The 57671-nt window shown below is 30.6% G+C and carries 54 protein-coding genes and 1 tRNA gene (2 of these 55 cut by a window edge); 35 read left to right on the forward strand and 20 right to left on the reverse strand.

What is annotated here, in order from left to right; translation table 11 throughout:
* Together N2251_RS04520 and N2251_RS04525 are read left to right on the forward strand one after the other, a co-directional pair.
* A protein-coding gene (locus N2251_RS04520; RefSeq protein WP_260585521.1) for a cation transporter crosses the window boundary here: on the forward strand, positions 1-455 show its 3' portion. Its footprint begins 76 nt before the window's first position; only the last 455 of its 531 coding nucleotides appear in the window; the start codon falls outside the window, past its left edge; its stop codon occupies positions 453-455.
* Between the two features lie 84 nt (positions 456-539).
* Positions 540-1586 carry a COX15/CtaA family protein gene (locus N2251_RS04525; RefSeq protein ID WP_260585522.1) on the forward strand — a complete coding sequence of 349 codons (1047 nt, stop codon included), beginning with the start codon at positions 540-542 and terminating at the stop codon, positions 1584-1586.
* 107 nt (positions 1587-1693) lie between these two features.
* On the opposite strand, the gene gldD is transcribed toward N2251_RS04525, so the two are convergent.
* From gldD to mutY, 4 genes are read right to left on the reverse strand one after another with little or no spacing between them, the layout of a single operon-like run.
* Positions 1694-2245, reverse strand: coding sequence for a gliding motility lipoprotein GldD (gene gldD, locus N2251_RS04530; RefSeq protein ID WP_260585523.1), 552 nt, complete (start codon positions 2243-2245; stop codon positions 1694-1696).
* Positions 2238-3539: a gliding motility-associated protein GldE gene (gldE, locus tag N2251_RS04535; protein ID WP_260585524.1), complete on the reverse strand. Its 1302-nt coding sequence runs from the start codon at positions 3537-3539 to the stop codon at positions 2238-2240. Before gldE ends, gldD begins: the two co-directional genes overlap by 8 nt.
* 19 nt (positions 3540-3558) lie before the next feature.
* Positions 3559-3990 (reverse strand): single-stranded DNA-binding protein, encoded by a 432-nt coding sequence (locus tag N2251_RS04540; protein WP_260585525.1) that lies wholly within the window; start codon positions 3988-3990, stop codon positions 3559-3561.
* 38 nt (positions 3991-4028) lie between these two features.
* Entirely contained in the window at positions 4029-5072 is a 1044-nt protein-coding gene (gene mutY, locus N2251_RS04545; RefSeq protein WP_260585526.1) for an A/G-specific adenine glycosylase, read from the reverse strand.
* A 129-nt stretch (positions 5073-5201) separates the two neighbouring features.
* Here mutY and N2251_RS04550 point away from each other — a divergent pair, with 129 nt between their 5' ends.
* Both N2251_RS04550 and N2251_RS04555 read left to right on the forward strand, forming a co-directional pair.
* A complete protein-coding gene (locus tag N2251_RS04550; RefSeq protein WP_068702156.1) occupies positions 5202-5492 on the forward strand; it encodes an HU family DNA-binding protein in 291 nt (96 codons plus the stop codon).
* A gap of 294 nt (positions 5493-5786) precedes the next feature.
* Positions 5787-7328 carry an Rne/Rng family ribonuclease gene (locus N2251_RS04555; protein WP_260585527.1) on the forward strand — a complete coding sequence of 514 codons (1542 nt, stop codon included), beginning with the start codon at positions 5787-5789 and terminating at the stop codon, positions 7326-7328.
* A gap of 56 nt (positions 7329-7384) precedes the next feature.
* On the opposite strand, the gene N2251_RS04560 is transcribed toward N2251_RS04555, so the two are convergent.
* Both N2251_RS04560 and uvrC read right to left on the reverse strand, forming a co-directional pair.
* Positions 7385-9574, reverse strand: a complete 2190-nt coding sequence (locus N2251_RS04560) for a patatin-like phospholipase family protein (protein WP_260585529.1) — start codon at positions 9572-9574, stop codon at positions 7385-7387.
* The gene (gene uvrC / locus N2251_RS04565) at positions 9571-11367 is read right to left on the reverse strand and encodes an excinuclease ABC subunit UvrC (RefSeq protein WP_260585530.1); all 1797 of its coding nucleotides are present in this window, start codon (positions 11365-11367) and stop codon (positions 9571-9573) included. Before uvrC ends, N2251_RS04560 begins: the two co-directional genes overlap by 4 nt.
* A 75-nt stretch (positions 11368-11442) precedes the next feature.
* Between uvrC and N2251_RS04570 the strand changes: the two genes are divergently transcribed.
* From N2251_RS04570 to N2251_RS04610, 9 genes are all read left to right on the forward strand, one after another.
* Positions 11443-13212: a MutS-related protein gene (locus N2251_RS04570; RefSeq protein WP_260585532.1), complete on the forward strand. Its 1770-nt coding sequence runs from the start codon at positions 11443-11445 to the stop codon at positions 13210-13212.
* An 87-nt stretch (positions 13213-13299) separates the two neighbouring features.
* Positions 13300-14292: a GTP 3',8-cyclase MoaA gene (moaA, locus tag N2251_RS04575; RefSeq protein ID WP_260585533.1), complete on the forward strand. Its 993-nt coding sequence runs from the start codon at positions 13300-13302 to the stop codon at positions 14290-14292.
* A gap of 53 nt (positions 14293-14345) precedes the next feature.
* Positions 14346-15536, forward strand: coding sequence for a molybdopterin molybdotransferase MoeA (locus N2251_RS04580; protein ID WP_260585534.1), 1191 nt, complete (start codon positions 14346-14348; stop codon positions 15534-15536).
* A gap of 223 nt (positions 15537-15759) precedes the next feature.
* Positions 15760-16236, forward strand: a complete 477-nt coding sequence (gene moaC / locus N2251_RS04585) for a cyclic pyranopterin monophosphate synthase MoaC (protein WP_260585535.1) — start codon at positions 15760-15762, stop codon at positions 16234-16236.
* Entirely contained in the window at positions 16229-17344 is a 1116-nt protein-coding gene (locus tag N2251_RS04590; RefSeq protein WP_260585536.1) for an NTP transferase domain-containing protein, read from the forward strand. The genes moaC and N2251_RS04590 overlap by 8 nt, the downstream gene beginning before the upstream one ends.
* On the forward strand, positions 17337-17807 hold the full coding sequence (locus N2251_RS04595) for a hypothetical protein (RefSeq protein ID WP_260585537.1): 471 nt from the start codon (positions 17337-17339) through the stop codon (positions 17805-17807). Before N2251_RS04590 ends, N2251_RS04595 begins: the two co-directional genes overlap by 8 nt.
* A gap of 185 nt (positions 17808-17992) precedes the next feature.
* A complete protein-coding gene (locus N2251_RS04600) occupies positions 17993-18430 on the forward strand; it encodes an ATP-dependent zinc protease family protein (protein ID WP_260585538.1) in 438 nt (145 codons plus the stop codon).
* A complete protein-coding gene (gene rimK, locus N2251_RS04605) occupies positions 18430-19305 on the forward strand; it encodes a 30S ribosomal protein S6--L-glutamate ligase (protein ID WP_260585539.1) in 876 nt (291 codons plus the stop codon). The genes N2251_RS04600 and rimK overlap by 1 nt, the downstream gene beginning before the upstream one ends.
* Complete coding sequence (locus tag N2251_RS04610) at positions 19295-20269, forward strand: succinylglutamate desuccinylase/aspartoacylase family protein (RefSeq protein WP_260585540.1); 975 nt, start codon at positions 19295-19297, stop codon at positions 20267-20269. Before rimK ends, N2251_RS04610 begins: the two co-directional genes overlap by 11 nt.
* 66 nt (positions 20270-20335) lie before the next feature.
* On the opposite strand, the gene corA is transcribed toward N2251_RS04610, so the two are convergent.
* The 3 genes from corA to N2251_RS04625 all read right to left on the reverse strand — a co-directional run bounded on the left by corA (position 20336) and on the right by N2251_RS04625 (position 22430).
* Positions 20336-21391 (reverse strand): magnesium/cobalt transporter CorA, encoded by a 1056-nt coding sequence (gene corA / locus N2251_RS04615; RefSeq protein WP_260585541.1) that lies wholly within the window; start codon positions 21389-21391, stop codon positions 20336-20338.
* Between the two features lie 29 nt (positions 21392-21420).
* Positions 21421-21834, reverse strand: coding sequence for a VOC family protein (locus N2251_RS04620; RefSeq protein ID WP_260585542.1), 414 nt, complete (start codon positions 21832-21834; stop codon positions 21421-21423).
* A gap of 89 nt (positions 21835-21923) precedes the next feature.
* Entirely contained in the window at positions 21924-22430 is a 507-nt protein-coding gene (locus N2251_RS04625) for a mechanosensitive ion channel domain-containing protein (protein WP_260585543.1), read from the reverse strand.
* 96 nt (positions 22431-22526) lie between these two features.
* On the opposite strand from N2251_RS04625, the gene N2251_RS04630 reads away from it, so the two are divergent.
* The 4 genes from N2251_RS04630 (at position 22527) to N2251_RS04645 (ending at position 24667) form a co-directional block, all read left to right on the forward strand.
* Positions 22527-23357, forward strand: a complete 831-nt coding sequence (locus N2251_RS04630; RefSeq protein WP_260585544.1) for a universal stress protein — start codon at positions 22527-22529, stop codon at positions 23355-23357.
* A 349-nt stretch (positions 23358-23706) separates the two neighbouring features.
* Positions 23707-24036: a hypothetical protein gene (locus tag N2251_RS04635; RefSeq protein ID WP_260585545.1), complete on the forward strand. Its 330-nt coding sequence runs from the start codon at positions 23707-23709 to the stop codon at positions 24034-24036.
* Positions 24037-24054: 18 nt separating this feature from the next.
* Positions 24055-24429, forward strand: a complete 375-nt coding sequence (locus N2251_RS04640) for a hypothetical protein (protein WP_260585546.1) — start codon at positions 24055-24057, stop codon at positions 24427-24429.
* The gene (locus N2251_RS04645; RefSeq protein ID WP_260585548.1) at positions 24419-24667 is read left to right on the forward strand and encodes a hypothetical protein; all 249 of its coding nucleotides are present in this window, start codon (positions 24419-24421) and stop codon (positions 24665-24667) included. The genes N2251_RS04640 and N2251_RS04645 overlap by 11 nt, the downstream gene beginning before the upstream one ends.
* Before the next feature lie 89 nt (positions 24668-24756).
* Here N2251_RS04645 and N2251_RS04650 read toward each other — a convergent pair.
* Positions 24757-24838, reverse strand: a tRNA-Leu gene (locus tag N2251_RS04650).
* 123 nt (positions 24839-24961) lie between these two features.
* On the opposite strand from N2251_RS04650, the gene N2251_RS04655 reads away from it, so the two are divergent.
* The 3 genes from N2251_RS04655 to pth all read left to right on the forward strand — a co-directional run bounded on the left by N2251_RS04655 (position 24962) and on the right by pth (position 27219).
* Positions 24962-25903, forward strand: a complete 942-nt coding sequence (locus N2251_RS04655) for a ribose-phosphate pyrophosphokinase (protein ID WP_260585549.1) — start codon at positions 24962-24964, stop codon at positions 25901-25903.
* Between the two features lie 24 nt (positions 25904-25927).
* Positions 25928-26524, forward strand: a complete 597-nt coding sequence (locus tag N2251_RS04660; RefSeq protein WP_260585550.1) for a 50S ribosomal protein L25/general stress protein Ctc — start codon at positions 25928-25930, stop codon at positions 26522-26524.
* 128 nt (positions 26525-26652) lie between these two features.
* Positions 26653-27219 (forward strand): aminoacyl-tRNA hydrolase, encoded by a 567-nt coding sequence (pth, locus tag N2251_RS04665; RefSeq protein ID WP_260585551.1) that lies wholly within the window; start codon positions 26653-26655, stop codon positions 27217-27219.
* 70 nt (positions 27220-27289) lie between these two features.
* Here the strand turns inward: pth and N2251_RS04670 are convergent, their stop codons facing one another.
* From N2251_RS04670 to N2251_RS04685, 4 genes are all read right to left on the reverse strand, one after another.
* Positions 27290-27739: a 6-pyruvoyl trahydropterin synthase family protein gene (locus N2251_RS04670; protein WP_260585552.1), complete on the reverse strand. Its 450-nt coding sequence runs from the start codon at positions 27737-27739 to the stop codon at positions 27290-27292.
* 107 nt (positions 27740-27846) lie between these two features.
* Positions 27847-28002 carry a hypothetical protein gene (locus tag N2251_RS04675; RefSeq protein WP_260585553.1) on the reverse strand — a complete coding sequence of 52 codons (156 nt, stop codon included), beginning with the start codon at positions 28000-28002 and terminating at the stop codon, positions 27847-27849.
* Between the two features lie 21 nt (positions 28003-28023).
* Positions 28024-28791, reverse strand: a complete 768-nt coding sequence (locus N2251_RS04680; protein ID WP_260585554.1) for an enoyl-CoA hydratase/isomerase family protein — start codon at positions 28789-28791, stop codon at positions 28024-28026.
* 24 nt (positions 28792-28815) lie between these two features.
* Positions 28816-30150, reverse strand: coding sequence for an MATE family efflux transporter (locus tag N2251_RS04685; RefSeq protein WP_260585555.1), 1335 nt, complete (start codon positions 30148-30150; stop codon positions 28816-28818).
* 136 nt (positions 30151-30286) lie between these two features.
* Here N2251_RS04685 and N2251_RS04690 point away from each other — a divergent pair, with 136 nt between their 5' ends.
* On the forward strand, positions 30287-31081 hold the full coding sequence (locus N2251_RS04690; protein ID WP_260585556.1) for a universal stress protein: 795 nt from the start codon (positions 30287-30289) through the stop codon (positions 31079-31081).
* A 134-nt stretch (positions 31082-31215) separates the two neighbouring features.
* Here N2251_RS04690 and mutS read toward each other — a convergent pair whose 3' ends face one another.
* Positions 31216-33825: a DNA mismatch repair protein MutS gene (gene mutS, locus N2251_RS04695; RefSeq protein WP_260585557.1), complete on the reverse strand. Its 2610-nt coding sequence runs from the start codon at positions 33823-33825 to the stop codon at positions 31216-31218.
* A gap of 64 nt (positions 33826-33889) precedes the next feature.
* Between mutS and N2251_RS04700 the strand changes: the two genes are divergently transcribed.
* From N2251_RS04700 to N2251_RS04735, 8 genes are all read left to right on the forward strand, one after another.
* On the forward strand, positions 33890-34420 hold the full coding sequence (locus N2251_RS04700; RefSeq protein WP_260585558.1) for an RNA methyltransferase: 531 nt from the start codon (positions 33890-33892) through the stop codon (positions 34418-34420).
* 344 nt (positions 34421-34764) lie between these two features.
* Positions 34765-36246, forward strand: coding sequence for a glycerol kinase GlpK (gene glpK, locus N2251_RS04705; protein ID WP_260585559.1), 1482 nt, complete (start codon positions 34765-34767; stop codon positions 36244-36246).
* 100 nt (positions 36247-36346) lie between these two features.
* Positions 36347-37063, forward strand: coding sequence for a hypothetical protein (locus N2251_RS04710; protein WP_260585560.1), 717 nt, complete (start codon positions 36347-36349; stop codon positions 37061-37063).
* On the forward strand, positions 37050-38099 hold the full coding sequence (locus tag N2251_RS04715; protein WP_260585561.1) for a sensor histidine kinase: 1050 nt from the start codon (positions 37050-37052) through the stop codon (positions 38097-38099). Before N2251_RS04710 ends, N2251_RS04715 begins: the two co-directional genes overlap by 14 nt.
* Positions 38100-38101: 2 nt before the next feature.
* Positions 38102-38794: a LytR/AlgR family response regulator transcription factor gene (locus N2251_RS04720; protein WP_260585562.1), complete on the forward strand. Its 693-nt coding sequence runs from the start codon at positions 38102-38104 to the stop codon at positions 38792-38794.
* Positions 38775-39317 carry a pyridoxamine 5'-phosphate oxidase family protein gene (locus tag N2251_RS04725; RefSeq protein WP_260585563.1) on the forward strand — a complete coding sequence of 181 codons (543 nt, stop codon included), beginning with the start codon at positions 38775-38777 and terminating at the stop codon, positions 39315-39317. The genes N2251_RS04720 and N2251_RS04725 overlap by 20 nt, the downstream gene beginning before the upstream one ends.
* Before the next feature lie 349 nt (positions 39318-39666).
* On the forward strand, positions 39667-40338 hold the full coding sequence (locus N2251_RS04730; RefSeq protein WP_260585564.1) for a phosphoglycolate phosphatase: 672 nt from the start codon (positions 39667-39669) through the stop codon (positions 40336-40338).
* Between the two features lies 1 nt (position 40339).
* Positions 40340-41773: an NAD(P)-binding protein gene (locus N2251_RS04735; RefSeq protein ID WP_260585565.1), complete on the forward strand. Its 1434-nt coding sequence runs from the start codon at positions 40340-40342 to the stop codon at positions 41771-41773.
* A gap of 380 nt (positions 41774-42153) precedes the next feature.
* Here the strand turns inward: N2251_RS04735 and N2251_RS04740 are convergent, their stop codons facing one another.
* On the reverse strand, positions 42154-43332 hold the full coding sequence (locus N2251_RS04740; protein WP_260585566.1) for an acyl-CoA dehydrogenase family protein: 1179 nt from the start codon (positions 43330-43332) through the stop codon (positions 42154-42156).
* A 140-nt stretch (positions 43333-43472) separates the two neighbouring features.
* Between N2251_RS04740 and rnpA the strand changes: the two genes are divergently transcribed.
* The 4 genes from rnpA to purD all read left to right on the forward strand — a co-directional run bounded on the left by rnpA (position 43473) and on the right by purD (position 48623).
* Positions 43473-43856, forward strand: coding sequence for a ribonuclease P protein component (gene rnpA / locus N2251_RS04745; RefSeq protein ID WP_260585567.1), 384 nt, complete (start codon positions 43473-43475; stop codon positions 43854-43856).
* Positions 43846-45471, forward strand: a complete 1626-nt coding sequence (locus N2251_RS04750; protein ID WP_260585568.1) for a S41 family peptidase — start codon at positions 43846-43848, stop codon at positions 45469-45471. Before rnpA ends, N2251_RS04750 begins: the two co-directional genes overlap by 11 nt.
* 42 nt (positions 45472-45513) lie before the next feature.
* Positions 45514-47193 (forward strand): DUF6909 family protein, encoded by a 1680-nt coding sequence (locus N2251_RS04755; protein ID WP_260585569.1) that lies wholly within the window; start codon positions 45514-45516, stop codon positions 47191-47193.
* A 155-nt stretch (positions 47194-47348) separates the two neighbouring features.
* Positions 47349-48623 (forward strand): phosphoribosylamine--glycine ligase, encoded by a 1275-nt coding sequence (gene purD / locus N2251_RS04760; RefSeq protein WP_260585570.1) that lies wholly within the window; start codon positions 47349-47351, stop codon positions 48621-48623.
* A gap of 282 nt (positions 48624-48905) precedes the next feature.
* Here the strand turns inward: purD and N2251_RS04765 are convergent, their stop codons facing one another.
* Entirely contained in the window at positions 48906-49949 is a 1044-nt protein-coding gene (locus tag N2251_RS04765; RefSeq protein ID WP_260585571.1) for a sensor histidine kinase, read from the reverse strand.
* A 149-nt stretch (positions 49950-50098) separates the two neighbouring features.
* Positions 50099-50794, reverse strand: coding sequence for a response regulator transcription factor (locus tag N2251_RS04770; protein ID WP_260585572.1), 696 nt, complete (start codon positions 50792-50794; stop codon positions 50099-50101).
* Positions 50795-50975: 181 nt separating this feature from the next.
* Between N2251_RS04770 and N2251_RS04775 the strand changes: the two genes are divergently transcribed.
* A complete protein-coding gene (locus N2251_RS04775; protein ID WP_260585573.1) occupies positions 50976-51692 on the forward strand; it encodes a 3'-5' exonuclease in 717 nt (238 codons plus the stop codon).
* Between the two features lie 271 nt (positions 51693-51963).
* Here N2251_RS04775 and N2251_RS04780 read toward each other — a convergent pair whose 3' ends face one another.
* Both N2251_RS04780 and N2251_RS04785 read right to left on the reverse strand, forming a co-directional pair.
* Positions 51964-53826 (reverse strand): ABC-F family ATP-binding cassette domain-containing protein, encoded by a 1863-nt coding sequence (locus tag N2251_RS04780; RefSeq protein ID WP_260585574.1) that lies wholly within the window; start codon positions 53824-53826, stop codon positions 51964-51966.
* 120 nt (positions 53827-53946) lie between these two features.
* Positions 53947-57333 carry a GEVED domain-containing protein gene (locus N2251_RS04785; RefSeq protein ID WP_260585575.1) on the reverse strand — a complete coding sequence of 1129 codons (3387 nt, stop codon included), beginning with the start codon at positions 57331-57333 and terminating at the stop codon, positions 53947-53949.
* Positions 57334-57615: 282 nt separating this feature from the next.
* Between N2251_RS04785 and N2251_RS04790 the strand changes: the two genes are divergently transcribed.
* Positions 57616-57671: the start of an ABC transporter ATP-binding protein gene (locus N2251_RS04790; RefSeq protein WP_260585576.1), read on the forward strand. It continues 1606 nt past the right edge of the window; only the first 56 of its 1662 coding nucleotides appear in the window; the start codon lies at positions 57616-57618; its stop codon lies off the right edge, out of view.

The following is a 57671-nucleotide window of genomic DNA, read 5'->3' on the forward strand; positions in this document are numbered from 1 at the left end:
AAAATGATGCTACTAAAGAAGAAAAAACTGAGGTTGCAGCAAATACAAAAGAACTTTCTTTAAGTATTTCTGGAATGACCTGCGAAATAGGATGTGCTAAAAAAATAGCTTCTGATTTATCTAAAAAAGAAGGAGTATTAGAAGCTAACGTGGTTTTTAACGACAGTATTGCCAATGTAAAATATGATGCAAACGTTACAAACAAAGCCGATTTAATTGCTTTTGTTGAAGGAATTGGTAGTGGAGATATGTATAAAGCTTCTGAAACAAGTAAAAAAACTTGTGAAGAGGGATGCAAAAAAGCATGTTGCGTTAAAAAAGAATGTACTGCAAAAACAGCTGCTGAAAAAGAAGCATGCGCAAAAAAAGGAACGTGTAAAAAAAGCGAGGCTGAGAAAAAAGCATGTGCTACAGATTGCAAGAAAGAATGTTGTGCTGAAACAAAAAAAGCATAATTTTAGCTTAAAAATAAAAATCAAGCTTCTCTTTTGAGAGGCTTTTTTTATGCGTTTATCTTATCTTTGTAAAAACTTTTTTTGATGAAAAAACACTTTCCACTCCTAGTAAAAATTTCGTTGATTGCTGTATATCTTATTTTTTTAGCAGGATCGGTAGTTCGCATGACAGGATCTGGAATGGGCTGCCCAGACTGGCCAAAATGTTTCGGATATTACATTCCGCCCACTTCTGAAGAGCAAATTACTTGGCAACCCAATACCGAGTATAACAAAGGAATGATAATCGTTAAAAACAATGTTTTATTCGTTGCCGAAAATGATTTAAAAACAGCACAAGAATTCATTAGTACCAACTGGGTGAAATACACTAAGCATAGCTACGCAAAATTTAATAAATTTCATACTTGGACAGAATACATTAACCGATTAACTTCTGCTTTGGCAGGTATTCCGTTTTTGTTTTTAATTTTTGTTTCCACTAAATTCTGGAGAGAAAAGAAGCTTATTACCTTATTATCATTCGGTGCTTTCTTTTTAATGCTTTTTGAAGCTTGGTTAGGAAAAACCGTTGTTGATACTAATTTAAAACCCACCATTATTACCATTCATATGGTTGGTGGTTTGGTAATTGTTGCCTTGTTATTATGGCTCTATTTTATTGCATCAAAAGATAAAAACCTCTCAACTGCACTCGAGGAAACAAATAAAAAGAAATACAATTCGCTTTTTAATAAATTATTAATCGTTTCGGTAGTATTTTCTTTAATTCAAATTGCGCTCGGAACTCAAGTTCGTCAATTTATTGATGAGCAAGTAAAATTATTTGGTTTTGATAATAAACATTATAGCTTGCTAAACCCTAGTTTTAAGTTTTACTTTCATCGTTCGTTTACCATTGCAATTGTGTTGGTAAACTTGGGAATATTTTACTTAAATCAAATTAAAGATTTAGGTTACAAATTGGTGAATTGGATTGTTTTTTTACTGTTTTTAGAAACTATGACTGGTATTTTAATGTATTATGCTGATTTTCCTATCGGAACGCAAGCAACACATTTACTTTCGGGTGCTGTATTATTTGGATTACAGTTTTACTTATTGCTACAAAATAGCAATGTAAAAAAGTAGTTTTACAGCAGCTAAACTTCATAAATAAGCTTAGCCCCGATTGTAGCATTTGTTTGAGCTCCTCGCAGAGAGCGAGTGCGGAAAGCGGGAAATAGCTTCAGAAAAAACTACTGCTTCCACTCTAAAGTTTCTAACATATGAATCATATCTTTTTTGATATATTCAACTGCTGGTAAAATAGAATCGTAATTAGGTTTGGTGTAAAAAAACAGTGAGCCTTTTAAAAAATGATTGGTGCTATCGGTAACATGAAACTGTATTTGTGAAGCCGCATTACCGGAAATTTCACACATTTTACCGTATACTTTTTTATCTGCATCGGCATAGTCTCTCCAAGAAATATGATCGGCTTTTACGGTGTGTTCTAATACCAGTTTTTCGGCTTCTAACAAGAGCTCTCGCAAGTTGTTATTCACTGGTCGGTATGTAATATGAACCGATGCTTTTAGCTTAGGATACTGGATTTTTAACCAATTATTTGGCAGATTTTCAATTGCGGCGTTTTTTGCCACATCAAAACGATATGGTCTCGTTTTATTTAAGGTATTATACCCCAATTCTGGATATTCTAAGTTTAAATATCCTTTTGGTTTTGGCATAACATCTTCGCCACAACTTATTAATAACATTACTGATATCAACAATAAAAATTTACGCATTTCGTGTTACTTTTATCTGTTTTATACGCTTTTTATCAAGCGCTTCAATAGTAAACGTATATTTACTATAATTTATTTTCTCTCCTTTTTTAGGGAACTTACCTGATACTTCTAAAATAAAACCTGCTAAGGTTTCACTTTCTCCTTTTGCATCTTCAAATTTTTCTTCATCGTCATCTTCTAAAACACGACAAAAATCTTTGATGGTAGTTTTTCCTTCAAAAATATAATTATTTTCATCGATTTTAGAATACGTTAAATCATCATCATCAAACTCGTCATTTATATCTCCTACAATCTCTTCAATAACATCTTCTAGCGTTACAATTCCACTTGTTCCGCCGTATTCATCAACAACAATTGCTAAGTGTTTTTTCATTTCTTGAAATTCACTTAACAAATCGTCTAATTTTTTGTTTTCAGGCACAAAAAAGGCTTCTCTTAGTAATTTTTGCCACTCAAAACGTTTTTCATTCAAATACATCAGTAGGTCTTTTGCATATAAAACACCTCTAATATTGTCTATATTTTCTTGATAAACAGGAATTCTTGAGTATCCGTTTTTTAAGATTATTTTTAAAACCTCCTCATATGTTGTGTCATCTGCAATAGCACAAACGTCGGTTCTTGGCTTCATAATTTGTACCGTTTCGGTATTACCAAAGCTTACGATTCCTTCTAAAATTTTTTGTTCTTCTTTTGTTGTTGCTCCACTAGAAGTTAACTCTAATGCTTGTGATAAACGCTCTACAGAAAAATTATTATTCTTGTTTCCTAATTTGTTCTCTACAATACTTGTTAATTTTATAAGAGGCGTACTTAACGGTGTTAAAAAAACATTTAAAAACTGAATTGGTTTTGCCATAAAACTTGCAAACTGCATCGATTTTCTGGTTGCGTATACTTTTGGTAATACTTCGCCAAATAACAAAATAAGAAAAGTTACCAAAACAACTTCTATCAAAAATTTTACTCCGTCGGAAAATTCACTAAAAAAAAATTCTCCTAAAGATGCAAATATTAGTACGATGAGAATATTAATGAAATTATTTGTTATTAAAATAGTTCCTAATAATTTCTTCGGATTTTCAAGTAATTTAACAACCGTACTTTTTCCTTTTGATGAAGATGAAAGCTCCTCTAATTCGGTTTGTGAAATAGAAAAAAAAGCGACTTCTGTTCCTGAAACCAAAGCAGAACAGATTAACAAAAAGAGCACTAATAAACAATTTAATGTTGTTAGCAAATCGATATTAATTATTGCCAAAAACAAGGAGTTGGGTTCTATATCCAATTTTTAAAATTTAAGTAAACTAAAATGGTAAATCATCATTTTTTTGAGGTGTTACATTTGGCACAACACTATTTCCTGGAGTTGCATTTGGAGTAGAAACCCCGTTACTAAGTTCTTTTTTAGTTGATAAAAAAGTCATTTCCTGTACTTGAATTTCTGTTGCATAGCGTTTTTGCCCATCTGCTTCATATTGACGCGTTTTAATACGTCCTTCACAATACACTTTATCTCCTTTTGTTAAATATTTCTCACAAATTTCAGCCAACTTATTACGCACAACAATATTATGCCACTCCACATTGGTTACTTTTTCTCCGGTTTGGCGGTTAGTATATGTTTCGTTTGTTGCTAACGGAAAACGACCAATAGCATTCCCACCTTCAAAATAATGCATTTTTAACGCATCACCTAAATGACCTATTAAAATAACTTTATTAACTGTTCCTGCCATAATTTACCCATTTGTGTAAAACCAAATATACAAATTTACTAGTTGTTATTTAAAAATTCATTTAAAAAATTATCAATCAAAACTGGTACTGGAAACTGCTTAATATCTTTCCATAAAATAGTTTTTTTGTTGATAATTGATGTTTTTACAATCCAAAATTTTGTAAATAAGTGTTGATGTGATAATTTATGTACAATATCTTTTTTATTAAATAAAGACAATGTTGTTTCTTTAGGAAAAAGGGTTGCAAACTGTTCGTTATTAACTAATGTTATTTCAGAAATTGGTTCTTCTGTTTCCAGTAACGGAAACTGACACAATCCTTGCCAGATTCCTTTACCTACTCTTTCTTCCAAGACTGTTTTTCCATCATCGGAAACAACTACTAAAAAATTAAAATAACGTTTTTTAACTTTTATTTTTTTCTCTTTTACAGGAAGTTCTTTAATTTGTTTTTTAGCTAAAGCTACACAACTATCTGAAAAAGGACACGAATTACATAACGGATTTTGTGGCTTGCATTGCATTGCACCAAAATCCATAATTGCTTGATTATAGATTCCTGGTTGCGAAACATCAATTAGTGTTTGTGCTAATTCTTTAAATTCTTTGATTCCTTTAGTAGAATTAATTGGCGTATTAATTCCGAAGTAACGTGCTAGAACTCGATATACATTTCCATCAACAACCGCAACAGGCTCATCGTAACAAACAGAAGCTATTGCAGAAGCCGTATAATCTCCAATTCCTTTTAACTTTAATAACTCTTTATAATTATCAGGAAAAACACCATTTAACTCATTAGCTATATATTTTGCTGTAAAATGCAAGTTACGTGCTCGTGAATAATAACCCAGTCCTTGCCATAATTTAAGTACTTTACTTTCATCGGCTTTTGCTAAGTCGAATACCGTTTTAAACTCGCTTGTAAATGTTAGAAAATAAGGCAATCCTTGAGCTACTCGTGTTTGCTGTAACATGATTTCACTTAACCAAACTAGGTAAGGGTCCTTCGTTTTACGCCAAGGCAAATCTCTTTTATTTTTTAAATACCAGTGAATAAGTTGATTAGCTGATTTCATTTATGTAAATTGAGCCAGCGAAAATACTGCATTTTATTTAGATATTTTTATTCTTATTATTTTCCGAATAGATTAATTATCATATATTTGCACCCTCATTTTTAAAAATAAATTCAAAATATATATAGAATGACAAAAGCAGATATCGTATCTAAAATTTCAGATAAGAGCGGGATTGAAAAAGCGGATGTTTTAGCAACTGTTGAAGCGTTTATGGACGAGGTAAAGGATGCATTAGAGAGCGGAGATAATGTATATTTAAGAGGTTTTGGTAGTTTTATCATCAAAACTAGAGCAGAAAAAACTGGTAGAAATATTTCAAAAAATACGACTATTAAGATTCCTGCACACAACATTCCAGCTTTTAAACCATCAAAAGTGTTTACAGAGGGTGTTAAAACTAAAGTATCTGTAAAATAATAAAATTATTAACCAAAGGTCTTTACCGATAAAGACTTTATAAAACATTTTAATTATGCCAAGCGGTAAAAAAAGAAAGAGAGCTAAGATCTCTACACACAAAAGAAAGAAAAGAGCAAGAGCAAATCGTCACAAGAAAAAGTAAGCTAACGCTTACTTTTTCGTTGCTTTTAATAGCTTATTAAGTTCATTGACACTAAGGTTTAGACACCTTAAAATGGTATAAAAATTATACCTGTTTACAAATTAATCCGTCTTCGTAAAATTTTACGTTGGCACAAAACTATATTCAGAATGAAAACAGAATTAATAATTCGTTCAAATTCTTCTGATATTGATTTCGCCTTACTAAGAGATGGTAGACTTACTGAATTAAACAAAGAAACAAGCGATAATAAATTTTCAGTCGGAGATGTTTTTCTAGCAAAAATAGGAAAAGTGATGACTGGTTTAAACGCCGCTTTTGTAAATGTTGGTTATCCTAAAGATGGTTTTTTACACTATCATGATTTAGGACCGCAAGTACAATCTTTAAATAAATTCATTAAGAAGGTAAGCACAGGTAATTATAAAGAATTCACTTTAAAAAACTTTCGTTCTGAGAATGATATCAATAAGGACGGGAAAATTAATGATGTACTAAAATCAGGTCAAAATTTATTAGTACAAATTGTAAAAGAACCAATATCTACCAAAGGTCCGCGTATTAGCTCGGAACTATCAATAGCTGGTAGGTTTTTAGTTTTAGTTCCTTTTTCTAACCGAGTATCTGTATCTCAAAAAATAGCAGATCCTAAAGAAAAAGAACGTTTAAAAAAATTAGCAAAAAGCATCAAACCAAAAGGGTTTGGGCTTATTTTACGTACTGTTGCCCAGAATAAAAAGGTAGCAGAACTAGATAAAGATTTACAAAATTCACTTGAACGTTGGGAGAAAATGTGTAATAGCATTGCTAACAAAAACACACCAACAAAAATATTAAGTGAGTTAAACAGAGCATCTTCTATTTTAAGAGATGTAATGAACGATTCTTTTACAAGTATTGTAACCAACGATGAAGATTTAATGATTGAAATTAAAGAGTACTTACAAGAAATATCTCCTGAGAAGGAAAATATTGTAAAACTTCATAAATCTGACACACCAATTTTTGAGAAATTTGGTATTGAACGTCAGATAAAAACATCGTTTGGTAAAACAGTTTCTATGAGCAAAGGTGCGTATTTAGTTATTGAACACACCGAAGCCTTACATGTTATTGATGTAAATAGTGGTAATCGCTCAAATAAAGCTTTAAGCCAAGAAGAAACTGCTTTAGAAGTTAACTTAATTTCTGCCACCGAAATAGCACGCCAGTTACAATTGCGTGATATGGGTGGGATTATAGTTGTTGACTTTATTGATATGAAAAGTACTGAAAACAGACAGAAATTATATCAGCATTTAAAAGATGCAATGTCTTTAGATCGTACAAAACACAAAATTTTACCTCCGAGTAAGTTTGGTTTAGTACAAATTACAAGACAACGTGTACGACCTGAATTAGAAATAAAAACACGTGAACCAAACCCTAATAAAAACGGAGAAGTTGAAGCTCCTATTGTTTTATTAGATAAAATTGAAGCTGAATTAGAACGCATATTAAATAGCGGTAAAGACTACAAGGAAATTACATTAAATGTACATCCTTTTATAGCTGCTTATTTAACAAAAGGCGTTAATTCTATTCGTTTTAAATGGTTTGTACAACACAAAAAGTGGATTAAAATATTACCTAGAGATGCATACCAATACTTACAATATAAATTCTTTTTAAAGAAGAAAAAAAGTAAGTAAGGCAATCTTATTATGAAATAAAAACCCGTTTCTTTCGAAACGGGTTTTTTTATGCGCTAAAACCAAAATCCTAAATTAAATAACCAATAGTTTTCGTTATGGTCTGGTGACCAAGAATACTTTAATTCTACTGGTCCTATGAAGGTTTCTACACTATACCCTAAGGCATATCCTGACTTAGTATTATCAAATAATTTCTCTACTTGAAAGACATTCTCTTCTATACGTGCATAATTAGCAACAAACGTTGCGTAATGTTTTTCTAAAAATTGATATCTTAAATTAAATTCAGACTTTAAAAAAGATTGGTTATTTAACGATCCTGTTTCATAACCATAAAAAGAGGAGAAATTATTAATATAATTTTTATTGTAACCACCTAAACGGTAGTCAAACATTTGTGATGATTTTTTCCCTAAAGTATATCCGGCTCCTGATATGTACTGAAAAGTTAACTTATTATAAAAAGTTGTTGCAAAACCCAACGTTCCTGAAATTTGAGAAAATTGATGAAAAGGTTCACTTCCCTGAACCAATTTGGGCAATTTAACCTTCCTATCTGACCACATAAACCATTTAAATCCTAAACCCGCGTAAAACCCTCCAGTTGGAAACATTTTTTTATTATAAGTATCTAACTTCAAGAAAGAATAAGTGTTAACATAATTACTTTTATCAAAAAAAACCTCTTCTCCGTTTGCCAAAATATTTTCGGAACTTAATCGAATGTATTTATTTTCAAGACCAATACCAAAGGCAAACTTCTTATCAACTGTAGTTTGAAAATATACTGCATTGGTAAAATCTACATACTTACCATTTACAAGGTTATTTTGATGTAAAAAACTACTATTAAAAGAATTGTATCTTGATTTAAACCCATAACTAGGAATCAATCCATTATCAATAAAATAATTAAAATCATAGCGAATATTGTCTCCTATACCAACATCTAAAGAGAGCTCGTCGTTTTGTGTAATTAATTTTTTATGGTTGTAGTTTAATAAAACTGCTGATTTATATAATAAATCATAATGCAAACCAATTTTAAAATAAGACTGTATTTTTTCTTCTTTAACAAGTAACTCTAATTTTTTTCCTTGAAAAGATTTATAAAAACGGTAATTAATTCGGTTAAAATTTCTAGAAGCAGTTAGTGCATTAATTTTTTTTGAAATGTCTTTATACGAAGTACTATCTCCTTCATTTAGCTGTAGTTTTCCTAAAATATAATTATTCGTATAGTTTTTATTTCCTTTAATAATAATTCGATCAACTAAGAATTTATCTTCTTCGATTTTATTTATTACCGGTACTCTTTTTCGTGTTTGTAACTTTGCTATACTATCAAAAACAGCGGTATATTTTTTAGCTTTTTTTATCCCTTCTCGTAATATTTCATCCTTTTTATCAAAAGAAATTACACTATATTCTAAAATTTCTGGACGCAAATAAACATTTAAAAGACGTACCTGCTCATCGGAGTTTTGGTACATCTGAAAATTTACTATTTGCATTAATACCGCAGCAACAGAAGAGAGTTCGTGTTTTTTTAGTAATTCTCCCTGAACATTTACTCCAATAATAAAATCTACACCTTTTTTCTTCATGATGTCTACGGGAAAGTTGTTCACTACACCACCATCAACTAATAACTTTCCATCAATTTCAACAGGATTTAACAACGAAGGAAAGGCTGCACTTGCTCTTAAAGCTAAAGGCAATGATCCTTTATTTAAAATTACTTCCTCACCAGTTTCAATATTGGTACCAATGCAATAAAACGGAATTGGAAGTTTTGAGAAATCGGTAATATTATCAACCGGAGCTAATAATTCTGTTAAATAATTCAATACATTTTGTCCTTTAGACAATCCTAAAGGAAGCCCTACTTTACCTTCTTTTATCGGTAAAGAAAGTGCATATTTCTCTCCATATTGTTTTGTAAAAAAAGGCTTATCTATTCTATCAATTTTATCTTGAATCAAATCCATAAAATCAACATCTAAAACTACTTGCTCTATTTGATCAGCTGTATAACCGGCGGCATATAAACCACCAACAATGGCACCCATACTCGTACCACCAATATAATCTATTTGTACTCCTGCTTTTTCCAACTCTTTTAAAACCCCAATATGAGCAAAACCTTTAGCACCTCCTCCACTTAAAACTAACCCTACTTTAGGTTGATTTTGCGCCAGCATAATTGCAGGTAAAAACAATATGATTAATAACTTTTTCATTCTTTTTCTTTTTGATAAAACTGATGTATTTTCTGAGCTCTTGAAAAACCAACAATTTCTTTTAATTCTTCTAATGTAGCTTCTTTTACTCTTTTTGCTGATTTAAATTTACGCAATAAATTAGTAATGGTTTGTTTACCAATATCAGGAATTTGTTCTAATTCTGATTGAATAGCGCTTTTACTTCGTTTGTTTCTGTGTAATGTAATTCCGAATCGATGAGCTTCGTTTCTTAAAAACTGAATTATTTTTAAGCTTTCTGATTTCTTATCTAAATATAAAGGCACAGAATCTCCTGGATAATAAATTTCTTCCAATCTTTTTGCAATTCCGATTATAGCTATTTTTCCTCGCAAACCTAAAGCGTCTAGACTTTTTAAAGCTGATGATAACTGACCTTTTCCTCCATCAATAACAATTAATTGTGGTAATGGTTGTTTTTCTTCTAACAAGCGTCTGTAACGACGAAAAACCACTTCTTCCATCGATGCAAAATCATCAGGCCCTTCCACAGTTTTAATATTATAATGACGGTATTCTTTTTTACTCGGTTTTCCGTCTTTAAAAACTACACAAGCAGCCACAGGGTGTGTTCCTTGAATATTCGAATTATCAAAACACTCTATATGGCGTGGCTCTTCATGCAAACGTAAATCTTTTTGCATTTGCCCCATTATTCGTTTTACATGACGATCTGGATCTACAATTTTTATTTGCTTAAACTGCTCCATCCGATAATACTTCGCATTTCTTTCTGATAAATCTACAATTCGTTTTTTGTCTCCTAATTTCGGTACGGTCACTTTTATTTGCTCTCCTAAATTCACCTTAAAAGGCACATAAACTTCTCTTGATAAGGAATTAAATCGATTGCGAGTTTCTATAATAAACAACTCTAACAATTGCTTGTCGGTTTCTTCTAGTTTCTTTTTTATTTCTGTAGTGTATGATTGCACAATTGCGCCATTCATCACTTTAAAAAAGTTTGCATAACCGTGGGTTTCATCAGAAATAATAGAAAAAACATCTACGTTATTAATAGACGGATTTACAATAGTAGATTTTGCTTGATAATTTTTTAAAGAATCTAATTTGTCTTTAATTTTCTGAGCTTCTTCAAACTTCATATCCGAAGCAAAATCGAGCATTATTTGTTGTAATCGCTCTAAAATTTCTTTAAAATTTCCTTTAAGAATATTTCTAATTGCCCTAATTTCTTCTAAATAATTATCTTCATGTTGATGCCCTTCACAAGGTCCTTTACAATTACCCAAATGATATTCTAAACAAACTTTATACTTGTAAGAAGCTATTTTTTCTTGACTTAAATCGTACGTACAAGTTCGCAGCGGATACAGCTCTTTAATTAAACTTAAGAGTGATTGTACCATTTTCATGTTGGTGTAAGGTCCAAAATATTCAGAACCATCTTTAACAACTCTCCGGGTAGAAAAAACTCTCGGAAAACGTTCTTTTTTTATACAAAGCCACGGATATGATTTATCATCTTTTAATAAAACATTGTAACGTGGTTTATACTTTTTGATTAGGTTGTTTTCGAGCAATAATGCATCCGTTTCAGTATCAACAACAACATGCTCTATCCGAACAATTTTTTTAACTAAAATTCGCGTTTTACCATTCTCATGAGTCTTCGTAAAATAGGAAGAAACACGTTTTTTTAAGTTTTTAGCCTTACCTACATATATAATCACCTCATCTTTATCAAAATATTGATAAACTCCTGGTGAAGAAGGTAGTGTTTTTAGCTGAAGTTCTAATGAAGTTGGCATACAACGAAAATACAATTTTATAAAGATATGTAAGTTGCTATATGTACATTTACACTAATATTTATTTACTACACAATGCAACAACCAATTCCTTTTTATAAAGAAGAAATCAATAGTTTAAATGCCGTTTTAATTGCGTTAAAAAAACGGTTACTTACAACTCGTATTTTACGTCTTTTGGCATTCTTAACCATTTCTTTTTCAGCATATATAGCTTTTACAAAAAACAACTTATTTTTTATTATAAGTGTTATCGCTTTAATCGCTTTTGTTTATTTAGTAACAAAACACTTAGGTTTAAAACAAACAAAAAGTATCATAGAAGCGAAACTGACTATTAATAAAACAGAAATAGCCGTTTTAAATGGTACATTTTCTGACTTAGAGAGTGGAAAAGAGTTTATAAACCCCGAGCATTATTTTAGCAATGATATCGATTTGTTTGGTATTGGCTCTTTCTTTCAGTACATAAACAGAACGGCAACCAACGAAGGAAAAAAGCTATTAGCTATTATTTTAACAAGTAACGATATTAACAGTATTGAAGAAAAACAAAAAGTAACACAAGAACTTGCATTAAAAGTAAAATGGCGTCAACATTTTACTGCTGTTGCTAGTTTAATACATACCAAAACAGCAATACCTATTATTGTAAAATGGGTGCATTCTTATGAGCAGAAACTCCCTACTTTCTTAACACTGTTTTCGTATATTTTTTCTGCTATTTCAATTGTTTTAATTGGCTTATTAAGTTTTGATGTCATTACGTTTTCTGTACTTTTAATCTGGTTTATAATTGGTTTAACAACTACTGCTTTCTTTTTTAAAAACATTCAAGAATTAGCGACTGAAACTACCAAAGCAAAAGAAACATTTAATCAATACCATCAGTTATTAGCACAGATAGAAAATGAGGAATTTACCAATTCGACATTAAAAAACAAACAAGCAAAAATTCAACAAAAAAACAAAAAGGCATCTACTATATTTAAAGAGTTTTCTAAAAGATTAGATGCTTTCGATCAACGTAATAACATTATTATTGCTATTATTGGTAACGGACTTTTTCTTTGGGATATTCGCAATACCATTAAAATAGAAAATTGGATTACTACCTACAAAAGTACTGTTGAAGAATGGTTTAATGTTGTTTCTTTTTTTGATGCACAAAACTCGTTAGCAAACTTTGTTTTTAATAAACCTGAATATGTATTTCCTATTATAAATAACGAAAAATCAGTTTTAAATGCAGTGAATTTAGGACATCCTTTATTAAATGCCACTAAAAGAATAGACAATGATTTTGTAATAGATAATGAAGAATTTTTTATTGTTACTGGAGCAAATATGGCAGGGAAAAGCACTTTTTTAAGAGCTGTTTCGTTAGCAATTGTAATGTCTAATAATGGTTTACCAATATGTGCTGTGAAAGTAAAATACAATCCGGTTAAATTAATTACAAGTATGCGAACTTCAGATTCTTTAAGCGATGATGAATCTTACTTTTATGCCGAACTTAAACGTTTAAAATTTATCGTAAACAAAATTAAAACAGAAAATTATTTTATCATTTTAGATGAAATATTAAAAGGAACAAATAGCATGGATAAAGCCATCGGTTCTAAAAAATTCATTGAAAAACTAAACAAATCTCATTCTACCGGAATAATAGCCACACACGATGTTAGTTTATGTGAATTATCAAAAGAATATAACACCATTAAAAACTATTATTTTGATGCTGAGATTATAAATAACGAGTTACATTTTGATTATAAAATGAAAAACGGCGTGTGTAAAAACATGAACGCTTCCTTTTTATTAAAGAAAATGGAAATTGTTTAGTTCTTTATTTTTTCAGTAAACTTTATCATAATAAAACTATGATAAATGACAGGAAATAATTGCAGCATTAAACCGTATATTTGTTAGATGAGCAAACTTATTGATAATTTTGGTAGACAAATCAGCTATGTTCGACTGGCTGTAACCGATCGTTGTAACCTACGTTGCCAATATTGTATGCCCGCTCATGGTATTGATATTGTACCACGAAAAGAGCTATTAACTTATAAAGAAATGTACCGCCTTATTCGCGTACTTACCGAATTAGGGGTTAACAAAGTTCGTTTAACAGGTGGTGAGCCTTTTGCTCGTAAAGATTTTATGTCGTTTTTAGACATGTTATCTTATAACGATTTGTTAGATGAAATTAATATTACTACAAACGGAGCATTAGTTGCTAATCACATAGAAACTTTAGAAAAGTTAGAGAAAATAAAAAATATCAATTTAAGTATTGATAGTTTAGACACTCATAAATTCGCGAAAATTACACGTCGCGATGTATTTCCAGAAGTATATAAAACTTTCGAGTTATTAGAAAACAGCTCTTTAAACTTAAAGTTAAATGTAGTGGTGCAATCTGGTTTTAATACAGATGAAATAAACGATTTTGTGGCCTTAACAAAAGATAAAAACATTGCAGTTCGTTTTATTGAAGAAATGCCGTTTAACGGAAAAGGACAGCGTGATATTAAAGAAAACTGGAATTATAATAAAATTATAGCAGAAATAAAATCTAAATATAACGTAGAAAATATAATTTCAGAAAAATCATCTACTTCACGTAATTTTTCAATAGAAAACCATCAAGGAACCGTAGGGATCATTCCTGCTTTTACACGTACTATTTGTAACGATTGTAATCGAATAAGAATTACATCAACCGGTACTTTTAAAAATTGTTTGTTTGATGATGGTGTTTTTAACTTGCGCGATTTTATTCGTAACGGTGCAAGCAATGACGATTTAAAAGAACTTTTTTTATCTCTGATAAAAGAAAAGCCCGAAAATGGATTTATAGCAGAAGCAAATCGAAAAAAAGGAAGTGTTTCCGAAAGTATGAGTACAATTGGTGGTTAATTTTAATGTAATAATACGTCATTCTGAACTTGTTTCAGAATCACATCAAGAATATGATTTCAGTAAAAGAAGCAAAAAATATAATATTACAAAATACAGTAGATTTTGGAATCGAGGAAATTCCGTTTATAAAATCTGTTGGTAGAGTTTTAAAAGAAGATATTATTGCTGATAGAGATTTTCCTCCTTTCAACCGTGTTGCTATGGACGGAATTGCAATCAATTATTCTTATTTTAAAAATAAGCAACGTAACTTTAAAATTGAAGGTATTCAGCCTGCAGGGAGCAGGCAATTATCTATGCAAAACTCGGCAAACTGTATAGAAGTAATGACTGGCGCTGTATTACCTAATAACTGTGATACCGTAATTCGTTATGAAGATGTTGTTATAAAAAACGGAATTGCAACAGTTACTGTTGATGTTATAAATGAACATCAAAATATCCATCCAAAGGGAAAAGACAAAGTACAAGGAATTGTTTTAATTAACAAAAACACTATTATTTCTCCTGCTGAAATCGGAGTGATTGCTACTGTGGGTAAATCGACTATTACTGTAGCCAAACAACCGAAAGTAATGATTATTTCTACTGGCGATGAATTGGTTGATGTACATGAAATTCCTTTAGATTATCAAATAAGAAGGTCTAATGTATATACGTTGGTTTCGTTATTAAATGAACTGAACATTCCTTCTAAAACAGCACATATTACTGATAATAAAACTATTTTAAAAGAGAAGATTGCTTGTTACCTAAAAGAATATGATGTGCTTTTATTTAGCGGAGCGGTAAGTAAAGGTAAATTTGATTTTTTACCCGAAGTATTAACCGATTTAGGTGTAAACAAGTTGTTTCATAAAGTTGCACAAAGACCCGGAAAACCTTTTTGGATGGGACAGACTGATAATTGTAAAGTATTTGCTTTTCCCGGAAATCCTGTTTCTACCTTTGTAAATTGTTTAGTATATTTTTATCCGTGGTATTATAAATCGGTAAACTTAAAACAACCTGAAGAAACGGCAATTTTAGCTAACGATATTGTATTTAAACCTAATTTAACGTACTTTTTACAAGTAAAATTAAGTTATCGTTTTGGACATTTAATTGCAACTCCTATAAAAGGAAATGGTTCTGGAGATTTAGCTAGTTTGGTAGCAGCTGACGGGTTTATAGAAATATCAAAAACAGAACAAATTGAATTTAAATCAGGAACCGTTTTTCCTGTAATTAGGTATAAATAATGCCTTCTCGATACTAATTTGATTTTTCCTGTCGGACATCAAATTCACTCGAAGTGACAAATTGTTTATAAATATCATGTTGATTTTTACTAAAAATAGTTATTTTAAAAACAGCATCTAACTTGTCAGTTCGAGTAATTTTATTGAAATGACAATGGAAATAAAAATGTATCGAGAACAACTGTTACTTTTAACAACCTATTCTAATATTTAGAAACTAAAAATGAATAAATTCACCCATATAAACGAGCAGAATCAACCTAAAATGGTGAATGTTTCTGATAAGAAAATTACCAAACGAACTGCAATTGCAAAAGCTACGATGTTTTTAGGATCAGAAATTATTTCTCATTTTAAAAAGGATGATTTAATTACTAAAAAAGGACCCGTTTTTCAAACGGCTATTATAGCAGGTATTCAGGCAGTAAAAAAAACATCCGATATTATTCCGATGTGTCATCCGTTATTAATTAACGGAGTAGATATTGATATAAATATTATCGACAATGAACAATTAGAGGTTTTTTGTAAAGTAACTATTGAAGGAAAAACAGGTGTTGAAATGGAAGCTTTAACAGGCGCATCAGCAACTTGCTTAACAATTTATGATATGTGTAAAGCTATCAATCAAGAAATGGTGATTAAAGAGGTTAAATTAGTTGAAAAAACTGGCGGTAAATCGGATATTAAAAATGGATAAAAAACATCAAAAACACGCAAATATCACCAAAAAATTCAATGATAATTTTGCAAGCAATGAAGTTGCTATTTTAGGAACTAAATGTGGTGTTATTGCAGAGTTAGTAAACAAGGTTTCAACTAAATTATCAAACTATAACTTAGCGTATTTTGATGCTTCTCATGCAAAAAATCTTGATGAAAATATAGTAACCGAATACACCTTTCATCATAAAGGTAATTTACAAGTAAACACAACCTCAATAGTTAATAAGTTTGAACAACGTTTACAGTTTATTAATCATGATTTTGTGTTTATAAACGGAAATCATTATCAAGGTGCCAAACAAATTTTAATTTTAGATGATGAAAAAGAAGCATCTATAAAAAAACGTTTAGATCAAATTACTAACATCCAATTTATTGTAAAACTAAATCCGGATACCGAAATTTTTGACTGTTTAGTTGAAAAATTTCCACTGATAGAAAATACAACTTGTTATTTGATTCAAGATGTTGATAAAATTACAAATCACATTGAAAATTTAATAAAAGAAAATATTGCACCTGTTAAAGGACTGGTATTAACTGGCGGAAAAAGCACCCGAATGGGAACAGATAAATCTGAATTAGATTATTATGGAAAACCTCAAAAAGAATACGCAAAAGAACTCTTAGAAAACAATGCTTTAGAAACCTTTTATTCCATACAGTTACCTTCTAAAAAATCAACTGAAATTCACGATACATTTTTAAACCTAGGTCCTTTTGGCGGAATTTGTTCTGCCTTTCAAAAAGATCCTAATTCAGCTTGGTTAGTAGTTGCTACAGACCTTCCTTTTGTAAATGATGACTTAATTCAGTTGTTATTACAAAAACGAAATCCGAGTAAAATAGCAACAGCTATTAAAGGAAAAAGCAAAGAATTTCCTGAGCCTTTAATTACCATTTACGAACCAAAGGCGTATACTAAATTGCTACAATATTTAGCACAAGGATACTCGTGTCCGCGTAAAATGCTAATTAATTCTGATGTTGAAATTATTGAAATTGATGACAATTTAATTAGAAATATCAATACGCCAGAAGAATTTAAAATCGCTAAAAAAGAGATTCATAAACATGAATAAACTCATAATAATAAAAGGTGGCCAAAAACATTTCATTTTTAGGATTATAGCGGCTATTCTTTATGCTTTTGCTCTTTATATTTTAGCGCAATTTTTCATCAATACATCAATATCAACTGTCGAAAATTACACAATCTCTTTTTTGCATGTTCTAAAATTCGAAGTATATCTTATAACGCTTGCGTTATTGGCTTCAGTTGTAAGTAATCATCATTTTAACCTTAAAGACAAAACATATCGTAAATATTATTCTGTTGGCCCTTTAGGTTATGGAAAATGGCAAAATATAAGCAGACTTACTTACGCATCAATTTATTTAAATAACAACGATATTTACGAAGTAATTATTTGGGATGAAAACAATGATCGTTTTAAAATTTCATTTCATAAATTAGAAAAAGATGCTGTAGAAACAGCAAAATATGTAGCCGATAAATTAAGTATTGATTATTATACAAAATAAGATGTGAGCAATTACAAAAATAAGTTAACAAGCTGTTTTTAAGTACTCTGTTTATAAATAATGTAATTCTATATCTTTTAAATAGAAAATAAGTAACATTATTTCGTTTTACTAATTTTGATGAAATATTTATATTTTTTTATCAATAACTATTAGTAATTTTACAACTCCTATTTTATATATAAATGAAAATAACAATTGGTCGAGTAGATAAGGCTGATTTTCCAGAATTATCGCTCTCAGAAATCGATTTAAAGATTGATTCAGGTGCATACACCTCTTCAATTCATTGTGCAAATATTGAGGAAATAAATGTAGGTGGTGAAAATTTGATTAAATTTACGTTATTAGATCCTGAACATTCTTTGTACAATAACAAAGAATTTAAAACAAAAAAATACACCTCTAAAGCTGTAAAAAGTTCGAATGGAATTTCTGAAATGCGTTTTTTAATTGAAACTGAAATATTTATTTTCGATACATTATTCCCAATTCACCTAACTTTAACAGAAAGAAAGGATATGAAATTTCCGATATTATTAGGTAGAAAGTTTCTGAATAATAAATTTATTATAGACACAGCAAAAAAGAATTTATCTCACAAATTAAAACATAAAGAATAATGAAAATTGTAATTTTATCTAGAAACCCAAAACTATACTCTACAAGTAGATTAGTTGAAGCCGCTGAAAAAAGAGGGCATGAAGTTTTGGTCGTAGATCACTTAAAATGCAATATTGAAATTGAGAAAAAATCTCCAAAAATATTTTATAAAGGAGAGTATTTAGACGATATCGATGCGATAATACCAAGAATTGGTGCTTCTGTAACTTTTTATGGTACAGCTGTTATTCGTCAATTTGAAATGATGAAAATTTTTACTGCTGTTTCGTCAATTGGTTTGGTAAGATCTAGAGATAAATTAAGTAGTTTACAAATTTTAGCAAGAGCTGGTGTTGGTTTACCAAAAACAGTTTTCACTAATTACACAAAAGATGTAGAACATGTAGTAGAATCTGTAGGTGGTGCTCCTTTAGTATTAAAATTATTAGAAGGAACTCAAGGTTTAGGGGTAGTTTTAGCGGAAACTAAAAACGCAGCAACATCTGTATTAGAAGCTTTTAACGGCTTAGGTGCAAGAGTAATTGCACAAGAGTTTATTAAAGAAGCTGGTGGGGCAGATATTAGAGCATTTGTTGTAGATGGTAAAATAATTGGTGCCATGAAACGTCAAGGAAAAGAAGGTGAATTCCGTTCTAATTTACATAGAGGTGGAAATGCATCTATCATAGAATTAACAGATGAAGAAGAAAAAACAGCTTTAAAAGCAACAAAAGCGTTAGGTTTAGGTGTTGCTGGTGTAGATATGCTACAATCATCTAAAGGACCTTTGGTTTTAGAAGTAAATTCATCTCCAGGTTTAGAAGGGATTGAAACTGCAACAGGAAGAGATATTGCCAAAGAAATTATACGTTATTTAGAATTAAATGTTGAATAAACCTTTTGTTCTTTTAGGAAAAGAAATTCCTGAAGGGCAACGTACTGTTTTAGATTTAAAAATCGCCAAATTACATACACGAACCACTGTAAACGTTCCTATAATTATAGAACGTTCTCACAAACCTGGTCCTGTAGTTTTATTACTTGCAGGTATTCATGGAGATGAGACCAACGGTGTCGGAATAATTAGAGAAGTTATCAGTTTAGGAATTAACAAACCTAAAAACGGAACCGTTATTTGTATTCCTGTTTTTAATATTTTTGGCTATTTAATTCAAACAAGAGAATTTCCTGACGGAAGAGATCTAAACAGAATGTTTCCTGGAACTGTAAACGGTTCTTTAGCGAGTCAGTTTGCGTATCAATTCTCGAAAGAAATTGCGCCTTTTGTAGATTATGTAATAGATTTTCATACTGGTGGTGGCGAACGTGATAACATTGCGCAAATAAGATGTAGCAAGGGTGATGAAAAGGCCTTAGAATTGGCGAAAGTTTTTAATCCGCCAATGATTGTTTTTTCTAACAACATAAAAAAATCTTTAAGAGATACATTACACAAAATGGGTAAAACTGTTTTGCTTTTTGAAGGTGGAAAATCAAAAGATTTAAACCCCACTATTATTAACGAAGGTGTAAACGGAACCAAAAACATATTGATTCATTTGGGTATGATTAAAGATGAAATTACCGTTAGGGCTACTCCCGTTTTTGTACATAAAGCAAAATGGTTACGCGCTTCAGATTCTGGTATGTTTAAAGTAATCGCGAAAAACGGAACTTTTGTGAAAAAGAAAGAAGTTTTAGGTATTATTCAAGATCCTTTTGGTGAATTTAAAAAGGTGGTTTATGCGCCATTTAACGGGCATATTTTTTGCATCAATAAAACACCTATCGTAAATAAAGGAGACGCTTTGTTTCATTTGAGCATAGAAGAATCTGTTATCTCTAACGACAACTTTTAAAACTTACAATTAATACTTCCTATCATATTATAAATTATAGAAGTATATAATATGATAGAAGTAATATTAAAACCATTTTTTTCTTTTAAAGAAATACAACAATCCGAAGAAAAGAAAAATCATAAAACCCCACAAAATATAATATCCATTTGCATAGTGTAATTCAGGAATATTATCAAAATTCATCCCGTAAATACCTGCAATAAAAGTTAAGGGTATAAATATGGTAGAAATTACAGTTAATACTTTCATTACCTCGTTCATTCTATTACTAACACTTGTCATATACATATCCATCAACCCCCACAACATATCTCTATATATTTCTATGGTTTCAATAACCTGAATTGTGTGGTCATATAAGTCTCTAAAATAATTTAGCGTTTTAGATTTTACTAGTTTACTTTCGGCTTTTTCAAGTTTACTAACGATCTCTCTTAAGGGAAAAATCGAACGTCTTATTTTTAAAGCTTCTCTTTTTAACGCCTGTATTTCTTTAACAGTATCGTTATTGGGATTTGTAAACAAAAGTTCTTCTAATTTTTCAACTTTCTCGCCCATGGTTTCTATAATTAAAAAATAATTATCTACCACAGCATCCATTAAAGCATATAATAAATAATCAGAGCCATTACTTCTTATAATTCCTTTTGATGCTCTAATCCGCTCTCTAATACCATCAAAAACATCTTCTTCAGATTCCTGAAAAGAGAGTACATATTTATCTCCAAGTATAATGCTAATGTGTTCTACTTTTAAATGTTGGTTTGCATCATAATACAACATCTTAAAAACCACAAAAATATAATCGTCATATTCATCTATTTTTGGTCTTTGATTAATGTTTACAATATCTTCTAATATTAAAGGATGCAACTTATAGTGATTTCCTATTTTTTGAATAGCATCTACATTATTAAGTCCGTTTATATTTATCCAAGTAGTTGTCTCAGTTTCTTTATAGCCAAAGCAGCTTTCAATTTTATTTATTTTCTTTTCCTCTAAAGAATCTTTTGTATAATCAAAGGCATTGATAAATAACTGAGTACTTTCTTTATCTCCTGTATAAGTGATTGTGCCAGGAGGAAGCCCTATTTTTTTCTTAAATTTAGATTTTTTCATTTTAGATAAATTAAATAACACTTGCTCTTTTACATCATAAACATTTCATCTTCTTCTATAAAAGTCTTAAATTCTATTGTGTAACCATTAGGGTCTTTCACGAAAAAAGAAACGTGTTCGCCGTTTTTATCTTTTAAAAATATTTTTGTTATAATTGTTTCTGATGACCAATGATTAATTCTGTCATGCATTTTTTCCCATTCTTCAGCATCTAAAACAATTCCGAAATGAAAAGAAGGTAGCACATCTTTTTCAAAGGTATAATTAGGATAATCGAAATTAAATTTCTCTACTAAAACATATGTCAACTGGTTGTTAAATAAATTTATGTCTAACCAATCGCTGGTTTCCCTACCACAATTTAAACCTAAATCTTCTGTATAAAATTTTTTAGTTTCCTTGATATTTATACAAGGAAGCGATAAATGGAAAATAGATGCCATATTTTTAAGCTTTTTTTGATAATCTTTCTGTTATATAAATATACTATTTTAGCTATTTACTAATAGTAGACTTCTTTTGAAAATACAAATTATTTTTGATTTTGTATCAACTCAATACTTTTATAAAGTATTACTGTATTTGGTATTGTTATTTTTCTATTTCCCTCTGGAATATATAATAATACATAAAAACCCGTAATGTTTTTAACTTCACCTGTTAAATCATATTCTTTATCTATAATTTTTATAGTATCTCCTATACGCATTGGATGGTAAAAAAACAAAATTACACTTGCTGTTAAGTTAGACAAGATAGACCATTGTGCAAAAAAACCAACACCTAATACTGCTAAAATAGAAGATGCTAAAACACCTATTTGCTTAAATTCTATTCCTAAAATTATAAGAACTAAAAAAAAGGAAAACACATAATAAATTAAGTAAAAAAGGTTAAGTATAATTTTTCTTCTATGTGGCTCTATAGCATTTTTAATTACATAGCTTTTGGTTATTTTTTTAGTAAAAACAACTAAAACAGAAAGCACAATTAATAATATTAATAGTAAATTGTATTTATTCAATAAAAAATTACTCATTATTGTTTTAATTGCAAAATTATGTTTTTATTATTTTTATAATTGATTTTATTTTGAAAAAATTATATTTGATAAATCAATTGTAATCAACTTATTATGAATAATATATTAATTCCATATGATTTTTCTGAAGAAGCTATTAATGCTTTAAACTATACTAAAAAACTTTTTAAAGGCCTAGATGTTTGTATTTATTTATTAGATGTTTATATCGCTGAAAAGCCGCATTTATTAAGTTCTGAAAAAAGTGAAGAATGGTTTAATGAAATGGACAATGAGATTGAAGAAGAATCAAAGTACCTAATTGACATTCTTAATAAAGAAACGGAAAATTTCGAATATCAATTTATAATTAACTCAACCTCGTTAATAAAAGCAATTAAAGAAGCTGTTTCTGATAAAAAAATAGATTTAATAATTTCTGGCACAAAAGGAGCTAGAAGTTTAAAAGAAACTTTTATTGGCACAAATACCATGAAAATTATTAACACTATTAATAATTGTCCGATATTAATTGTGCCAACAAACTATAAATACAAACTGTTACATCAAATAGTATTTTCAACAAATTATAAAAGGCCTTTTAATAATAAAGAATTGAAATCGTTGCTTCAATTGAGTATTTTAAAAGATTGCCCAATTGAAGTTATAAATCTTTCTGAAGAATACACTTTAAATAGTAAACAGAAAGCGCACAAAATACAGTTAAGAGAAATTTTTAAAGACTTAGGCGTAGAATATAAAAAAATAGATTGGGACGACTCTGAAACTAATACTTTAGAAAACTATATAGAAAAAACAGAAAGCGAATTATTAGTTTTAATAAATCATAAGCACAATTTTTTAAATCGCCTTTTAGAAGAAAACGTGGTTAAAAAATCTGCTTTTCACAGTAAAATTCCATTATTAATTTTACCAGAGCTATAAATAATTTAATCATTAAAAAACCTTTCTGTTTTCCCTCCACTAATCAACAATATTAATGAGTAAAAAATCTTGTAGCGATTTTTTTATTTTTATTACATCTTAATTAAAACTATTAAAAAAAGAATATATAATCATATGTTAATCATTTTTAGGTTAAAATTAGTTTTTTAGGTTCTCTCAAAACAGAACAATGTTAAACTACTTAATTACAGTAAGTTTGGTAAATTAATTTTTATTTTAGCTCACACTATTGAAAAATACTATAGTACAATAATTTAATACTATTCTACTATATCGAACTATTACCTATGCATTAACTTTGGTTAATCTCAAAAACAGAGAAATAAAATTGGAGCTAGAAAAACTATTAAAAGAAACAAAATCAAAAGCAATTTTCCTTTTAAAAGACAACGGAGAAACTATTGATTTTTACCCTAAAAAAAATGAACTGGGTGATTTGCAAGATAAAATAACAGTGTTTAAAGCCACTATTTTTAATATGAGCAATCATTTTTTCAGTAATTATTTTAATACGGAGTTGAAAGAAATTATTTTAAAGTCTAATAACGAAAACATACTTATTATTAAACATAAGGAATATATATTATGTTTTTTATCAGACAAAAGTATAAATGTAAGTTTATTAGAACTTATTTTAAAAAAAGAATTTAACCACTAACTATAAACCACTAACAAAATGCAAGAAATTTTAGACAAATTAGTAAGTAACGTAAAAGAAAACATCTCAGGATACATCGGAATTAGCGTTGCTGAAATGGCCTCAGGAGAATCACTTATTTCAGACTCTGCTTTAGACGGTTTTGATCCTGCTTTAGCATGTGCTTACAATGTAGAAATCATCAATGCTAAACGTAAAGCAATGAAAGCCTTAGGATTAGATGAGAATTTAACCGATATTCACTTTAACTTAGAGACTCAAATACATATCATTAATATTTCTCCAAGTGGTGATTATTTCGTCTACTTAGCTGTTGACTCTAAAAAAGCAAATTTAGCGCTTACTAGAACGCTTTTAAACAAATATAAACAAGAGTTAAACAATGAGCTATAATGCCATTGAGGTAACTAATTATAATTTTGAGAACACATTTGTTGATTTTATAAATTCTTATCAAGAAGCTTATAAAAACAATGTTCTACAAAATGCACCAGCCCCCCTAGAAGTGCAAAAAAATACTTCAGAGAAAAGAGATATTAAAACAATACTTGAGGATTTCTTTTTTTCTCCAAAATATGATAACGTTTTGGATGCTATTGGTTTTGGAAACACAAAAACTGTAGAAGGTTAAAAAAAAGCGAGAATTTCTTCTCGCTTTTTTTTGTTCAAATTATCAACCATTAAAAAACCTCAACTATAAATAGTTGAGGTTTGTATTTGTACTCGAGGCGGGAATCGAACCCGCACTTCCGAAAAAACTGGATTTTGAATCCAGCGCGTCTACCAATTCCGCCACTCGAGCATTAAGTAGTCTGCAAATCTATAAAAATATTTTAATTAATTCGTTTAAAAATAACTTTTAAACTCTCAAAATAGTTTTACTTTTGCAGTAACAACAACACTAACTATAAATACAATTTTGTAAATGGCTACAGATCAAATAAGCCCAAAAATTTTTGCTTGTTCTCAAAGCACCGAACTAGCAGCGCAAATTGCTAAAGAATACGGAGCAGCACTTGGTAATGTAAAAACAACACATTTTAGTGACGGTGAATTTCAGCCTGCATTTGAAGAATCTATAAGAGGACGAAGAGTGTTTCTAATTGGTTCTACTTTTCCTTCAGCCGATAATTTAATGGAAATGTTATTAATGTGTGATGCTGCTAAACGTGCTTCTGCAAGACATATTACTGCTGTAATGCCATATTTTGGATGGGCTCGTCAAGACAGAAAAGACAAACCTCGTGTAGCTATTGGTGCAAAATTAGTAGCAAAATTACTAGAATCAGCAGGAGCTACAAGAATTATGACCATGGATTTACATGCGGATCAAATTCAAGGTTTTTTTGAAAAACCAGTAGATCATTTATTCGCTTCTACCATATTTTTACCATATGTTAAGAGTTTAAAATTAGATAATCTTACTATTGCTTCTCCAGATATGGGAGGATCTAAAAGAGCATATGCATATTCTAAATATTTAGAAAGCGATGTAGTAATTTGTTACAAGCAACGTGAAAAAGCTAATATAATTTCTCACATGGAATTAATTGGTGATGTAAAAGGTAAAAATGTAATTCTTGTTGATGACATGATCGATACGGGAGGAACACTTACTAAAGCTGCCGATTTAATGATAGAAAGAGGAGCTTTAAGTGTGCGTGCAATTTGTACACACCCAATACTTTCGGGCGATGCTTATGATAGAATTCAGAATTCGAAATTAACGGAGCTAATTGTTTCTGATACAATTCCTTTAAAAAAGAGTGTATCTAAAATAAAAGTGGTAACTTGCGCCACTTTATTCGCTGATGTGATGCATAAAGTTCAAGACAATACATCGATTAGTGGACAATTTTTAATGTAAATAAATTTAACAAACAAAGAAGTAATGAAATCAATTACAATCAACGGATCACAAAGAGAAAGCGTAGGTAAAAAAGCAACTAAAGCCTTACGTAATGCTGGACAGGTTCCTTGCGTATTATACGGAGGAAAAGAGGCGGTACACTTCTCAGCAGAAGAAAAATCATTTAAGCCTTTAGTATTTACTCCAGATGTATTTACTGCTACGATTGAAATAAATGGTACAAAATACAGTGCTGTTTTACAAGATATCCAATTTCACCCAGTTACAGACAGAATTTTACACGTAGATTTCTACCAAATCTTTGAAGACAAAGAGGTAACTATGGAAATTCCTGTACATTTAGTAGGTACTGCTAAAGGTATTATGTTAGGAGGGGCTTTACGTCACAACTTACGTAAGTTAAGAGTAAAGGCTTTACCAGCTAACTTACCTGACTTTATTGAAGCTAATATTACTAGATTAGAAATTGGTAATAAATTATATGTTACTGAATTAAGAAATGATAAATATTCTTTATTACACCCAGATAACACAGTAGTTGCTCAAGTACGTATGTCTCGTAACGCAGCGAAAGCAGCAGCAGAAGGAGACGACGCTGAAGCTACTGCAGAAGCATAAGAAATTATACTACATTTTTATAAAAGCGTTACCTTTGTGTAACGCTTTTTTTTATTTTTGAAATATAGGTTTTGATACCTTTTTTAAAAAATAGTTTAAAACATTCAACAGATACAGCGCAACATTCGATGAAAAAATTTTTAATTGTAGGTTTAGGTAATATTGGTGATAAATATGACAATACACGTCATAATATAGGTTTTAAAATAGTAGATGCCTTTGTAAAAGAACACGATGCTAGTTTTGAAACTGAAAAACTAGGTGATATTGCCAAATTAAAAATCAAAGGAAAAACAGTAATCGTTTTAAAACCGAGTACTTATATGAATTTAAGTGGAAAAGCGGTAATGTATTGGATGCAACAAGAAAATATTCAGGTTGAAAACTTATTGGTAATTACCGATGATTTAAATATCGATTTTGGAAAACTACGCATAAAACCAAAAGGTAGTTCTGGCGGACATAACGGATTAAAAGATATTCAAGATAAGTTTAATACAGGTGCTTATCCTCGTTTTCGTTTTGGTGTTGGTGCCGATTATGGCAGAGGCCGCCAAGTAGATTATGTATTAGGCGAATGGAACAAAGATGAAGAAAGCGAAATGATTGAACGCATACCAACTTCTGTTAACGCTATTGCTTCTTTTATTACAGCCGGAATGGCAAATACGATGAATGAATTTAACGGTAAATAATTTTTCTTATAAACATAAAAGGCTCAACGTTAATTAACGTTGAGCCTTTTATGTTTATTCTTTTCAATTCTTAATTATCACTTGCAAACCACTCTGCAAAACTTGTATCAGTTTCTTGTAGTTTTATAGCGTGAAGTTTAATATTTTTTGGAAGTCTATTTTTAATTTTTGAAGCAAAATCAATTACCATCATTTCACTTGTTGGTTGATAATCTACCAAAATAACATGATGACCTCTATCTTTTAATTCTTTAGCCAACTCAATATGAGGTGTGTTTTTATTAAACACGGTAGCATGATCAAAAACATCAACAATCTCTTCTTTTACAATTTTCTTTAAATCTGTAAAATCAATTACCATTCCGTATTTCACATTCGTGTTATCAGTAATAGGTTGCCCCATTACGGTTACAGAAAGCTTATAACTATGACCGTGAACATTTTTGCATTTACCATCATAACCATATAAAGCATGGCCTGTTTCGAAACTAAATTGCTTTGTGATTCTAATATTACTCACTATCTTTTGTATTTTTTATTACCTCTGTATTTGTTGTAAAAATATACAATTGCTACCCCTGCTGCTAAAATGGCAAATAAATAATCTCCTCCCATAATTTACGTTTTTTATTCGCCAAAAGTACGAATTTGTTTTACAATTTTTGTTAATATCCAAACGAAACCTATAGAAATAACAACTCCTATAGCTATTGATACTATCGGGTTATGATAAATCCATCCACCTAATTCATATCCTATTTTATAACTTTCTGTTTCTTCCATCTGTTTATTTAAAAATAATTTTTATTTTTTGAACTTTGCCAATGCTTTTTTAGTGAAATCAGATAATACCAACTTACCTGACGTTTCGGCTCTTTCTATCAATAATTCTTGCCAATACTCAGTTCCTTTCCACAATGCGCTTTTCATTTCTGATAAGGCTTCTGGATTATAAGAAGCCAATTTTTCAGTAAAAAGAGTTAACTCTTTATCTAAATCGGTAATAGAATCAAAAACACGCGCGTATAAACCTTTCTCTTTTGCCCAATAAGCATTTTTCCAATTAGAAGCATCTAAAGTTAATTCAGCTAAACCACTTACACTAATTTTACGCTCTACAGCAGGCGCAATTACAAACGGGCCAATACCTATTGTAAATTCAGATAACTTAATAGAAGCATGCTCAGTTGCCAATACGTAATCACAAGCTGCTGCTAAACCAACTCCGCCACCAACTGTTTTTCCTTGCACCCGACCTACAATTAATTTAGAACAACGACGCATTGCATTTAACACGTTTGCAAAGCCCGAAAAGAATTGTTTTCCATCTTCCAAATTATCAATTGCAACAAGTTCATCAAACGAAGCACCTGCACAAAAAGCGCGATCTCCTTCAGATTTTAAAACGATTACTGATACTTCATCGTTACTCGACAATTTATCAAATTCATTCGCTAAACGCGCTAATAACTCACTAGGAAACGAATTACTTGCCGGATGCCCGAATACAATAGTTGCTATTTTATTATCAATATGCGTGTATAAACTTCCGTTTTCTCTTGTTGTTGTCATTTTGAGATTATTTTATCCTCAAAATTACACTTTTTGTGAGCGTGATAAAAACGTATTTCTAAATTTAAAAATTAAAGGAATTCCACGAGCAATTATCCAAGCAAAAAAAGCAATCCAAATAGCATGCAATTTATAATCTATCGAATCAAAAAATAATAAAGTCGGAATAAAAACTAGTCCTGTTGAAAGTAATAATACATTTCTTAAATATTTCATTTCTCCCATTCCTTTAAACATTCCGTCATAAATAAATGCTATCGAACAAATTGGTTGCATTACTAAAATAATCCAAAAAGTATTATAAAACTCCGTTAACACTTCTTGTTCTTGTGTAAAAATATTTCCAATAAAATTATAAAACCCAAATCCGACAAGTGCTAAAATGCTACCAAATGCAAAACCATAAATAATTAGTTTATTGCCTAATTTAACTAAATTGGTATAATCTTTTGCTCCTAATAATTTTCCAGACAATATATTTCCTGCGGATGAATATCCATCAATCATAAAGGCACCCATCAACCATAAATTAAGTCCGATTGTATAAGCAGCTATATATTCTTTTCCGTATGAGGTTGCATAAGATGTTGCAAAATACAACGCCGTATTTAAAGCGATTGTACGAACAAATAGATTTAAAATCATATTTATAAACCTCGGAATTTCTTTATTAAAGGGAAGCTTGAATTTTAATGAAATATCGGTTTTTGTTACTAATAAACACCCCGAAATAAGTGCCATTACAATTTGTGCTATTACACTTGCATAAGCAGCTCCTGCAATATTCATTGCAGGTATATAACCCTCTACACCGTATACTAAAACAACATCAAATGCTATATTTACAATAGTACCAATAATAGCGATTAGCATTGGATAATAAGTGTTTTGCAGCCCTCTAAAAGTACCGAAAATAGCAATTACAAATAGCGTAAACGGAAAACCAAAAACACGTATTTTATAGTAATCTATCGCATATTCTAAAATAGTACCTGAAGCATTGTAAAACTGAAATATTTCTTTCGTAAACGGATAACTGATTCCTAAAATAATCAAGCTCGTTATCAATATTATTAAAATTGCTTGTGCTGGTAAATTTTTAACCTCGTCTAATTTATTAGCGCCAACATATTGTGAAATGATAGACGAAATTCCGCTACGAGCTTGCCCGAAAACCCAAATAAGCATCGATAAAAAAGCACCTACAATTCCGATTGCAGCAATACTTTCTGTTGCATTATAATCAATATTTCCTACAATTGCTAAATCTGTCGTAGACAATAAAGGCTCTGCAACTCCCGCTATTAAAGCCGGAAAAGCGAGTTTGTTAACTTTTTTAAAACTGATATCGTAACTCATATTCTCTTATTAACAACAAAAGAACAGTTATTCTTGTACACTAAGAAGTAAATCTGTTAAAATAACCTATTTTTAGTATTAATTATCTTTGTATATTACTTGCCGTATCAAAATTATAAAGCCACAAAAACATTTTATGAAACATATATTAGTTCCTATTGGTTCAACAGACAACTCAATAAATACCTTACAATATGCAATAGATTTTGCCGAAGCTGTGAATGCAAAAATATTTGTAATGCGCGCCTATAAAGTATTATCAAAAGCAGGAGCTTTTGTAAATGCTGATGATACGATGCAGCGAGAAACAAATTTATATTTACGAGCGATGATTAATGCTGTTGACAGAAAAAATGTAACTATAAAAATGATTTCTGCTAAAGGAAATGTGTTAGAAAGTATTACCTCTATAAACAGAGAATTAAATATCGATTTAATTATTATGGGCCCTAAAAGTAATTCTATTAAAGACGAAATGTTTTTAGGAAGTACTTCTGGTAGTATTTTAAAACAAACCGATATTCCTATGTTGGTTGTCCCTGAAGGTTATAAATTTATTCCTATAAAATCTGTGTTAACCGCTTTTAAATCGGGAGTTATGAATAAAAAAAACGTGCTAGATCCTTTGCGTAAAATTTTAGATACTTTTGTTGCTTCATCTAATTTATTGTTGGTAAAAACACCTAACTATACCGAAGAAGATTTAGTTTTAGATGCCGCATTAAAAAGCACTCAAAACAATTTAACGGTTACAGAAAACGCTACTACTTTTCAAGGAGTGTTAGAACATTTTCAAGCCCACAATCCTGATTTATTGTGTGTGTTTAGAAGAAAGAGAGGGTTTTTTCAAAAACTTTGGGAAAGTAATACAATTCTAAAAAAAGAATTTCATTGTAGTATTCCTTTACTTGTTTTAAGAGGAAAATTATAATATTAACAAACTGTTTAGAGAGGTTTTAAGCCGTTATTCTGAACTTGTTTCAGAATCAAATCATACCGATAACCAATTTGTATGAGAACCTGAAATAAATTCAGGTTGACGAAAATTGATCTTTCTAAACAGTTTTACTTTTTTACCAACATTCGCTTAATTTCATTCAACTTCATTAAAGCTTCAATTGGCGTAAGCGTATCAATATTTGTCGCTAAAATTTCGTCACGAATATCTTCTAACAAAGGATCGTCTAATTGAAAAAAGCTCATTTGCATATCTTCGTGTTGGCTATCTTTTAAAACCTCTTTTACTTCTTTATGAGCGTTATTTTCTTCTAATTTTTTAAGAATTTTTTGCGCTCTACTAATTACCAAATTCGGCATTCCAGCAAGCTTAGCTACATGAATACCAAAACTATGATTGCTACCACCAGCAACCAATTTACGCAAGAAAATAATACTATCTTTTAATTCTTTTACTGATACATTAAAGTTTTTAATTCGCTTAAACGTCGTTGTCATTTCATTTAATTCGTGATAATGCGTAGCGAATAGCGTTTTTCCTTTTGATGGATGCTCGTGTAAATATTCGGCAATAGCCCAAGCAATTGAAATTCCGTCGTAAGTAGAAGTTCCTCTACCAATTTCATCTAACAATACCAAACTACGTTCTGATATATTATTTAAGATTGATGCGGTTTCGTTCATTTCAACCATAAAAGTAGATTCTCCCATCGAAATATTATCACTCGCTCCTACTCTGGTAAAAATCTTATCAACAATACCAATTCGGGCATTCTGAGCCGGAATATAACTTCCCATTTGAGCCAACAAAACAATTAAAGCTGTTTGACGTAATATAGCCGATTTACCCGACATATTGGGACCTGTAATCATGATTATTTGTTGCTGGTTACGATTTAAAACCACATCATTTGCAATATACTCTTCGCCAATTGGCAATTGTTTTTCTATTACTGGGTGACGCCCATTTTTAATTTCTATATCTGTACTGTCATCCATCATCGGACGAACATAGTTGTTATCTATTGCCAATTGAGCAAACGACAATAACACATCTATCTTTGCAATATTTTGAGCATTTTGCTGTACTGGCTTTACAAAGCCAATAATAAACTGAACTAGTTTCGCAAAAATATCTGCTTCTAATTGCTGAATTTTCTCTTCGGCTCCTAATATTTTTGTTTCGTATTCCTTTAACTCTTCGGTAATATAACGCTCGGCATTTACCAAAGTTTGCTTACGAATCCACTCTTCAGGAACCTGATCTTTAAACCTATTCCGAACCTCAATATAATAGCCAAAAACGTTATTAAAGGCGATTTTTAAACTCGTAATACCCGTGCGTTCTATTTCACGAGCCAACATTTTATCTAAATACTCTTTACCTGAATTAGAGATACTTCTCAGTTCATCTAACTCTGTAGAAACTCCGCTTGCAATAGCATTTCCTTTATTAATATTCACCGGAGCTTCTTCTAAAACTGAAGCAGTAATTTTATCAATTAATAGTTTACAATCGTGTAATTGCTTTCCTATTTCTTGTACTGTTTTGTTATTCGCTTTTTCTGCGGATGTTTTTATTGGTAGAATAGCTTTTAACGAGTTTTTTAATAAGATAACCTCTCTAGGAGAAACCTTACCTGTGGCTACTTTCGAAATCAACCTTTCTATATCTGAAACCTGATTTAATTGATACGCAACAGTTTCGAAAAAAGCATCGTTATCTATTAAAAACTTTACCAATTCATGGCGTTTTTTAATCTGCTCTAAATCTTTTAACGGTAATGCCAACCAACGCTTTAACAACCTTCCTCCCATAGGAGAAATTGTTTTATCAATAACGTTTAATAACGAAACAGCATTTACATCATTTCCGCCGTATAACTCTAAGTTTTTAACGGTAAAACGATCCATCCACACATAATTATCTTCAGCAATTCTGCTTATCGATTGAATATGCTCTATTTTATTATGCTGTGTTTCTGATAAATAATACATAGCTGCACCACCAGCTACAATACCTTGCTCTAATTCTTCAACTCCAAATCCTTTTAAATTTTTAACTTTAAAATGATTACTTAATAAATCATTTCCATATTCCTTTTGAAAAACCCAGTCTTCTAAATAAAAAGTATGAAAACGATTGGTGAACAATTCTAAAAATCGTTGTTTATTTTTTTTCTCAACCAACACTTCACTCGGCGTAAAGTTTTGCAAAAGTTTATCGATATACTCTTCGTTTCCTTGCGCAATTAAAAACTCTCCTGTAGAAACATCTAAAAAAGAAACACCTACTATTTTCTTTCCAAAATGTACTGCGGCTAAAAAATTATTCGATTTCGATTGCAATACCTCATCATTTAAAGCAACACCTGGAGTAACCAATTCGGTAACACCACGCTTTACAATCGTTTTTGTCATTTTAGGATCCTCTAACTGATCGCAAATAGCAACACGTAATCCCGATTTTACTAATTTAGGCAAATAGGTATTTAACGAATGATGCGGAAAACCAGCTAAAGCAGTTTCACTTTCGCTACCGGCACCTCTTTTTGTTAAAATAATCCCTAAAATTTTAGATGCTTTTACTGCATCTTCACCAAAGGTTTCGTAGAAATCTCCCACTCTAAACAGTAACATTGCATCCGGATATTTAACTTTAATTCCGTTGTATTGTTGCATTAGCGGAGTTACCTTTTTTGCCTTTGTTTTTGCCAACTTTTTAGATTTTTTCAATTAGTTTTGCGAAGATAAATATTCGATTTTAAAGTTAACATTATTTATGAGAAAACTAAAAAATAGTGAGTTAGGTAGAATTACGGTTGATGAGTTTAAACAAACCGAAAAAACACCCATCATTGTCGTGTTAGATAATATCCGTAGTTTAAATAATGTGGGATCGGTTTTTAGAACTTCGGATGCTTTTTTGATTGAAAAAATATATCTCTGCGGAATCACAGCTACTCCGCCAAACAAAGAGATTCATAAAACAGCTTTAGGAGCTACCGAGTCCGTTGCATGGGAACATGTTGAGAGTACAATTGAGTTAGTTGAAAAATTAAAACAAGATAACGTTAAAGTATTAGCCATTGAGCAAGCTGAGAATAGTACGAAACTAAATAAATTTACTCCCGAAGCTAATCAAAAATATGCCGTTGTAATGGGAAATGAAGTAAAAGGCGTACAACAAGAAGTAGTTTCTGCTGCCGATTTTTGTATTGAAATTCCGCAATTAGGCACCAAACATTCTTTAAATATCTCTGTTAGTTGCGGCGTTGTACTTTGGGATTTATTTAATAAAATCACTTTATAAGTAAGAAAAATAATTACAACTCACATCTAAATATATAATACTGCGGAAAAACACAGTTTTTTAAACCGAATAGCTATTATATATTTGCAGCGTTCTTTTGAAGAAAAATTTAAGGGGAATTTTTTGAACAGTAAAAATTTGGGGATTTTTTTACTAAAAAAACTATAAACTTATTAAACAGATTTTCATCAACTTTTATTAAAGTAAAAGTATTGACTAACTGTTAAAATACGAGTAGTAACTAACAAAGGGATAAAACCTTCTTGATAAAATTATCAAGAAGGTTTTTTATTTGCCTAATTTTAAATTGTAAATTGCTTTTTTAATTATTCATTACAATTTAAATGGCAAAATACATTGTTGCGTTAGATCAAGGTACTACAAGCTCTCGTTCGGTAATTATTAACGAATTGGGAGAAATTATTGCAATGAATCAACAGGAATTTGAACAATTATTCCCGCATCCTGGCTGGGTGGAGCATAATGCTGAAGAGATTTTAAATACGCAAATTTCTACATTAAAACTAGCAATTCAAAAAGCTAATATTTCACCTGCTGAAATTGTTGGAATTGGTATTACCAATCAAAGAGAAACCACCGTTGTTTGGAATAAAAAAACAGGTAAACCCATATACAATGCTATTGTTTGGCAAGACAAACGAACTGCTAGTATTTGTGAAAAATTAAAAGCAAGAGGATTAGAAAACTACGTACGTAAAACTACTGGCTTAGTAATAGATAGTTATTTTTCTGCCACTAAAATAAATTGGATTTTAAATAACGTTAAAGATGCTAAATTAGAAGCCGATAAAGGAAATTTATTATTCGGAACTATTGATACTTGGTTACTTTGGAATTTAACCAACGGTAAAGTTCATGCCACGGATTATAGTAACGCTTCTCGTACCATGCTGTATGATATTAAAAATTTATGTTGGGATGAAAAATTATTAAAAGAACTCAATATTCCTATTGCAATGTTACCTGAAGTAAAACCCTCTTCACATCATTTTGGAAATTATGAATTAGATGAATATAAAATTCCGATTGCAGGAATTGCTGGTGATCAACAAGCTGCACTTTTCGGGCAAGCATGTTTTACTAAAGGTGAAGCTAAAAACACCTACGGTACCGGCTGTTTTATGTTAATGAATACCGGTGAAAACCTTGAATACTCTAAAAACGGATTGCTAACTACTATTGCCTGGGGAATTGATAATAAGATATATTATGCACTTGAAGGAAGTGTATTTGTTGCAGGATCGGCAATACAATGGTTACGTGACGGATTACAAATTATTAGCAATGCTGATGAAAGTGAAGCTTTAGCTAAACAGGTTAAAGGAGAAAATCCTGTATATGTTGTTCCTGCTTTTGCTGGTTTAGGTGCCCCATATTGGGACATGTATGCACGTGGTGCTATCTTCGGATTAACTAGAGATACGGGTAAAAATCATTTAATAAAAGCTACTTTAGACTCACTTGCCTACCAAACTAAAGATATTTTAGAGGTAATGCAAAAAGACAGTGAAGTTAAATTAACTTCCTTAAAGGTTGATGGTGGAGCTTGTGCTAATGACTACTTAATGCAATTTCAGGCAGATATTTTAAACACAAAAGTTGAACGACCTGAAATTATTGAAACCACCATTATGGGCGCTGCTTATTTGGCGGGTATTTGTGTGGGACTATGGAAACAAGAGGATATTTTAAATAGACGAAAAATTAACAACACCTTTACTCCTGCTTTTCCTTCAGAAAAAAGAGAAAAATTATACGCTAAATGGCAAAAAGCTGTTGAACGTACTAAAGATTGGGAAGATTAATACCAGCTTCACCGAGAAAAAAACAGTGTTGGTCTAAAAAACTTACTTTTCATTAGTCTTTTTTATTTTTTTGCTTCAAATAATTCTAAATTTGATGATCATGAAAATTAAAAACACCGTATTAGTTATTGCAAGTATACTTTTATTAAGTTCTTGTGTTGTTAAATCTTTAAATCCGTTTTACACAAAAGACACCATTTCTTTTGATAAAAAATTTATTGGTGAATGGGAAGATTCAAGGAAAGGAACCTGGAAAGTATTAAGATTTACAAATGTATTATTTAATGATAATAAAACAAATATAGATACGACTTATAATAAAGGAAGTCTTAATATTAAAGTAAAAGTTTCACCAGTTAATTTATCTAAAGAAGATAAACTACTATATTCAAAATATAAAAATAGTTATGCCATTCTAAGAACTTATAATGATAAGGAAGTTGTTTTTATTGCAACTCCTTTTAAGATTAACGATCAAATGTTTTTAGATTTTTTCCCATTAGAAAATCAAGAAGGCATTGATAACTTACTTGAAAGTCACTTTGTATATACACATAGTTTAGTAAAATATGATGTAAAGACAAATGGAACTATTGATATAAAATGGCTAGATGAAGATAAAATTAAAACACTTTTTGAAGAGAAAAAAATTAAGATTAAACACGAAACAACTGGCATGTTAAATGAAAAATATTTATTAACAGCTTCCTCTAAAGAATTGCAAAAATTCGTAAAAAAATACATGGCTTCCAATGATTCTGAAAAATGGAATACTTCAACGAAATTTACATTAAGTAAAACAGATGCTACAGAATAAATTCATCTTAACAAGAACAAATTCTCATAATAAGGTAATCTTTAATACCATATTATGGGTTTGTTCATTTATTATTTTATTGTTTCTTTTTTCTGGAAGTTCATCTCCTTCAAAAATTGATTATATATACACTACTTGCTTTATAATTACATTAATTATACCTGTTTCATTCACCTTGTATTTACTAATTCCTAAATATTTAAAAAAAGAGAAAAATCTTGTTTTTATTATCTTTTTCATACTAAATATAGTAGTCTTTTCAGAATTAAATCCTTGGTTTTTTGAACTGATTGTTAATACTTTCTTTTCTGATTATTATTTTATATCCTACCATAATACAATAGAAATATATTTTATATTTTTCATCTTTTTGATGTTAACTTCCTTAATAAAATTAGGAGAAGATTGGGTGTATTTAAATCAAATAGAAAACAATGTTTTAAAAGCTCAAAAACAAGAAATAGAACAGCAATTATATTATTTAAAAGGGCAGATAAATCCACATTTTTTATTCAATTCTTTAAACGTTTTATATTCTCTTGCTATTGATAAAAAAGAGGATATAACAAACGCAATTTTACAATTATCAGGTATTTTAAGATATGTTATTTACGATGTTGAAACTGATAAAATTCCTATTGAAAAAGAAATTACTTTGATTCAAAATTATATTGAATTCGAAAAAAACAGACACGTAAAAGATTCTAAAATTAGTTTTGATTTTAAAATTGAAAATAATTTTGAGATTTACCCAATGTTATTGTTGCCTTTATTAGAAAACAGTTTTAAACACGGATTAAAATCAGGCATTAAAAACCCTTTTATTGATATTAAATTAATTGTTGAAAATAAAAAACTTCATTTTACTATTATCAATAATTTTAAAGAAATCACCACAAATAATCTTACCACTGATAATGGAATTGGATTAGAGAACATTCAAAAAAACTTAATACTTATTTACCCAGAAAAACACTGGTTTTCAATAGAGAAAAAAGAGGAAATATTTACTACAAAATTAACAATCAATTTATAAGAATGAATATAAAATGTATAATTATTGATGATGAGCCTTCTTCACAAAACGTACTAAAATCGTTTGTTGATAAAATTGATTATTTAGATGTTTTACAAGTTTGTAATAATGCTTTAGAGGCATTAGATTTCTTAAAAAACAACACTGTTGATTTGCTTTTTTTAGATATAAATATGCCTCAACTTTCTGGTATTTCTTTTTATAAATCATTAAAAAATCCGCCAAAAGTAATTTTCACAACCGCTTATTCTGAATACGCTTTAGAAGGTTTTGAAGTTGAAGCCATCGATTATTTATTAAAACCTTTTTCTTTTGAACGTTTTGTGAAAGCAGTTACAAAAATAAAATCTTCGAATGATACTGAAATTGATCATATTATCATAAAATCTGAAAAGAAATTACATCAATTAAAAATTAATGATATTTATTATATTGAAGGTTTAGGAGACTATATTAAAGTTCACTTAAATAACAGTTTTCTAATAACATATAAATCTTTAAAAGATATGAATAACCTACTTCCAAAATCAATTTTTATACAGGTTCACAAATCATTTATAATAAACAGAAATAAGCTTGATTATATTGAAGGTAATTTGGCTGTTATTAACACAAAAAAGATACCTTTAGGTCAAAAATTTAAAGCTAGTTTTTTAAATAATATTAAGAGAATAAATGGCAAAATTCAACAATAAAATTACTTCGAGAGTTCAACAATTTATAGCAGCACAAAAAGTGTTTTTTGTAGCGACCTCTCCTAAAAACGGACGTATAAATTTATCTCCTAAAGGAATGGATTCTTTTCGTGTTTTAAACGAAAATCGCGTAGCTTGGTTAAGTGTTACTGGTAGTGGTAATGAAACCTCAGCACATTTATTAGACGACAATCGAATTACTATTATGTTTTGTGCTTTCGAAGGAGCACCTAATATTTTACGTTTATATGGCATGGCAAAAGAAGTTTTACCAAATGATGCTGAATGGGATGATTTAATTACTCAATTTCCAAAATTATCAGGAACTCGTCAAATATTTGATGTAACTGTTGAAAGCACACAAAATTCATGCGGAATGTCTATTCCTTTTTATGAATACAAAGAAGAACGAAATGAATTATTAGATTGGGCAGAAGAAAAAGGAGATACCGGAATTGAACAATACTGGGAAGATAAAAATAAAATTAGTATTGATGGGTTAAACACCAAGTTTAAAGATTAAATTTAATTTAAATATTAAGCAGATTTCTAACAATTTCGAGAACTCCTGATATAACGAATTGAACCTCAACATATCATTAAAGTTGACAAAATTTAAAAATGTGTACTTTCCTAAAATTAGTAGATAATTCATGAATAAGTTAGAAATAGTTAAGAATAAACCGAAAACATTAGGATACGTTGATATAACTATAAAAGCAAACAATAACTATATTTAATCTAAAATTCACTTTTTTTAGTTCTTAACCAAACTCTAAAAACTATTTAGTAGAATATATTATTTTCCAACATCATTATAAATATTTACTCTTTTAGTAAAACTTCCGCATCTTTGCTTCAAATTAAGCATTGTGGATTTTAAAAATAAAGAACTTATCATATTCGACTTTGATGGAACGCTTATTAATAGTATTCCTGATTTAACGTTGGCTATAAATAAAATGTTATCACATTATAATTTATCACCTTTAACAATAAAACAAGTTACTCCCTTTATTGGTAATGGCGCAAAGCCTTTGGTAAAAAGAGCGCTAGAATATTCAATAAAAAATAAAGAAGTCTCTACAACGCTTTTAAATGAGGCATTCGAAATTTATTTCTCTGCTTATAAAGAAGTTACTTGTGATGAAACATATATGTATCCTGATGTTTTAGAAACATTAAATTATCTACATAAAAAAGGATATAAAATGGTGATTTGTACTAATAAACCTTTTGGTTTTATTGAACCCATTTTAGATAAGTTATCAATTAAGCATTTTTTTAAATGTTGGATTGGAGAAGATTCTCTTTCAAAGAAAAAACCCAATGCTATTCCGCTTTTTCACTTAGCTAAAGAAATGAATATTACTATTAAAAAAAGCATCATGATTGGTGATTCTAAAAATGATATTCTTGCAGCACAAAATGCTAATATGGAAAGTATCGGTGTGAGTTACGGATATAATTACAACGAAAATATTTCAGATTATAACCCTACCATAGTGATTGATAACTTTGCTGAGTTACAAGAATTGTTTTAACATGGATAAAATTTATAATGTAGGTATTATTGGTGGTGGAATTTCTGGTGTTGTTGTAGCGTTAGAATTAGCTAAACACAACGTTGACACTATTTTATTTGAACAAGAAAAAAGTCTTGTAAATGGCCCTCCTTTTTGTCATTTACATGCTGGCGGTAATTTATATCCCGACATTTCTGATGAGCAATGTAAAATACTTATGAAAGAAGCGATAGGTATGGCAAGATTATTCCCACAATCTATTGACGAAAGGCCTACTTTTATTAGCATTCCTACATCAGAAAAATACGAAGTAAGTAAAATTAATAGTCGTCTTGAAATGCTGGTCGAGTATTACAAAAAATTAATAACCGAAGATCCTTTTAATAAAGTTCTCGGCGCTCCAGAAGATTATTATAAAGCATATACTAAAGACGATTTAAATGCTTTAGCAAAACAACCAACTGTTAAACATCCAAAATCAGCTGATGAATGGATGTCGAATACTATTAAATTAATTGATTATAAAAAATTAAAAACACCGGTATACATAGTTCAAGAATATGGGTGGAATCTTTTTAGGTTAGGAGCCCAAGCTCAATTAGCTTTAAATAAAACCGAGAAATGTACTCTAAAAACTAATACTAATGTTACGAATATTAAAGATGTTCGGAATAAAAATGTAGATTACAACTGGGAAGTACAGACTAGTGATTCATTGTATAAAGTTAACTATTTGATAAATTCATGTGGATTTAAAACAGGAGAAATTGATACTCATTTAGACTTAAATGCAGCTCGTTTAATTGAATTTAAAGCTGCCTATGTTTCTAAATGGAAACCTATTTCAGGTTTAATTCCTGAACTTATTTTTCACGGTGAACGTGGTACACCAAACGGAATGGTACAACTGACCCCTTATTGTGAAGATTATTATCAAATTCATGGAATGACAGCGGATGTTACCTTATTCAAAAATGGATTGATACACTCTAAAAATAATGAACCGCAGCCTAAATTTAACGATGCTATTAATCAAAAAATACATCATGGTTGGAAAAAAGAAGAAATAAAAACAAGAACTGAAAACGCTATTAAACTTGTTACTCAGTTTTTACCTACATTTAAATCTGCTACCGTTGGAGGACCTCCACTTTACGGAGCCCAACAGATTCATGGTGATGATCCAAATTTAAGAGTTGGTGAAGTTAGTTTTCCTCATAAATATTATGCACGATGTGAAATTATTAAAGCCTCATCTGCCTTAACCGTTGCAAATAAAATAATTCATAAAATCCAGGAAGAAAAAATTATCCCTTTAATTCCAAAAAGCTTACCTCAAAATTTATTATTAGATCGTATTTCAAAAAACGAAATTAACAAACTAGCTAGTAAATTAGCCATTCAACGTGGTTACCCAAAAGCATTATCTCAACTGGTTATTGATAGAAAATAATACTACTTTCTAAAACCTGATAAAAATCATGTTTTAAACAAATATATCTGTATATTTTTGTAGTGTTAATTTAGATACAACATGATACAATTAGTTAATACCCCTCTAGTTTCTTGGACAAACGGCACCATTATGATTGCAATATTTGGGTTGGTTTGTATAGGGCTAGTTGTTACACTTTTACTTCTTATAAGTACTGGCAAGAAAAAAGAATAGCAAATTGTATTAAATATTTTTTTAATAGTTGATTTTAGGAGAAGTGCTCTGTTTATATGTTGGTGGTTTAACGTCTAGAGTACTTCTTCTTATTTAAAAGTAGTTAATTTAAGAAGAAATGGTGCTGTTTATATACTGGGGGATAGTATTCAGAACATTTCTTCTTATTTAAATGCATTTAAACCAGTAATATCTAAACCGGTAATTAATAAATGAACATCATGTGTTCCTTCATAGGTAATTACGCTTTCTAAATTCATAGCATGTCTCATAATAGAATATTCTCCTGATATTCCCATAGCTCCTAAAATTTGCCTTGCCTCTCTTGCTATTTTTATAGCCATATCTACATTATTACGTTTTGCCATAGATATTTGAGCAGATGTTGCGCGTCCTTCATTTTTTAACACACCTAACCTCCATGTTAATAATTGTGCTTTGGTGATTTCAGTAATCATTTCGGCTAATTTTTTTTGTTGTAATTGAAACTGACCTATAGGTTTACCAAACTGTGTACGCTCTTTTGCATAACGCAAAGCAGTATCATAACAATCCATTGCAGCACCAATAGCACCCCAAGCAATACCGTAACGAGCGGCATCTAAACACAACAAAGGTGCTCCTAATCCAGATTTATTTGGTAATATGTTTTCTTTAGGAATTTTAACATTATCAAAAATAAGCTCACCAGTTATTGATGCCCTTAACGACCATTTATTATGTGTTTCGGGTGTAGAAAAACCTTCCATACCTCTTTCAACAAGTAAACCATGAATACGTCCTTCTTCATTTTTTGCCCAAACCACTGCAACATCACAAATTGGCGCGTTAGAAATCCACATTTTAGCTCCGTTTAACAAATAATGATCTCCCATGTCTTTAAACTTGGTTTCCATGCCTGACGGATTACTTCCATGGTTAGGTTCTGTTAACCCAAAGCTTCCCATCCATTCGCCTGATGCTAATTTTGGTAAATATTTTTTTCGTTGTGCTTCATTTCCGTAATTATAAATTGGGCCCATTACTAACGAAGATTGTACCGAAGCGGTAGATCTAATTCCGCTATCACCACGTTCTAATTCCTGCATAATTAATCCGTAGGAAATTTGATCTAATCCTGCGCCTCCATATTCAGTAGGAATATACGAACCAAAAGCACCAACCTCAGCTAAACCATTAACTAATTGTGTTGGAAATTTTGCTTCTTGCGCAGCATCTTCAATAATTGGAGATAAATTTTTCTTTACCCATTCACGGGCTGTATCTCTAACAAGTTTGTGTTCATCAGTTAACAAATCATCAGTTTGATAATAATCAGGTGCTTGAAATAAATCGGCTTTCATAAGTTTACTTTAAAGTTAATTACTAACGTTGTATATGTTGATGATTTGTAAATTAATTACAGTGGTTCTATTTAAAAGTATTGATTCAAAAATACTCAAAAAAAAGGTTTTTAGTAGCGATTTATGTATGTTTGTAATAGATGAGATTTACGCTAGGACAACAAGAACGATTAAAGAGCAAAAAGCTAATAGAAAAACTATATGAAGAAGGGAAATCTATAAAGGTTTTTCCGCTTCGAATGGTATATGTACAAACTGAACATACTTCAAAATTTCCTGTTCAGGTTGGGGTTTCTGTTCCAAAAAGGAATTTTAAAAGCGCTGTTGATAGAAATCGCATAAAACGCTTATTGCGAGAAACCTACAGAAAAGAAAAACACACGGTTTATGACGCTGTAAATCAACCGTATGTATTTATGATTTCTTATATTGCAAAAGATGAATGGACGTATGCTGATATAGAGCGTAAAATGCAGAAATTATTAACACTTTTTGTAGCAGAAACTACCAAGGATGAAAAATAGAAAAGTACTTTTTTTTAGCGCTCTAGTTATTATCTCATTGTTATTCTCATTTCAATCTCGTTTTTTTGAAATAGCGAAACAAATAGAAATTTACAATAACTTATTTAAAGAGTTAAACATTAATTATATTAATGAAATTAACCCTGGTGATTTAACCGATAAAGCAATTAAAAACACGCTTAAAAACTTAGATCCTTATACCAATTTTTACAACGAACAAGATGTTGAAGATGCTCGTATTCGTCGTGAAGGAGAATATGGCGGCATCGGAATTACTACTTTTTACACAAAAAAAGGAATTGTTATTGCGGAAGTTTATAAAGGTTTTTCTGCGGATAAAGCAGGTTTAAAAACTGGGGATATTATTACCACTGTAAATGGGCAAAAATTAATTGAATTAGAGAAAAGTCAATATTCTCAAATGATAAAAGGAACTCCAAATAAAGAGCTTTCTTTAATTATTCTTAGAAACAACATCGCAAAAAACATCAGCTTAAAGCTAGATAAAGTTATTGTAAATCCAGTGCCTTTTTACGATATGATTGATGCCGAAACTGGGTATATTATTTTAACTCAATTTACCAATCAGAAGGCAACACAACAGGTTTCTAAAGCTTTTAGTGAATTGAAAGAAAAGGGAATGAAAAAGTTAGTGTTCGATTTACGTAGTAACCCTGGTGGTTCGTTATTTGATGCCGTAAATATTACTAATTTATTTATCCCTAAAGGATTAAAAGTAGTTGATACTCGTGGTAAGATTAAAAAAAATAGCAGAACTTATAACACCAATAGAGAGCCATTAGACACTGAAATTCCTATCGTTATTTTAATAAATGGGCGTTCTGCATCGGCTTCTGAAATTGTTTCTGGAGCTTTACAAGACTACGATCGTGCCGTAATTATGGGCGAACGTTCTTTTGGTAAAGGTTTGGTACAGCGATATTTTGAGCTGAATTACGGAACCCAAATGAAAGCAACTATTTCTAAATATTATACGCCTAGTGGCCGTTGTATTCAGGAATTAGATTATTCTAATCGTGATACAAAAACAGGTAAAGTTCCAAAGTTTTCTGACGGAGCGGTAAGTTTATTTACAACACAAAACGGACGAACAGTTTATGACGGTGGCGGGGTAACACCAGATATAAAAATGAATTTTTCTAAAAAAACTACCGAAACTAAAAAATTGCTCAAATCAAGAGCAATCTTTAATTTTGTAACTGATTTTACGAATAAAAATCAAAATTTAACTACTGAAAACTATCTTTTTAAAACTACTGATTTCAAAAATTTTAAAAACTACTTATTAAACAAAGACACTGTTTTTATAACTAAAGAAGAAAAATTATTTAAAACCGCATACCTTGCTGTAAAAAACAATGCTACTATTTCATCAGAATACAATACCATTCTTCAAAAATTAAAAAAAGAAAAAGTTAGTAAAATAGCATTGAATGAAGATGTTTTATCTAAAAATATACAAAACGAAATTGTAAAGCGATATGCCTACAAAGAAGGGATGTTTAAACATCAACTTCAAAATGATGAAACCATAAATAAAGCAGTAAACTTACTAAAGAATCAAAAAAAATATAATGCTATTTTAACAAAATAGTATCCATAACATAATTTGTATCTTTGACCTTTAAAAATAAATATGTCAAAACCCAACCATAAAGAACGTACCAGAGCCCAAGAATCAACCAATGCCATAGAAAAATTATACATTTCTATGCGTCATTTATTTAGTCGTGGTTTTTATAAACCGATGGGAATTTCTGGAGAAACATTACGTAAATCATTATTACAATTAAGACCTGAAATTTACGGATCGATTGCTGAAGATAAAACCGAATTAAACGGTTTAGTGTATATTATAGAGCGATTACCTGAAGGAATTGAAGAATGTCAGTTTATCTATTTAACAGCCGATGAAGGTTATAGGAACTCTAAATTCAAAACAATTGTTCCTCCAAAAAGAAGAAGAAATTGTTACCGTATTGATAAGGATCAAATGAATATTGAAATTACGCGTGGTCGTTCTGAAATTTACGATATTCTTACGCATCTTACTTTCTTATTTATAGAATCTCATAAAATTAAAGATCGTGTTGTTATTGATAATGGCGATGGTTTTATTAGAGAATGGGTGCATTTAGAAGAGGTTGTTTTGTATAACAAAACACTTACTGATGAAGAAAAAGATGTAATTGTTGTACACCTTGGTAATATCTTAGGGCGAACATACGACGAGGTATACGATGCTTATAATACGTTTGCTACTGAAGAAAACCCGAATCGTTTTTTCCACCTTATTTATTGGTTAGGTAAACTCGCTATAAACGAAGCACTTTTAGAAGAAAAACGCTCTGTAAAATTTAGTGCTGTTTTAATTGAAGAAATTGGGCATCATTTTTATGGTGAAATTTGGGCAAACAACATTAAAAAAAATCTTGTAGATAATAATTTACTAGAACGTCCTATTCATATTATTAGTGCCAATATGCACAGTGTTATGAATAGTATTTACGCACAAAACGCCTTACCAAAAGAAACAAAAAAACATAAAGGGTTTGAGCTTTTTGAGGTATTAAGTAATGCCAATAGTCAACCTTTACAAAAGGCTGTTAAAAATTACGCATCAGAAAACGGCTTGATTTATTTAAAAGATACTTCAGGAACCAATATTAATGTTCAAATTATTGATACTGAAAAAATCGATTTAGATACAACTTCATATGAAAAAGTAAATTCTGTAAGTGAAAAACCAGTTATTATTGTAATGGATTATGCTTTCGGAGAACAAGCATTTGAAACAATGGATGAACTGTTGAAGCCTTATAAAACAGGAAATAAATCTACTCATTTAGATGTTCTTTCGGTTTCTATTATGGGGAAAGCTGGTATTTTAGAAGGTGGTAAAGGTGATATTATGATTCCTTCTTCACATATTTTTGAAGGAACTGCTGATAATTATCCGTTTAAAAACGAATTAGCAAAAGAAGATTTAGAAGGGTTCGGTGTACAAGTTTTTGATGGAACGATGGTGAGTGTATTAGGAACTTCTTTACAAAATAAAGACTTACTTAAATTCTTCCACGATTCTACCTGGAATGTTATTGGGTTAGAAATGGAAGGCGCGCATTATCAAAAAGCAATTCAGTCTGCTTCTAAAATTAGAGGAAATGTACGAGAAGATATTAAAGTAAGATATGCATATTATGCTTCAGATAACCCGTTAGAAACAGGTGCAACACTTGCTTCTGGAGGATTAGGAATGAGCGGAGTAACACCAACCTATGCGATTACTCAAAAAATATTAGAACAAATATTTTAGTCGCTAGGCAATTGCCAAAAAATAAATTTTAAAAAGGCTTCTTTTAAGTAAAAAAGAGGCCTTTTTTGTTTTTTATCCGATTTTTGAGAATTGTTTTGCTCATAGCCTTTTTTCTTGCTTTATATTTGCATTTACAACACAACAATACAACAACAATGAATATCTTAATTTTAGGATCTGGAGGTAGAGAGCATGCATTTGCTAAAAGCCTTTCAGAAAGTAACAAAACAAAAAATCTTTTTGTAGCACCTGGTAACGCTGGTACAAGTAAAGTAGCTACAAATATTGCTATTAATCCTACCGATTTTAACAAAGTAAAAGAGGTTGTTTTACAACACAACATTACGATGGTAGTTGTAGGTCCTGAAGCGCCTTTGGTAGCGGGTATTCACGATTTTTTCTTAGCAGATAACGACTTAAAAAACATTCCTGTAATTGGTCCCAAAAAAGACGGGGCTTTATTAGAAGGAAGTAAAGATTTTTCGAAGCAGTTTATGATAAAACATAATATCCCTACTGCAAAATACCAATCATTTACCTCTGAAACTTTATCCGAAGGAAAAAACTTTTTAGAAACCTTACAACCGCCATTTGTTTTAAAAGCTGATGGATTAGCAGCTGGTAAAGGTGTTTTAATCTTAAATGATTTAAACGAAGCTAAATCAGAATTAGAAGAAATGCTTTCGAATCAAAAATTTGGAGACGCTTCATCTACCGTAGTTATTGAAGAATTTTTAAACGGAATTGAACTTTCTGTATTTGTTTTAACTGATGGGAAAAATTATAAAATATTACCTTCTGCAAAAGATTACAAACGTATTGGTGAAGGTGATGTCGGTTTAAATACGGGCGGAATGGGCGCTATTTCTCCGGTTCCTTTTGCTACGGATGATTTTTTACAGAAAGTGGAAGATTTAGTCGTAAAACCAACTATTGATGGTTTACAAAAAGACGGAATTGATTATCGTGGATTTATTTTTATCGGATTGATGAACGACAACGGAAACCCATCAGTAGTAGAATACAATGTGCGTATGGGAGATCCTGAAACAGAGGTTGTTTTACCAAGAATTAAATCTGATTTACTTGATTTATTTGAAGGTGTTGCCAACCAAACTTTGCATGAAAAATCATACGAAGTTACTTCTCAAACAGCTACAACGGTAATGTTAGTTGCGGGTGGTTATCCTGAAGCTTATCAAAAAGGGAAAGAAATTACGGGTTTCGAATCGGTAAATAACGCTATTGTTTTTCATGCCGGAACTACCGAAAAAGACGGAAAAGTAGTCTCTAACGGAGGAAGAGTTATGGCTGTTACTTCTTTTGGCGATACTATTGAAGAAGCACTTGAAAAGTCTTATAAAAGCATTGACAAAATTTCTTTTGAAGGTATGAATTACCGAAAAGACATCGGTTTCGATTTAATCTAAAATTAGAAATAACTTATATATCAAAAAAAGCGTTACTTTAAAAGTGACGCTTTTTTTATAATTATTGATTAATCCCCCAATTATCAATATGAATATCTTGTGTATTATACTACAAATATCAACATAAAAAACAAGTTGAATTATAACATTTGTACGGATTGCTTAAAATTTTGTGTAAATGACAAAAACTACTGTTTATTCGGTTTTAAGTTAAAAAAAACACTTAAAATCAACAACTTACAACCAAAATTAGTTTTAAAGTACTGTAAACGCTATCGGTTTTTACATTGCTTTTTCTAAAGTAAACGAAAACTCAGATCCTTTTCCAAAATCACTTTTTAGTAAAATGGTTTCGTTATGTGCTTCAATAATATGCTTTACGATAGACAAGCCTAAACCAGAACCACCTTGTTCGCGAGAACGACTTTGATCTACTCGATAAAAACGTTCAAATAAACGAGAAATATGCTCTTGCTTAATTCCCTCTCCGTCATCAATTATTTTAATAATAAACTTGTTTGGGTTATAGGTTTCAATACTTACACTGGTTATTCCACCTACTTTACCATATTTTATAGAGTTAACTACTAAATTAATTAAAACCTGTTCTATACGCTCAATATCGCCTTTTACAAAGCAAGGAAAATCGTAAAGACGATCAAACATTAAAGTAATGTTTCGTTTCTTCGCTTTCATTTCAAACAAGTCAAAAACATTTTGAACAAGTTCTAGCATATTAAAAGTTTCAATATTCATCTTCATTCCCTCAGTTTCTAATTTAGCAATCATGTCTAAATCTTTAATAATTGAGGTTAATCTCTCTACTCCTTTATTTGCTCGTGCTAAATATTTGGTTCGGATTTCTTCATCTTCTGCCGCACCTTCAATTAAGGTTAAAATATAGCCTTGCACGGTAAAAAGTGGCGTTTTTAATTCGTGAGCTACGTTTCCTAAAAAATCTCTTCTAAAAGAATCTCTTTGTGTTAACACAGCTATTTCTTTACTTCTTTCTTCTACGTATTTTTGTACACTATTTGTTAATTCTTCAATATCAGTAGTTACATTTTTTCTTTCTAAATCATTTGCATCTAAAATAGAAATGTCTTCATATAATTTTTTTACTCTTTGATATATAAAGTACTCCGCTCGGTATTGAATAATAAGAAATGAGGCTATAAACATTACAATTCCGAAAACAATTACAGCGCCAATACCTAATCGATTAACTAAAAGAAAGTACGATAATAAAGCTATTACTATAGATATTGAGGTAGAATACAATGCCGACCAAAGGGCATATCGGTATGTTTTTTTAATTTTTTTCATTATAAAAAAATAGCTTAAAATAGCATATTAGTCAACCTGAATTTATCACAAGTTTACATAATTATTGATTAGCAGCTTGATGTGATTCTGAAATAAATTCAGAATCACATCAATCACTTTAAAAATAAAGGTTAACGTTTTTTGAATTATTATTTATCGTCCTCTAAAACAAACTTATAACCAACTCCTTTAACCGTTTTAAAGAAATCGTCTCCAATTTTTTCTCGGAGTTTACGAATATGAACATCAATTGTTCTTCCTCCTACCACGACTTCATTTCCCCAAACACTGTCTAAAATTACTTCTCTTTTAAATACTTTGCCTGGCTTTGATGTTAATAATGATAATAATTCGAACTCTTTTCTTGGTAAAGCTATTTTTTTATCGCCTTGAAAAACCACATATTCATCTCTGTTAATAACAATATCACCCACTCTGGTTGTCGCGTCTGTTTCTTCTTCTGTTTTTAAACGTCTCAATAAAGATTTTACTTTACTTACCAATACTTTCGGTTTTACCGGTTTTGTAATATAGTCGTCGGCACCAGCATCAAAACCTGCCATTTGTGAATAATCTTCTCCTCGAGCAGTTAAAAAAGAAATAATTACATTTTCTAACGCTTTAATATCTCTTATTTTCTGACACGCTTCAATACCATCCATCTGAGGCATCATAATATCTAATAAGATTAAATGTGGCGTTACTTTTTTTGCTAGTTTTACAGCTTCAGCACCGTTGTTTGCAGTAAAAACTTGATACCCTTCTGATTTTAAGTTATATCCTACTATTTCTAAAATATCTGGCTCATCATCAACTAGTAAAATTTTAACATCATTCGTATTCATAGGTCATTTTATATTATGTTACCCAAAAGTAACTATAATATTATAAACCCTGTTCGCTCCTGCTTAACTTAACATTCATTTAATCATTCATAAACATTGACTTAAATCTAACTACTACTAATACCCAACCATTTCTCGTTTATTTATAGAGGTTTTGTATCTTTAAAAAAAGAAATAAAAAATGCTAGGTAAAATTAACTTACAGAATATCTTGTTTTTAGATATTGAAACGGTTCCTGAGGTGGAATTATTTGCTGATTTATCTGAAGAAAAACAAGAATTGTATGCTTTAAAAACGCAATATCAACGAAAGGATGAAATTAATGTTGAAGATTTTTATCATCGCGCCGGTATTTGGGCTGAATTCGGAAAAATAATCTGTATTTCGGTTGGGTACTTTGTAGAAAATGATGGAGAAAATCAATTAAGAATTACTTCTTTTTCTTCGGATGATGAAACTGTTATTTTAACTGATTTTAAAAAATTACTCGACAAACATTTTAATCAAAACAAGCATTTATTATGCGCCCATAATGGCAAAGAATTCGATTTTCCGTACATCGCACGCCGAATGATTATCAACCGAATTGACTTGCCTAAAAAACTAGATTTATTTGGCAAAAAACCATGGGAAGTTCCGCATTTAGATACCTTAGAGTTATGGAAGTTTGGCGATTACAAACACTATACTTCTTTAAAGTTATTGACTTCTATTTTAGGAATTCCTTCACCCAAACAAGATATTGACGGTAGCGAAGTAGCCAACGTGTATTATAAAGAAAAAAACTTACCGCGTATTGTTGATTATTGCGAACGAGATACCGTTGCCGTAGCACAATTAGTATTACGTTTTTTAAATAAACCGATGCTAGCCGAAACAGCTGTTGTTAAGGTTTAAGTTATTGTATATTTTGATAAAACGCTGTCAATTCGAGTGAATTTTACGATTAAAATAAGTAAAATTTATATCGAGAATAGGGTTTTTGCTACATAACGAGTTCTCGATACGATTTTTTAACAAAAATCACTCGAACTGACATTCTAAAAACCTAGATTGTTATGTACAATTTTTATTGTGCTGTTAAAATAAACCAATGCTCCCTGAAACAGCTGTTATTAAGGTTTAGAATTACATCTAGTTTTTATAATCAACCTTATAAAAAACAATTCTACTCTCCTTCTATTTTCATAGAAAGCTCTAACCAGCGTTCTTCTTTGGTTTCTAAATCATCTGATATTTGCTGAAGCTCTATTGATTTATCATTAATTTCTTCAGGAGAAAATTCAGCTCTATTAAATTTTCCCTCAATCGTTTCTTTCTTCTTCTGCAATCTTTCGATATCTTTTTCAAGTAAACCCCATTCGCGTTTTTCATCAAAACTTAAAGCTACTTTTTTAGCTACTTTAACGGGTTTTACAACCTCTTTTTTTACCTCTCTAGCTTCTTTTACTTTAGAATCTTCATAAGCTCTAAAATCAGAGTAATTACCAGGGAAATTTTCAATTTGTCCTTCACCTCTAAACACAAATAAATTATCTACAATTTTATCCATAAAATAACGGTCGTGAGAAACCACCATTAAGTTACCAGGATAATCTAATAAGAAATTCTCTAATACATTTAGCGTTACAACATCTAAATCGTTAGTAGGTTCATCTAAAATTAAGAAATTTGGATTCTGAATTAAAACTGCACATAAGTACAAACGCTTTTGTTCTCCTCCACTTAATTTTTCTACAAAATCGTATTGTTTCTTCTTGTCAAACAAAAAACGCTCTAGTAATTGACTTGCAGATATTTTTCGTCCTTTAGATAACGGAATATATTCACCAAATTCTTTAACTACTTCAATGACTTTTTGTCCTGGTTTTATTTCAATTCCTTTTTGGGTGTAATACCCAAACTTTACTGTTTCACCAACTGTTACTTTTCCGCCATCTAATTCGATAGCTCCAGTTAACATGTTTAAGAAAGAAGATTTACCCGTACCGTTTTTACCAATAATACCAATACGTTCTCCGCGTTTAAAAACATAGTCAAAGCCATCTAAAATTACTTTATCATCAAATGATTTTTTCATTTTATGAAGCTCCAAAATTTTACTTCCTAAACGCTCCATGTTAATTTCTAACTGCACTTCATGCTCGTTACGTCGTTGGTGTGCTTTATCTTTTATTTGATTAAAATCTTCAATACGAGATTTAGATTTTGTGGTACGTGCCTTGGGTTGGCGACGCATCCAATCTAATTCTTTTTTAAATAAACTTTTAGCTTTTCCTAAATTAGTTGCCTCTAGTGCTAAGCGTTCTTCTTTATTTTGTAAGTAATATGAGTAATTTCCTTTGTATTTATATAATTTACCTTCATCTAATTCGATAATCTCATTACACACACGTTCTAAGAAATAACGGTCGTGTGTAACCATAAATAAGGTTATTTTTTCTTTGGCAAAAAAGGCTTCTAACCATTCAATCATTTCTAAATCTAAATGATTGGTAGGTTCATCTAAAATTAATAACTCTGGCTTTTTTATCAATACAATGGCAAGCGCTAAACGTTTTTTTTGTCCACCTGAAAGTTTATCTACTTTTAGTGCTAAGTTATCTAGTTTTAATTTTGATAATATTTGCTTGTATTGTGTTTCAAAATCCCATGCATTGTACTGTTCCATTTGCTCGAAAGCTTCTTGAAACGCATCTACATTATCAGGATTTTCTACTGCTTTTTCGTATTGCTTTATTACTGATAAAACTTTGTTATCCGTAGAAAAAATAGTTTCTTCTATCGTTAAATCAGGGTTTAAGTTATCCGCTTGCGATAAATAAGCAATGTCAATGTCTTTTCGACTAACAACTTGCCCTGAATCAGATTCATCAACTCCTGCTATAATATTTAAAATAGAGGTTTTACCACTACCATTTTTAGCAACAAAAGCTATTTTTTGATCTTTATTGATTCCGAAAGAAATGTCTTCAAATAATACTTTTTCTCCGTAAGCTTTTGCAATGCCCTCAACCGATAGGTAATTCATATTCTATATTTTATGCAAAGAAACAAAAAACCCGAGCAAATGCTCGGGTTTTATTTATTTAATCACAAGGCGATAGCTAAGGTTTTTATTTCTTAAGCTTTCCTTGAAATAAAAATCTTATTATTTCTTCATCAATTTAGTTGTTAACGATTTTTGACCGTCATTAACTTCTAAAACATACATTCCTGTTGTTAGGTTTGTAACATCAATATTCGAAGAATTTAATTTCCCTTTTTGCACAACTCTTCCGATTGCATTTACAATCTTATACGTCATGTTTTTAGCTTTAGATGCTAACTTAACTTGTATAAAATCTACTGATGGATTAGGATATGCCATTAAGTTAATTGAAGACTCGTTTCCTAAAGTTTGGGCATCTACATCTCCAAAAACTACATTAAAGTTAGACGTTGTTGCTGTAATATTTACCGTATAATCTTCTACTTCACCATCTGCAAACGTTTCACAAGCTGTTTGTGCTGCATTATATTTCATTGAAACACGCATTCTTGTTTGCCCTAATGTTGCGCTAGATGGTACAACAACTGTTGCTGTTAAATTATTTGCGCTTGACGAAGATCCTGAAACTACTTTCTCGCTATCTGCAAATGTTCCATCTTGGTTAAAGTCAATCCAAACTGCCCAGTGCTCTGTATAGGCTGTTCCAGAAAAACCTGCACTTACTACCATTGGGTTTGAACTTCCTTGACCTAAGGTTGCTACTTTAGAGGTAAAATCTCCGTAACCACCATTTCCTGCAGTTGCATTAGTCATTCCGCCTAGTTCTACATTATCAATCCACTCATAAGTAGACCTGTTTCCTTTTGACGCACAATAAGAAACTTGATTAGATAAAGTTGTTACATTTACAACGTTACTTGATGCTGATACATTATCTGCTGCATCTTTTGCTCTCACAGAGAAATTGTATGCTGTAGCAGCTGATAAACCTGTAATATTTGTAGATGTTCCTGTGGTAGAACCTAATAAAGTTGATCCTTGGTATACATCATAACCTGTTACTGCTACATTATCTGTAGATGCTGACCAGTTTAATGTTAAACTTGTTTGAGCTACACTTGACGCTGATAAACTAGCTGGTGCACTTGGCGCAGTAGTATCTGCCTGAGAATTTCCAATTACAACCGTATAATCTTCTACTTCTCCATATTCAAAAGAAGTTTCACATGCTGTTGGTGTTGCATTATACTTTAACACTACACGCATTCTTGTTGCTCCTGTTGTTGCTGATGCTGGTACTGTAAAAGATCCAACTATCGGAGTAGTTTTAGATTTAGCTTTCGTATAAACTGTTTCACCTGCATCAGAGAAGTCTCCATCTTGGTTATAATCAATAAACACACCGTATCCTTCATCATATGTTGTTCCTGTCCATTTTGGGGTAATCGTAATTGTATTTGATTCTCCTTTTGTTAAGTTCGTTGATATTGATGTGTGATCAGAATATCCGTTTCCTCCAGCAGATGTATTATTGATTGTTCCTAAAACAACTTTTTGAATATATTCATCATTTACACTTGCCCCTTTTGATGTACAATAAGAAATTGTAATTGCTGGCGTTGTAAAGTTTACCGAAGTACTATAACTTGAATTTCCTGAAGAACATTTACTACGTACTTGAACTTCGTATGTTGTTGAAGCAGATAAACCGCTTAATACTTTTGTTGTTGTTGAAACAGCACTTGTAGACCAAGAAGAAGAAGCTGACGTAGCTTTGTACCTTACATCATAAATTGCTCCTGTAACTGTTGCCCAATTTACGGTTGCTCCTGTAGCAGAAATACCTGTTGTAGAAACACCTGTTGGTACTGTTGCATTACACGCCACTGGGGTACCTGTAACTCCTGTTACAATTAAAGAATAGTTTTGGCTTCCACCAGTTAAAGACCCTTTATGAGTTACTGTTATTGTATATGTTCCTGAAGCTCCTGATACATCTACTCTTTCATAAGGATCAACATTGTTGTCTCTTTTAGCATTGGTAGTTGCACCTGTTAGTTCGTATGGTAAATATGTTGTTCCGTTTTTAGAAACTCTAATATCTAAATCGTTTACTAAAACAGGCGTAGTTGAATTTACTGTTGATGTTGCAGTACCTGCTCTATCTGTCCAAGAAATAGACGCTAATAACGGATTAACACCATCAGAATCAACAGTAATCGTATAGCTTTGACCAGACGTTAATGTTAATTCTTCAATTTTAGAAGTATTTCCTTTATTGGTAATTGCTTCAGCAGCTCTTTTGGTATGTAATAATCCCCATCCAAAAACAGCGTCTGGTCCTACTGCACCAGCATCATCAGCAGTGTGAAGCGCTAATCCTTTTAAAGTAGCGGCTTTCATAAAACTACCATTGTTTAAATTTTTGTGATGTTGTTGTAATAAAATTAAAGAACCAGCAACATTTGGAGAAGCCATAGAAGTACCTGTAATCGAATTATAAGCAGTATCACTATTATCATAAGTAGAATAAACTCCTGAACCGTTACCAGTAATATCTGGTTTGATACGTAAATCATCCGTTGGACCTTCACTACTACTTGGTGCAATTGATACAGAAATTAAATTTCCGTTAGCATCAATATTTGCGTCTTGTGCATTAGCAACAACTAAGTTGTTTTTAGAAACTGAATGTCCTGTTAATTTATCAAATCCATACCCTCCTGTTGGGTTTGTATTCGCGCTATTGTCACTACCATCATTACCTGCAGCAACAACCATTAAAAAGTTTGGAGCGTTAAATAGAATTTGATCCCATGCTCTCGATTCATCTATATATCCACCAAAATAGTTTTGTGGTAATTGTACCTGACCTTGATCATTTCTAGTCGCATATCCATAAGAATGGTTAGAAATTAACATTCCGTTTGAAGCTGCTGTTGTTACTTCCGCTTTATCATTATTCCAATCATAACCTACAGCTTTTCCGTGAGGTGCCATTCCTTTTGCATTCGCATCAACACCTGATGCCATAATGGTACCTGTTACATGCGCTGAATGATAATGCCTTGCAGTTGTACCATCTCCAATAGAAAAACGGTTATTTCCACCAGCACCATCATATTCTTGGTGCGTTGTTCTTGCCAAACCACCATCCCAAACATGGGCAGTCATTCCCTGACCCATTAAGTTTAAACCTAATGATCCTCCTGAATTTAAGTGATTTGTTCTTGTAGATTTTGCCGCAGCAACGTTAGAAGTAGTGTAGTAAATAGGTTTTCCGTTTACAACTCTTTGTAGTTCAACTAAACTACCTTTTTTTGTTGTAAACTTAGTTTTCCAACCTTTTTGTTTTGCCATTTGAATGGCTTGTTGTTTTTCTGTTTTTGAATTTTTTTGAAAGTCTCCTTTCATTTTTTGAAGCTTCGTCAAATTATACTTACTACGAATTTGTTCTACTTCTCTCTTGTCTTGAGCTTGTGCCTGAAAATTTAATCCAAAGACAACACTAGCTAATACAAGACCTTTTAAGTACTTGTGTTTCATTTTTGAAGGGTTTAAGTTGGTTAGTTGATAATAAAAGATTTTTAATTAAAAAAATCTTAATATTTTATCATTTACACCGCAAATATAGCAAAATATTAATATATTTATAATTATTTACCTTAATTACAGGTAATATCGAAAAACACTCTTGTAAAAAACCTTATAAACCCAGTAGCTTACTGGTTTTATCTTTTAGTCTATCTGTCAACAAATTACGTTTAACAATTTTGCTTTTTTAATTTTTGGAAGAAAAAAATCGTATTTTTATTAAAAATTACACAAATGCTTCAAGTAAAAAATTTAGAAATAAGTTTTAAAAATGCTCCTTCTGTTATTAA

This window comes from Tenacibaculum haliotis, from assembly GCF_025215075.1.
Lineage (GTDB): Bacteria > Bacteroidota > Bacteroidia > Flavobacteriales > Flavobacteriaceae > Polaribacter > Polaribacter haliotis_B.

Coding starts and splice junctions, on each gene's coding strand:
- N2251_RS04525 (WP_260585522.1), top strand. CDS start 540: ATGAAAAAACACTTTCCACTCCTAGTAAAAATTTCGTTGATTGCTGTA.
- gldD (WP_260585523.1), bottom strand. CDS start 2,245: ATGCGTAAATTTTTATTGTTGATATCAGTAATGTTATTAATAAGTTGT.
- N2251_RS04540 (WP_260585525.1), bottom strand. CDS start 3,990: ATGGCAGGAACAGTTAATAAAGTTATTTTAATAGGTCATTTAGGTGAT.
- mutY (WP_260585526.1), bottom strand. CDS start 5,072: ATGAAATCAGCTAATCAACTTATTCACTGGTATTTAAAAAATAAAAGA.
- N2251_RS04550 (WP_068702156.1), top strand. CDS start 5,202: ATGACAAAAGCAGATATCGTATCTAAAATTTCAGATAAGAGCGGGATT.
- N2251_RS04555 (WP_260585527.1), top strand. CDS start 5,787: ATGAAAACAGAATTAATAATTCGTTCAAATTCTTCTGATATTGATTTC.
- N2251_RS04560 (WP_260585529.1), bottom strand. CDS start 9,574: ATGAAAAAGTTATTAATCATATTGTTTTTACCTGCAATTATGCTGGCG.
- uvrC (WP_260585530.1), bottom strand. CDS start 11,367: ATGCCAACTTCATTAGAACTTCAGCTAAAAACACTACCTTCTTCACCA.
- N2251_RS04570 (WP_260585532.1), top strand. CDS start 11,443: ATGCAACAACCAATTCCTTTTTATAAAGAAGAAATCAATAGTTTAAAT.
- moaA (WP_260585533.1), top strand. CDS start 13,300: ATGAGCAAACTTATTGATAATTTTGGTAGACAAATCAGCTATGTTCGA.
- N2251_RS04580 (WP_260585534.1), top strand. CDS start 14,346: ATGATTTCAGTAAAAGAAGCAAAAAATATAATATTACAAAATACAGTA.
- moaC (WP_260585535.1), top strand. CDS start 15,760: ATGAATAAATTCACCCATATAAACGAGCAGAATCAACCTAAAATGGTG.
- N2251_RS04590 (WP_260585536.1), top strand. CDS start 16,229: ATGGATAAAAAACATCAAAAACACGCAAATATCACCAAAAAATTCAAT.
- N2251_RS04595 (WP_260585537.1), top strand. CDS start 17,337: ATGAATAAACTCATAATAATAAAAGGTGGCCAAAAACATTTCATTTTT.
- N2251_RS04600 (WP_260585538.1), top strand. CDS start 17,993: ATGAAAATAACAATTGGTCGAGTAGATAAGGCTGATTTTCCAGAATTA.
- rimK (WP_260585539.1), top strand. CDS start 18,430: ATGAAAATTGTAATTTTATCTAGAAACCCAAAACTATACTCTACAAGT.
- N2251_RS04610 (WP_260585540.1), top strand. CDS start 19,295: ATGTTGAATAAACCTTTTGTTCTTTTAGGAAAAGAAATTCCTGAAGGG.
- corA (WP_260585541.1), bottom strand. CDS start 21,391: ATGAAAAAATCTAAATTTAAGAAAAAAATAGGGCTTCCTCCTGGCACA.
- N2251_RS04620 (WP_260585542.1), bottom strand. CDS start 21,834: ATGGCATCTATTTTCCATTTATCGCTTCCTTGTATAAATATCAAGGAA.
- N2251_RS04625 (WP_260585543.1), bottom strand. CDS start 22,430: ATGAGTAATTTTTTATTGAATAAATACAATTTACTATTAATATTATTA.
- N2251_RS04630 (WP_260585544.1), top strand. CDS start 22,527: ATGAATAATATATTAATTCCATATGATTTTTCTGAAGAAGCTATTAAT.
- N2251_RS04640 (WP_260585546.1), top strand. CDS start 24,055: ATGCAAGAAATTTTAGACAAATTAGTAAGTAACGTAAAAGAAAACATC.
- N2251_RS04645 (WP_260585548.1), top strand. CDS start 24,419: ATGAGCTATAATGCCATTGAGGTAACTAATTATAATTTTGAGAACACA.
- N2251_RS04655 (WP_260585549.1), top strand. CDS start 24,962: ATGGCTACAGATCAAATAAGCCCAAAAATTTTTGCTTGTTCTCAAAGC.
- N2251_RS04660 (WP_260585550.1), top strand. CDS start 25,928: ATGAAATCAATTACAATCAACGGATCACAAAGAGAAAGCGTAGGTAAA.
- pth (WP_260585551.1), top strand. CDS start 26,653: ATGAAAAAATTTTTAATTGTAGGTTTAGGTAATATTGGTGATAAATAT.
- N2251_RS04675 (WP_260585553.1), bottom strand. CDS start 28,002: ATGGAAGAAACAGAAAGTTATAAAATAGGATATGAATTAGGTGGATGG.
- N2251_RS04680 (WP_260585554.1), bottom strand. CDS start 28,791: ATGACAACAACAAGAGAAAACGGAAGTTTATACACGCATATTGATAAT.
- N2251_RS04685 (WP_260585555.1), bottom strand. CDS start 30,150: ATGAGTTACGATATCAGTTTTAAAAAAGTTAACAAACTCGCTTTTCCG.
- N2251_RS04690 (WP_260585556.1), top strand. CDS start 30,287: ATGAAACATATATTAGTTCCTATTGGTTCAACAGACAACTCAATAAAT.
- N2251_RS04700 (WP_260585558.1), top strand. CDS start 33,890: ATGAGAAAACTAAAAAATAGTGAGTTAGGTAGAATTACGGTTGATGAG.
- glpK (WP_260585559.1), top strand. CDS start 34,765: ATGGCAAAATACATTGTTGCGTTAGATCAAGGTACTACAAGCTCTCGT.
- N2251_RS04710 (WP_260585560.1), top strand. CDS start 36,347: ATGAAAATTAAAAACACCGTATTAGTTATTGCAAGTATACTTTTATTA.
- N2251_RS04715 (WP_260585561.1), top strand. CDS start 37,050: ATGCTACAGAATAAATTCATCTTAACAAGAACAAATTCTCATAATAAG.
- N2251_RS04720 (WP_260585562.1), top strand. CDS start 38,102: ATGAATATAAAATGTATAATTATTGATGATGAGCCTTCTTCACAAAAC.
- N2251_RS04725 (WP_260585563.1), top strand. CDS start 38,775: ATGGCAAAATTCAACAATAAAATTACTTCGAGAGTTCAACAATTTATA.
- N2251_RS04735 (WP_260585565.1), top strand. CDS start 40,340: ATGGATAAAATTTATAATGTAGGTATTATTGGTGGTGGAATTTCTGGT.
- N2251_RS04740 (WP_260585566.1), bottom strand. CDS start 43,332: ATGAAAGCCGATTTATTTCAAGCACCTGATTATTATCAAACTGATGAT.
- rnpA (WP_260585567.1), top strand. CDS start 43,473: ATGAGATTTACGCTAGGACAACAAGAACGATTAAAGAGCAAAAAGCTA.
- N2251_RS04750 (WP_260585568.1), top strand. CDS start 43,846: ATGAAAAATAGAAAAGTACTTTTTTTTAGCGCTCTAGTTATTATCTCA.
- N2251_RS04755 (WP_260585569.1), top strand. CDS start 45,514: ATGTCAAAACCCAACCATAAAGAACGTACCAGAGCCCAAGAATCAACC.
- purD (WP_260585570.1), top strand. CDS start 47,349: ATGAATATCTTAATTTTAGGATCTGGAGGTAGAGAGCATGCATTTGCT.
- N2251_RS04765 (WP_260585571.1), bottom strand. CDS start 49,949: ATGAAAAAAATTAAAAAAACATACCGATATGCCCTTTGGTCGGCATTG.
- N2251_RS04770 (WP_260585572.1), bottom strand. CDS start 50,794: ATGAATACGAATGATGTTAAAATTTTACTAGTTGATGATGAGCCAGAT.
- N2251_RS04775 (WP_260585573.1), top strand. CDS start 50,976: ATGCTAGGTAAAATTAACTTACAGAATATCTTGTTTTTAGATATTGAA.
- N2251_RS04780 (WP_260585574.1), bottom strand. CDS start 53,826: ATGAATTACCTATCGGTTGAGGGCATTGCAAAAGCTTACGGAGAAAAA.
- N2251_RS04785 (WP_260585575.1), bottom strand. CDS start 57,333: ATGAAACACAAGTACTTAAAAGGTCTTGTATTAGCTAGTGTTGTCTTT.